Consider the following 57,671-nt stretch of genomic DNA (forward strand, 5'->3'; position numbering starts at 1 on the left):
CCGCGCTGACCGCCCTGCTGACCGAGGCCCTGCCCGCGCTGCTGGCCGCCCCGCTGCTGCTGTCCCTGCTGCACGGCAGCCGCACGGTGATCACCGAGACCCGGGAGGAGTTCACCGCATGAGCGTGCCGCGTCACCCCGAGGCCGACCGACGCCGAGGCCCCGGGGGCGCCGCCGGCCTTCAGTGGATCCGCCGCCCCCGGGTGTCCGGCACCCCGGACTTGCGGAAGAAGTAGCTGTTGATCTGGTCCCGCCACTCCCGGGCGCACCGCAGCTGCTCCTCGTAGAGCTCCGCGACCCGGGCGTGCCGCCCCGGCTCGACCAGGTCCGCGAGCCCCGCCCACACCCGGCTCGCCTCCGCCACCTCCTCGACGCCCTCGAAGTGGGTGTCGTAGATGTGCTGGATCACCGTCTTGCCGCTCTTCAGCACGTGCCCGTACGGCACGTGGTGGAAGAACAGCAGCAGTTCGTCGGGGCAGGTGCCGGGCGACTCGTACAGCTCGGACCAGGGCTTGCCGTACTGCCCGGCGTACCCGGTGCCTCTCGCCACGCTCCGGTCCACGCCGACGCCGTCCCGGTCGGCGAAGTGGTAGGTGCCCCACGGGCTGTACTCGTAGCCGTCGACGCTCGGCCCGTAGTGGTGCCCGGGCTGCACCATGAAGCCCACACCGAGCGGGGCGGTGTACTTCTCGTACGTGCGCCACGAGCCGTCGAGCACCGCGTGCAGCCCCTCGGACAGCCGCGCCGGGGCGCCGGGGAAGGTGAGCGCGATCCACTCGCCGAGCACCTCGCGCGGCCCGGCGTCCGGCCGCCAGGCCAGCCGCCCGAACGTGTAGAGGTTCGCCTGGGCCAGCGGGTGCCCGGTCCAGAACGGGTCGGCACCGGCGTTCGACACGGCCACGAGTCCGCCCCGGGCCGTCTCGCCGACCGTCGCTCCGGGCGCGGGCCGGAAGCGCAGCACCTCGCTCCACATCGGCCCCAGCCAGCAGACGTGCCGCTGCTGGCCGGTGTACTCCTGGGTGGCCTGGAGCTCCACCGCCAGCCGTGTGCGGGGCACGGCCCCGATCAGCGGCGAGACCGGCTCGCGCGCCTGGAAGTCCATCGGCCCGTGCTTCACCTGGAGCACGGCGTTGGCCGCGAACTCCCCGTCCAGCGGCACGAAGTGGTCGTGGGCGGCCCTGGCCCGGTCCGTCGTGCGGTCCCGCCAGTCCTGGTGGTGGTCGTAGACGAACGCCCGCCAGTGCACGGTGCCGCCGAACGGCTCCAGCGCCGCCGCCAGCAGGTTCGCCCCGTCGGCGTGACTGCGGCCGTAGGCGAACGGACCCGGCTGGCCCTCCGAGTCCGCCTTCACCACGTACCCGCCGAAGTCGGGGATCGCCTCGTACACCCGCCGCGTCACCTGCGCCCACCAGTCGCGCACCGCCCCGTCCAGCGGATCCGCCGAGCTCAGCCTCCCGAGCACGACCGGCGCGGCGAAGGAGACCGACAGGTGCGTGTGAATGCCGTAGGGGCGCAACGCGCCGGCGATCTCGGCCACTTCGCCGATCCGGTCGGTGAGCAGGCGGGCCTCGGTGGCGTGCACGTTGACGTTGTTGACGGCGACGGCGTTGATCCCGCACGCCGCGAGCAGCCTGCCGTAGGCCCGCACCCGCTCCAGGTCGCCGCGCGCCCGCCCGTCGTCCCAGAACAGCGACCCGCCCGCGTACCCGCGCTCCACCTGGCCCATGACCGGGTGCACGGCCACGTTGTCCCAGTGGTCGAGCATGCGCAGGGCGAGCGCCGGGCGATGGATCTCCCGGGCCCGCTCCCCGCGGAAGGCGTCCGCGCCGAGCCGTACGACGTGGAACAGGCCGTACAGCAGCCCGCGCCCGCCGGACGCCGTGACGGTCGTCGTGCCGCCCTCGCGGACGCAGGAGAAGCCCTCGTCGCCGAGGCCGCCGGCGCCGAGGGCGAGGACCAGGTCGTACGCGCCGCCGTCCGGCCCGTCGCGTTCGACCCGGCCCCCGAACCGGCGGCAGGCCTCGGCCACCTCCCCGTGCACCGTCTCCACCAGGGGAGCCGACCCCCGGATCAGCGTCCGGCGGCCACCGATCGCCCGGAAGGCGGCGGGCGGCAGCCAGGCCGGGTCGACGCCCTCGGGCAGGACGGGCACGGGAAGCGGCACGAGACCCCCAACTCACTCGCTCAGCCGAGCAGTTCCACCTCCGCCAGGGTCGCCTCGCCGTCGAGGACCAGGCGGTACTTCTCGTACGTACCCGGTGACTTCACCGAGAACGCGCGCGTCTGCCGGTCCCAGGCGAAGGCCTCCCCGGAACGCTGGTCGAGCGTCCGCCAGGTCTCACCGTCGGGGGAGCCCTGCAGCGTCCAGCCGGCCGGTGCCTTCGTCCGGTCCTTCGACGACGTCAGGGTGTACTGGACGGCCTCGGCGCCCTCGCCGACCGGCAGGTCCACGGACGTCACCGTGGCGTCCGTCGCCGACGTGTCGTCGAACAGGGCGCCCTCCCGTTCGAGCAGGTCCGCGCGGGGCGACGGCACCTCGTCGTCCTGGGTGATCGACGCGGGCGCGGCGTCCTTGCCGGTGCCCCACGACGACGGCTTCGGTCCCATGTCGAACTCCAGGACACCGCCCTTGGCGACCAGCGCGTGCGGCAGCGACGTCTTCGACCAGGTACGGCCGTTGACCTTCAGCCCCTGCACGTAGACGTTCTTCGCGCTGTTGCGCGGCGCCTTGACCACGAGCTCGCGCCCGTTCTCCAGGTGCACGGTCGCCTTCGTGAACAGGGGCGAGCCGATCGCGTACTCGCCGCTGCCCATCACCAGCGGGTAGAAGCCGAGCGCGGAGAACAGGTACCAGGCCGACTGCTCGCCGTTGTCCTCGTCGCCGTGGTAGCCCTGCCCGATCTCGCTGCCGGTGTACAGCCGGGACAGCACCTCGCGGACGTTCTTCTGCGTCTTCCAGGGCTGCCCGGCCGCGTCGTACATGTACAGGGCGTGGTGGGCGACCTGGTTGGAGTGCCCGTACATGCCCATCCGCACGTCGCGCGCCTCGGTCATCTCGTGGATGACACCGCCGTAGGAGCCGACGAACTCGGGGGAGGCGGTCTCCGGGGTGGAGAGGTACTCGTCGAGCTTGTCGCCGAGGCCCTTGCGGCCGCCGTACAGGTTGGCCAGGCCCCGGCTGTCCTGCGGGGCGGTGAAGGCGTAGCCCCACCCGTTGGTCTCGGTGTAGTCGTGGCCCCAGACGCGCGGGTCGTACTTCGACGACTCGACCCGCCAGTCGCCCTTGGCGTTCCGGCCCTGGAAGAACCCGGCCTTCTTGTCGAAGAGGTTCACGTAGTCCTTCGCCCGGTTCAGGAAGTACTCCGACTCCTCCTTGTAGCGCCGCTCGCCGGTCTCCTCGTACAGCTTCCGGCCCATGCGGGAGATGCCGTAGTCGTTGAGGTAGCCCTCCAGCGCCCAGGACAGGCCCTCGTGGGTCTCGGTGCTCGTGTAGCCGAGGAAGGGCGAGGTGGCCATGCCCTTGCGCCCGACGCCCGAGTTCGGCGGTACGACCGTGGCATTCTTCACGGCCGCGTCGTAGGCCGCCTTCGCGTCGAAGTCGACGCCCTTGACGTACGCGTCCGCGAACGCCACGTCCGAGGAGGTGCCGGTCATCAGGTCCGCGTAGCCGGGGGAGGACCAGCGGGAGGTCCAGCCGCCGTCCTTGTACTGCTGCACGAACCCGTCGACCATCTCACCGGCCTGAGAGGGCGTCAGGAACGAGTAGGCGGGCCAGGTCGTCCGGTAGGTGTCCCAGAAACCGTTGTTGACGTACACCTTGCCGTCGACGATCTTCGCGCCGGTGTGCGTCGGGGTGTCCGGGTTCGGCATGGGGGAGAACGGCGAGGCGTACTGGTACTTGCCCCCGACCCTCTCGAACCCGGAGTTCGGGTACAGGTACAGCCGGTACAGGCTGGAGTACAGCGTCGTCAGCTGGTCGGGGGTCGCGCCCTCGACCTCGACCTTGCCGAGCAGCCGGTCCCACTGCCGCTGGGCGCTCTTCTTGACCGCCTCGAAGGACCGGCCCTCCGGGATCTCCTGACGGAGGTTGTCCTCGGCCTGGTCGACGCTGATGAGCGAGGTGGCCAGGCGCAGGGTGACGGTCCGGTCGTCGCCGGCCTCGAAGCGCAGATAGCCCTTCACGCCGCTGGAGTCGCCCTCGGCCACCGGCTTGTCGAACTCGCCGTAGACGAACAGCCGGGTGGCGCCCGTGGACAGCCCGGACTTCACGTCCGAGTAGCCGGTGACGATCCCCTTCTCCTTGTCCAGGGTCAGGCCCGCCTGGTCGGTGACGTTGTCGAACAGGACGCTCGCGTCGTCACCGGGGTAGGTGAAGCGCAGGGCCGCCGCGTGGTCGGTCGGCGCCATCTCGGCCTTCAGCCCGTTCTCGAACCGCACCCCGTAGTAGTACGGCCGGGCGATCTCGTTCTCGTGCCGGAAGGCCAGCTCCCGCGCCTCCCGCCCGTACTCCGGGGTCCCGGCGGCCACCGAGGGCATGACCTGGAAGGTCTGCCGGTCGCCCATCCAGGGGCTCGGCTCGTGGCTGGCGCTGAACGCCTGGATCGTCGGCAGGTTGTCCGCGTTGTTCGACCGCGCGTAGTCGTACAGCCAGCTCAGCGAACCGGCGTTGGTCACCGGCGTCCAGAAGTTGAAGCCGTGCGGGACCGCCGTCGCGGGGAAGTTGTTGCCCCGTGAGAAGCCGCCGCTGGAGTTGGTGCCGCGGGTCGTCACCGCGTAGTCGGACAGGTGCGCCTTGGGCCGCTCGGGCGCGACGGAGGCGATGCTCACGTCGTCCAGCCAGCCCCGGAACTTCGCCGGGCCCTTGGGGGAGTCGTAGGCGACCAGGATCCGGTCCACGGTCTTCCCGGCCGCGACCGAACCGATCCGCGAGGCCACGTTGTTCCACTGGTTGACGTAGAGGATCTTGGAGGCGCCCTGCCCCTGCGGGGTGAGCGGGAAGCCGTGCTGGTCGGTGGCGCGCAGCTCGCTCAGGTGGGTGCCGTCGGTGAAGGCCAGGTCGACGGAGACGTTGGTGGCGTCGTAGTCCAGGTCGCCGTCGGCCATCGACGGGAAGATCCGGTACGACAGCTGCGTGTTCCGGCCGACGGCCACGTTCACGTCGAAGACCTTGTTGTACGAGTACGCCCGCCCCTCGGCGTTGTGCCGGCCGGCGTAGCGCAGCGCCTTCTTGCCGGTGAACCCGGCGCCCGCCTTGGCGGTCGGGGAGCCACTCGGGCCGCGGTCGACCAGCGAGAGCATGTCCTGCGGGACCGGCCCGTCGCTGCCGCCCGTGGACAGCTGGAGGTCGGCGAGCTGCAGGATGCCGCCGCCGTTGTTCCGGGTGACCTCCAGCCGGAAGTGCCGGTACTCGCCGGGCTCGGCCAGGTCGTACGTCTTCGTCTGGAACCGCTCCTGGAAGGACTCCCCGGAGCGGGTGTCGAGCGTCGTCCACTCCTTGCCGTCGGCCGAGCCCTTCAGGGTCCAGTCCTTGGGGTCGCGCTCGTCGGCGTCATTGGCCGACGTCAGTGCGTAGCGCGCCAGCTTGACCGGTTTGTCCAGGTCGAACTCCACCCAGCCCGTGGGCTCGAAGGCGAGCCACTTGGTGCTCGGTTCGAGGTCGACCAGGTTCTCCTTCACCTCGCCGCCGCCCGTGTTCTCGGCGCTGGCCCGGACGTCCGTGACCTGGTCGGTCACATTGCCCGGTATGCCGCTGCTGTAGCCGCCGTCGACACCCGAGGCGCGCTTCTCGCCGCCGGGGCCGGTGTCGACGGTGTTCAGCCAGTCCGGAAGCGGGTCGTCCGCCTCGAAGGAGGACGTGAACCCCCGATCGGGTCTCTCCGGGGCCTGGGGCAGTGCGACCGCAACGCCCTGCGAACCCAGGGTCAAAGCGAAGGCGGTCGCCGACACGACCGCCGAACCCCATCTGTACCGAGCTTTCCGCTGCATCAACGGGTACCCTCCCTGCGCAGTGGACAACGTTGTCACCTTCGATGCGCAAGGACCAGTAGTTGCTCAAGTGCCGGGGTGTGTCAAGGGTGTTGCCTGTGGCATTCGGGGGTGACGACCGGGATTTTTCCGTCGTGAAACACACAGGCCGCTCATACTTCCGCGAGGTCTCAACTCGGATAAGACCCGTGACCAACCTTGTGTTCGATCTTGATCCGCTGGCGGGAAGTGGACTATACCTGTCGGGCGATTCACCCCATCCACACATCACCACCCGCACTTTCCTGCACGACCCAGCTTGACCCGATCGCGGTGCCGGCAAGGATCCGGTTCACCGCCTGAGTCCTGGAGAAGGCGAGGACTTGAGCATGGGATCCACTTCCGCCGAGAACCACGGCACCGAGGGTGTCGGCCGCCGTGATCTGATCAAACGATCCGCCGCGCTCGGGCTGATCTCCGTCCCCACCATGAGCTTCCTCTCCGCCTGCGCGAGCAGCGGCGGAGACGACAGCGGGGACAAGGCCAAGGCCGGCAAGAAGACCGCGAAGAACCCGCTGGCGGTCAACGACACCGCGGGCATGGAATTCGTCCTGTTCGACGGCGGTTTCGGCAAGGAGTACGCCGAGGACGCCGTGAAGATCTACGAGAAGAACTTTCCCAAGGCCACGGTGAAGTTCTCCGCCACCCAGAAGATCCAGTCCACGCTCCAGCCCCGTTTCAACCAGGGCACCCCGCCGGACCTCATCGACAACTCCGGCGCCGAGCAGATGGACATGGGCGTCCTGGTCGGCAAGAACCAGCTCACCGACCTCACCCCGCTGCTGGACGCGCCGTCCTACGACGACCCGGCCAAGAAGGTCCGCGACACGCTGCGCCCCGGCATCGTGGAGATGGGCCAGTTCGACGGCGAGAAGGTCTGGATCCTGTACTACGCCTACACGGTCTACGGCGTCTGGTACTCGCAGAAGGCCCTGGACTCGCTCGACGAGCAGTACCCGGAGACCTGGGACCAGATGCTCGCGGTCTGCGCCAAGGCCAAGAAGAAGGGCATGGCGGGCTGGACGTACGCGGGCAAGTACCCGTACTACATCCCCTTCTCGCTCTACCCGATGATCGGCAAGGTCGGCGGCCGCGAAGTCCTCGACGCCATCGACAACCTGGAGCCGAACGCCTGGAAGCACCCGGCCGTCAAGGCCTGCTTCGAGGCCTACTACGAGCTCTACAAGAAGGGCTACGTCCTCAAGGGCACCCCGGGCCTCGACCACATCCAGTCGCAGACCGCCTGGGCCGAGGGCAAGGCGCTGTTCATCCCGAACGGCTCCTGGGTGGAGAACGAGTCGGCGAACGTCATCCCGAAGGACTTCGACCTGGCCGTCTCCGCGCCCACCGGCCTCGACAGCTCCGACAAGATGCCCTTCGGCACCATCTGGGCCTCCGGCGGCGAGCCCTTCATCGTCCCGGCCAAGGCGAAGAACGCCCCCGGCGGCATGGAGCAGCTGCGCATCATGCTCAGCGAGGCCTCCTCGAAGAACTTCACCAGCAAGGTGAAGTCGCTGACCGCGTACAACGGCGGCACCGACGGCATCCCCCTCACCCCCGGCCTCAAGTCGGGCGTCGCGGCGCTGGAGAAGGCCGGCGAGAACGTGGTGAACCCCCGGCTGCAGGACTGGTACGTGCAGTTGCAGAAGGAGAAGATCGGCGTCTCCGGCCTCGGCGAGATGATGGCCGGCCGCCTCACTCCCGCCGAGGCCATCAACAAGATCCAGGGCTTCGCCGACGAGGCCGCCAAGGACGACTCCATCAAGCACTACAAGCACCAGTAACGGCACCGGAAACCCAATTTCCGCAACGGCACCGGAGTGGCGATGCAGCACGGCAAGTACCGGTTCATCGTGGGCTTCCTCGCGCTGCCCCTGGGACTGTACGCGCTCTTCGTGGTCTGGCCGTTCATCCAGTCCATCTATTACTCGTTCACGGACTGGACCGGCCTGAGCCCCGAATTCAAGATGGTCGGTTTCGACAACTACAGCCGGATGCTGGACGACGACATCTTCTGGAAGTCGTTGCAGCACAGCCTGCTGTTCGCCCTCCTGCTGCCGGTGGTGACGATCGGCCTCGCGCTGTTCTTCGCCTTCATGATCAACGTGGGCGGCAGAAAGAGAAAGAACGGCCCGGTCGTCACCGGCGTCCGCGGCTCCTCCTTCTACAAGATCGTCTACTTCTTCCCGCAGGTCCTCTCGATCGCCATCGTCGCGCTGCTGTTCGCGTTCGCGTACAACCCGGACAGCGGCGCGATCAACTCGGTCCTGCGCGGAATCGGCCTCGGCGACGTCCAGCCCTTGTGGCTGGGCGACCCGGACCTGGCCCTGTGGGCCGTCATGGCGGTCCTCGTCTGGTCCACGGTCGGCTTCTTCGTGGTCCTCTTCTCCGCCGGCATGGCCTCCATCCCGGGGGAGATGTACGAGGCGGCCCTGCTGGACGGCGCGAGCCGCTTCACCACGTTCTTCCGCATCACCCTGCCCCTGCTGTGGGACACCGTGCAGTCGGGCTGGGTCTACATGGGCATCCTCGCCCTGGGCGCCGAGTCGTTCGCGGTCGTGCAGATCATGACGACCGGGCCGGGCGGTCCCGACTACTCGACCACCGTCATGGTCCTGTACGTGTACCAGAAGGCGTTCCGGGACGGGCAGGCCGCCTACGCCACCACCATCGGTGTCGCCCTGCTCGTCGTCACGCTGGCCTTCGCCGCCGTGGTGATGCGGCTGGGCCGTCGCGAGCGGCTGGAGTACTGATGAAGACGACCGAAACCCCCGCTCCGCTCCCGGCCGAGTCCGGCGCGCCCCTGGCCAAGGAGGATCTCCCGCCGGCCACGCCGCCCAAGGAGAAGAAAGAGGGCACGGTCCTCAACGTCTTCTCCCACGGCGTCCTGGTCATCTGGGCGATCATGGTGGTCATGCCGCTGCTCTGGGCGGTCATGACGTCCTTCAAGGACGACCGCTCCATCTTCAGCTCGCCCTGGTCGCTCCCGGACTCGCTGCACTTCGACAACTGGTCGCGGGCGTGGACCCAGGCCAACATGAGCGACTACTTCCTCAACACGGTCCTCGTGGTCGGCGGTTCGCTCATCGGCACGCTCGTCCTGGGCTCGATGGCGGCGTACGTCCTCGCCCGCTTCGACTTCCCGGGCAACCGCTTCATCTACTACCTGTTCATCGGCGGCATGAGCTTCCCGATCATGCTGGCCCTGGTCCCGCTGTTCTACGTCGTGAACAACATGGGCCTGCTGAACACCATCCACGGCCTGATCCTGGTCTACATCGCCTATTCGCTGCCGTTCACGGTGTTCTTCCTCACGGCGTTCTTCCGCACGCTGCCCACGTCGATCGCCGAGGCGGCCTTCGTCGACGGCGCGTCCCACAGCCGCACGTTCTTCCAGATCATGCTGCCGATGGCCAAGCCGGGCCTGATCAGCGTGGGCATCTTCAACTTCCTGGGCCAGTGGAACCAGTACATGCTCCCCACGGTCCTGAACACCGACCCCGACAAGCGGGTCCTCACGCAGGGCCTGGTGCAGCTGGCGGTGAGCCAGGGCTACAAGGGCGACTGGTCGGGCCTGTTCGCGGGCCTGGTCATGGCGATGCTGCCGGTGCTCGCCGCGTACATCGTCTTCCAGCGGCAGGTGGTGCAGGGGCTGACGGCGGGGGCGCTGAAGTAGCCGGCTGCAGCACAGGCCGCATGCCCGCAGCCGGGGCGGCCCGCACCCGCCGTTCCGAGGACGGACACCCCCCGCCGCGGCCCCGACCCGCCCTCCACCGTAAAGCGAAGGCGCGCACCCCCGAGCACCCGCACAGGCCGCCGCAGGAAGAAAGCGCGTACCCCCACATAGCGCTCCGCGACGACCCGCGCACACCCCGGAATCAGTTCAACCTCTTGACGGGAGGCAACCCGAACGGCTCAGCTTAGAGTTCACTAGTTGGACATAGACGGGGCCTCACCGATGCGGCCCCGTGCGCAGGAGGTCGTCGTGGAGACTCCGGGGTCGCAGTCGTCGCTGCACCGAGCCAACCTGGAGCGGGTCGTACGAGCCGTGCGCCTGGCGGGCTCCCTCACCCAGGCAGAGATCGCGCGGACGACGGGCCTGTCCGCGGCGACGGTCTCCAACATCGTCCGGGAATTGAAGGACGGCGGCACGGTCGAGGTCACCCCGACCTCCGCCGGCGGCCGCCGCGCCCGCAGCGTGTCGCTCAGCGGCGACGCCGGCATCGTCATCGGCGTCGACTTCGGCCACACCCACCTCCGCGTCGCCATCGGCAACCTCGCCCACCAGGTGCTGGCCGAGGAGTCCGAGCCCCTCGACGTCGACGCCTCGTCGACCCAGGGCTTCGACCGCGCGGAACAGCTGGTCACCCGTCTGGTCGAGGCCACCGGCGTCGACCGTTCCAAGATCGCCGGGATCGGCCTCGGCGTGCCCGGCCCCATCGACGTGGAGTCCGGCACGCTCGGCTCCACCGCCATCCTCCCGGGCTGGACCGGCACCAAGCCTGCCGAGGAACTCCGCGACCGCCTCGGTGTCCCCGTCCACGTCGACAACGACGCCAACCTCGGCGCCCTCGGCGAGATGGTCTGGGGCAGCGGCAGGGGCGTCCGCGACCTGGCGTACATCAAGGTCGCCAGCGGCGTCGGCGCCGGCCTGGTGATCAGCGGGAAGATCTACCGGGGTCCCGGCGGCACCGCCGGAGAAATCGGGCATATTACACTCGACGAATCCGGCCCGGTCTGCCGCTGCGGCAACCGCGGCTGCCTGGAGACCTTCGCGGCCGCGCGCTACGTGCTCCCGCTGCTCCAGTCCAGCCACGGCACCGATCTGACCATGGAAGGCGTCGTGCGGCTCGCCCGGGACGGAGACCCGGGCTGCCGTCGGGTGATCGCCGACGTCGGCCGCCACATCGGCAGTGGAGTGGCCAATCTCTGCAACCTGCTGAACCCGAGCCGAGTGGTCCTCGGCGGTGATCTCGCCGAGGCCGGTGAGCTGGTGCTCGGGCCGATCCGGGAGTCCGTCGGCCGCTATGCCATCCCCAGTGCGGCGCGCCAGCTGTCCGTTCTCCCCGGGGCTCTCGGCGGCCGTGCGGAGGTGCTCGGAGCGCTCGCTCTCGCCCTCAGCGAGATGGGCGATTCGACCCTCTTGGACGGAACTGCCGGGGGCCCGCTGAAGGCGGCCACCCCTGCCTTCACTTAGAGAACGGATGGCACCGTTGCCATCTCGTTAAGGATTTACTTCTTGACGTCGCACGTGTGGCCGAGTTGACTTCCAGCCACCTCGGCCGCAATGTCGCGGCCTCGTCAGGGAGGTTTCTGAAGTGAACACGCGTATGCGTCGCGCCGCCGTTGCAGTGGCCGCCGGTGTGATGGCTGTTTCGCTTGCTGCCTGTGGCAGCGCCAAGGAGTCCGGCGACAACGCCGACTCCACCGCGGGGTCCGCCAAGAAGGGCGACGACATCAAGGTCGGTCTGCTCCTTCCCGAGAACGCGACCGCCCGTTACGAGAAGTTCGACCGGCCGCTCATCGAGAAGAAGGTCAAGGAGCTCACCAACGGCAAGGGCGAGGTCGTCTACGCCAACGCCAAGCAGGACGCCAGCACGCAGAACCAGCAGGTCGACACGATGGTGACCAACAAGGTCGACGTGCTGATCGTGGACGCGGTGGACTCCAAGGCCATCGCCGGCTCGGTGAAGAAGGCCAAGGACGCGGGCATCCCCGTCGTCGCCTACGACCGCCTGGCCGAGGGCCCGATCGACGCCTACACCTCGTTCGACAACGAGACCGTCGGCAAGACCCAGGGCGAGGCCCTGCTGAAGGCGCTGGGCGACAAGGCCAAGGACGGCCAGATCGTCATGATGAACGGGTCTTCCACCGACCCGAACGCCGCCCAGTTCAAGAAGGGCGCGCACTCCGTGCTCGACGGCAAGGTGAAGATCGGCCGCGAGTACGACACCAAGGAGTGGAAGCCGGAGAACGCCAACGCCAACATGGAGGGCGCCATCTCCGCCCTCGGCAAGGACAAGATCGTCGGCGTCTACTCCGCCAACGACGGCATGGCGGGCGGCATCATCACCGCCCTGAAGGCCGCCGGCATCGCCGACATCCCGGTCACCGGCCAGGACGCCGAGCTCGCGGGCGTGCAGCGCATCGTGACCGGTGAGCAGTACATGAGCGTCTACAAGCCCTACCCGCAGGAGGCGGACGTCGCGGCCGAGATGGCCGTCGCCCTCGCCCAGGGCAAGTCGCTCGACTCGATCGCCAAGGACAAGGTCGACAGCCCCACCACCAAGGCGATCCCCTCCGTCCTCGTCCCGGTCGTGTCGCTGACCAAGGACAACATCAAGGACACCGTCATCAAGGACGGCATCTACACCGTGAACGAGATCTGCGCGGGCAAGTTCAAGGCCGCCTGCGACAAGGCCGGTCTCAACTAAGCAGCCGTCAGGTCCGCCCGGGGCACGGGAGTCCGCCCGGACTCCCGTGAGCCCCGGACCCGGACCGGCTGCCCCGAGTTCCTCCGGCGCCCCGCCACACCAGCCCCGCAAGCTCCGCGGGGCGCCGGAGTGATCACTCTCCTCCCACACTTCTGCACAACCTCCCGCCGGGTCAGGCGGCGAAGGAGATGGTTCACGTGTCCGCTACGCCCGTGCTGGCGTTGCGCGGGGTCTCCAAGCGGTTCGGTGCCGTACAGGCGCTCACCGACGTAGAGCTTGAGGTCCACGCCGGTGAGGTGGTCGCCCTCGTCGGCGACAACGGCGCCGGAAAGTCCACGCTGGTCAAGACGATCGCCGGCGTGCACCCCATCGATGAGGGCGTCATCGAATGGGACGGCAGGTCCGTCCAGATCAACAAGCCGCACGACGCCCAGAACCTGGGCATCGCGACCGTCTACCAGGACCTCGCGCTGTGCGACAACATCGACGTCGTCGGCAACCTCTACCTGGGCCGGGAGCTGCGCAAGCGCGGCGTCCTGGACGAGGTGGAGATGGAGCGCCGCTCCCGCGAGCTCCTCGACACGCTGTCGATCCGCATCCCCAGCGTGCGCATCCCGATCGCCTCGCTCTCCGGCGGCCAGCGCCAGACCGTGGCCATCGCCCGGTCCATGCTCGGCGAGCCCAAGCTGGTCATCCTCGACGAGCCCACCGCCGCGCTCGGCGTCGAGCAGACCGCCCAGGTCCTCGACCTGGTCGAGCGGCTGCGCGAGCGCGGCCACGCCGTGATCCTCATCAGCCACAACATGGCCGACGTCAAGGCCGTGGCGGACAAGGTCGCCGTGCTGCGCCTCGGGCGCAACAACGGCGTCTTCGAGGTCAAGTCGACCTCGCAGGAAGAGATCATCTCCGCCATCACCGGCGCCACCGACAACGCCGTGACCCGCCGTGCGGCGCGCACGAACGGGGAGGTTTCCAAGTGAGCATCGACAAGACCTCCGCGGCTCCGGGATCCGAAGAGCACGTCGTGGAGAACCCCGAGGCCGCCAAGGCCGCCGTCACGGTGGTCGACCCGCGGCTGCTGGTGCGCGAGCAGGGCCTCGCGGGCTACGTCACCGAGTTCAAGCGGAAGATGAAGTCCGGTGACCTGGGTTCCATCCCGGTCGTCATCGGCCTGGCGATCATCTGGCTCATCTTCACGAGCCTGAACTCCAACTTCCTCACCGCGGGCAACCTGTCCGACATGTCCGTCGCCATGGTCGGCACGGGCATGATCGCCGTCGGCATCGTGTTCGTGCTGCTGCTCGGCGAGATCGACCTGTCGGTCGGCTCGGTGTCCGGTGTCGCGGGCGCCACGTTCGCAGTGTTCAACGTCACCAACGGCATGAACGAGTGGCTCGCCTTCGTGCTGGCCATCCTCACCGGCACGGTCGCCGGCGTGCTGCACGGCTTCTTCTTCGCGAAGATCGGCGTCCCCGCCTTCGCCGTGACCCTGGCCGGTCTGCTGTTCTGGAACGGCTTCATGCTCCAGATCCTGGGCGACAACGGCACCATCAACCTCGACCCGGACGGGGTCGTGGCCCAGCTGACCAGCTACTACTTCTCCGACGTGGCCGCCGCGTACGCGCTGGCCGCGGTGGTGACCGCCGGGTACTTCCTCAGCTCCTTCTACGGCAACCGCCGCCGCGAGGCCGCGGGTGTGCCGTCCCGGCCGCTGAGCGAGACCATCGTGCGCACGGTGCTGCTGGCGGTCCTCGCCTTCGCCGTCGCCATCGTCTTCAACCAGTACAAGGGCCTGCCCCTGGCCGTGGTGATCTTCATCGTGGTGCTGCTGGTCACGGACTTCGTGCTGCGGCGCACGGCGTACGGCCGCAAGGTGTTCGCACTCGGCGGCAGCGTCGAGGCCTCGCGCCGCGCCGGCATCAACGTGGAGGCGGTCCGGATCTCGGTCTTCGCGATCTCCGGCACCTTCGCCGCGGTGGGCGGTCTGTTCATCGCCTCGAAGATCGCGGCGGCCAACCAGGGCGCCGGTGGCGGTGACCTGCTGATGAACGCGATCGCCGCCGCGGTGATCGGTGGCACGTCCCTCTTCGGTGGCCGTGGCCGCACGTGGAACGCCCTGCTGGGTGTGCTGGTCATCGTCTCGATCCAGTACGGCCTCGCCCTGGAGGGCATCGCCTCCCCGGTGCAGTACATGATCACCGGTGGTGTGCTGCTCGCCACGGTCGTCATCGACGCGGTGACGCGCAAGACGCAGAAGACCGCGGGTCGCGCATAGCGCGGAGGACCCTCACTGTGCCCGGCACCGGAAGGTGCCGGGCACAGTCGTGTCGTAGGTGCGGCACAAGTTGGGTACAGCCGAATGCGTGACGTATGACGCACGGCCTCGGCGCAGTCCTCCAGGGCGGAACATTAGACTCGACACGCCCGGCAACAGCTCGATCAGCTCTACTGCAAGGAGGCACGGGTGCCGCTGCTGACCCGCATCACGGGACCGCGCGATCTGGACCGGCTCAGCCTGGAGGAGCTGAACCAGCTGGCGGAGGAGATCCGCACCTTCCTCGTCGAAGCGGTCTCCAAGACCGGCGGTCACCTGGGCCCCAACCTCGGCGTGGTGGAGCTCACCATCGCCCTGCACCGGGTCTTCGAATCGCCCCGGGACAAGGTGCTCTGGGACACCGGCCACCAGTCCTACGTCCACAAGCTGCTCACCGGCCGCCAGGACTTCTCGAAGCTGAAGATGAAGGGCGGCCTGTCCGGCTACCCCTCGCAGGCCGAGTCCGAGCACGACGTCATCGAGAACTCGCACGCCTCGACCGTCCTCGGCTGGGCCGACGGCATCGCCAAGGCCAACCAGCTGATGAAACGCGACGACCACGTCGTGGCGGTCATCGGCGACGGAGCCCTGACCGGCGGCATGGCCTGGGAGGCGCTGAACAACATCGCCGACGCCAAGGACCGCCCGCTCGTCATCGTCGTCAACGACAACGAGCGTTCCTACGCGCCCACCATCGGCGGCCTCGCCAACCACCTGGCGACCCTGCGCACCACCGACGGCTACGAGCGCTTCCTGGCCCGCACCAAGGAGGTCCTGGAGCGCACCCCGGTCGTCGGCCGGCCGCTCTACGACACCCTGCACGGCGCCAAGAAGGGCCTGAAGGACTTCATCGCTCCGCAGGGCATGTTCGAGGACCTCGGCCTGAAGTACGTCGGCCCGATCGACGGCCACGACATCGAGGCGCTGGAGTCCGCCCTCGCCCGGGCCAAGAGGTTCGGCGGGCCGGTCATCGTGCACTGTCTCACCGAGAAGGGCCGCGGCTACCAGCCCGCCCTGCAGGACGAGGCGGACCGTTTCCACGCCGTCGGCAAGATCCACCCCGACACGGGCCTGCCGATCGCCAGCTCCGGCGCCGACTGGACCTCCGTCTTCGGCGAGGAGATGGTCAGGCTCGGCGAGGAGCGCGAGGACATCGTCGCCATCACGGCCGCCATGCTCCAGCCGGTGGGCCTGGACAAGTTCGCCAAGCGCTTCCCCGAGCGCGTCTACGACGTCGGCATCGCCGAGCAGCACGGCGCCGTCTCCGCCGCGGGCCTGGCGACGGGCGGCGTGCACCCGGTGTTCGCCGTGTACGCCACCTTCCTCAACCGCGCCTTCGACCAGGTGCTGATGGACGTGGCCCTGCACAAGTGCGGCGTCACCTTCGTCCTGGACCGGGCCGGGATCACCGGCACCGACGGCGCCTCGCACAACGGCATGTGGGACATGTCGATCCTCCAGGTCGTCCCCGGCCTGCGGCTGGCCGCGCCGCGCGACGCCGACCAGGTCCGCGCGCAGCTGCGCGAGGCCGTCGCCGTCGAGGACGCGCCGACCGTCGTCCGCTTCTCCAAGGGCGCCGTCGGCCCCGCCGTACCGGCCGTGCGCCGCGTCGGCGGCATGGACGTGCTGCGCGAGCCCGGCACCGACCGGCCGGACGTGCTCCTGGTCTCCGTCGGCGCCCTCGCGCCGATGTGCCTGGAGGTCGCCGGCCTGCTCGACAAGCAGGGCATCTCCACGACCGTGGTTGACCCGCGCTGGGTCAAGCCCGTCGACGAGGCCATGGCCCCGCTCGCCGAGCGGCACCGCGTGGTCGTCACCGTCGAGGACAACAGCCGGGTCGGCGGTGTCGGCTCGGCGATCGCCCAGGCGCTGCGCGACGCGGGCGTCGACGTGCCGCTGCGCGACTTCGGCATCCCGCCGCGCTTCCTCGACCACGCCTCGCGCGCCGAGGTGCTCGCCGAGATCGGCCTCACCGCCCCGGACATCGCCCGGCAGGTGACCGGCCTGGTCGCCAGGCTCGACGGACGCTACGAGCGGTCCACGGTGGACTCCGTGGAGCCCGCCCGCGACTGACGCCCACCCCGGTACCGCTGAATGGGCCGGTTTCACCCCCGACAAGGGTGGTGAAACCGGCCCATTGGCGTGAATCCATCGCCGTCGGGGCATACGGATGGTGCCCCCTCTCGATCATGTCGAGGACGACAAGCGTGGGAGGTACCCCGTGAGCAGCACCCTCTTCCGGACGAAGAAGGTCGAGCAGTCCATCCTCGATACCGAGGAGCCAGAGCACGCGCTCAAGAAGTCCTTGTCCGCGCTGGACCTGACCGTCTTCGGCGTCGGTGTGATCATCGGCACCGGCATCTTCGTCCTCACCGGCACAGTGGCCAAGAACAACGCCGGGCCCGCGGTGGCCCTGGCGTTCGCGGCGGCCGGCGTCGCCTGTGCGCTGGCCGCGCTCTGTTACGCCGAGTTCGCCTCCACGGTCCCGGTCGCCGGGTCCGCCTACACGTTCTCGTACGCCTCCCTCGGGGAACTGCCCGCCTGGATCATCGGCTGGGACCTGGTCCTGGAGTTCGCGCTCGGGACGGCGGTGGTGGCCGTCGGCTGGTCCGGGTACATCCAGTCGCTCATGGACAACGCCGGCTGGGAGATGCCGGCGGCCCTGGGCAGCCGGGAGGGCTCGGACGTCTTCGGCTTCGACATCCTCGCGGCCGCACTCGTCCTGGTCCTCACGGTCATCCTCGTGCTCGGCATGAAGCTGTCCGCGCGCATCACGTCCCTGGTCGTCGCCATCAAGGTGACGGTCGTGCTCGTCGTGATCATCGCGGGGGCGTTCCTGATCAAGGGAGAGAACTACGACCCGTTCATCCCCAAGGAGAAGCCGGTCGAGGCCGGGTCCAGTCTCGACTCGCCGCTGATCCAGCTGATGTTCGGCTGGGCGCCGTCCAACTTCGGCGTGATGGGGATCTTCACCGCCGCGTCGGTCGTGTTCTTCGCCTTCATCGGTTTCGACGTGGTGGCGACGGCCGCCGAGGAGACCCGGAACCCGCAGCGCGACATGCCGCGCGGCATCCTCGGCTCGCTGCTGATCTGCACCACGCTGTACGTGCTCGTCTCGATCGTGGTCACCGGCATGCAGCACTACAGCCGGCTGTCCGTGGACGCGCCGCTGGCCGACGCGTTCAAGGCGACGGGACACCCCTGGTACGCGGGCTTCATCAGCTTCGGGGCCGCGGTCGGCCTGACGACGGTGTGCATGATCCTGCTGCTCGGCCAGACCCGGGTGTTCTTCGCGATGAGCCGGGACGGGCTGCTGCCCCGGTTCTTCTCGCGCGTCCACCCCCGGTTCAAGACGCCGCACCGGCCGACCATCCTGCTCGGTGTGATCATCGCGATCCTGGCCGGCTTCACGCCGCTGACGGAGCTCGCCGCCCTGGTGAACATCGGCACGCTGTTCGCCTTCGTGGTCGTCGCGATCGGCGTGATCATCCTGCGCCGGACCCGTCCCGACCTGCCGCGGTCCTTCCGCACCCCGTGGGTCCCGGTCATCCCGATCCTGTCGGTGTGCGCCTCCCTGTGGCTGATGATCAACCTGCCCGCCGAGACGTGGGTCCGGTTCGGCATCTGGATGGCGGCCGGCTTCCTCGTGTACTTCGTCTACGGCCGCAGCCACAGCCGCCTGGCCCGCGGCGGCACGCCCGAGGAACAGCCGACCACGGGCGGCGGCACGACGACGTCCTAGTCGCCCCCGGAGCAGGGCCGGGCCGTCACGGGCGCACCGTGCGCGGCCCGGTCACCTCCGCGCCCAGGGCGCCGACCCGCCGGCGCAGCTCGCGGTCCGCCGTGACCACCAGGACGGGGCGGTCGCCGGCCGACGCCACCGTCTCGACGATGTGGTCGTCCCCGCTGCCCGGCGCCGACGACACCCGGACCCCGGGCACCGACTCCACTCCCCGGGCCGCCCCCTCCACGACGAGGACGATCTCCACCGGCCCGGGCACTGTCGGCACCCCGTCCGACGCCAGCCGGTCACGCAGCCGCTCCGCGGCCCCGCGCCGGTCCCGCCACCACCCGTCCGGGACCGATCCGACGACGTTCGCGGCGTCGACCACGACAAGCAGGGGTTCAGGGGCGTTCATGCGCCCAGGGTCGCACGACAGGTGCCCCACCGTGCCGGGGGTGGGCCACGCCGGGCCGCCGGGCCCGCATAAAGTGAACTGGTGAACGGCGACTGGCTCCTGCGCGGCCGTGACGGCCGCCTCACCGTCTACCTGCCCTCCGGCGAAGCCGTCCTGTGCCGCGCGGAGCGCGGCCCCGGCGGCCCCTGGGAGGACGCCCCGCGCACCGTCGGCGGCACCCAGAAGCTGCACCCGGGCGCGGCGGTCGGCCAGGGCGCCGACCGCTACGCCCACCTCGCGGCCTGGCGGCCCACCGTGCCGGGGGAGTCGGGGCTCGTGCACACCACGCACTTCCGGCCCCTGCTGGCGCCCCTGGACTGGGTGCCCATCGGGCACCCCGACAAGAAGGGCGACCGGACCGGCCCACCGGCCGTGGCCGTCGACGGCCCGGGCCGCGGCTACGTCTTCGTCCGCAACGCGGGCGGCGGGGTGAGCTTGCGCAACCAGAAGGTGAAGGGCGGCTGGGGCGGCTGGCTGGACCTCGGGGGGCAGGAGATCGAGGAGCGGCTGGCGCCCGTGGCCGCGGAGTCGGGCCGGGTCGAGCTGTACGCGTGTGCGCCCGGCGCGATCCTGCACTGGCACCAGGAGGGGGACGGCAAGAAGCCGGTGCGGGCCGCGGAGGTGGAGGCCGCCGTCCGCCCCGGGACCCTGCGCGCGCTCGCCACGTCCGCCGAGCACACCACCGTCTTCTTCACGGACGACTCCGGGGACGTGTGCGCCTGGCGGCCCGGCGAGAAGCCGGTGCCCCTGCTCGCGGCCGCCGGGCCCGGGCCGGTCTCCGCGGTGCGCTGTGTCATCGAGGGGCACGACTGCACCGTGCTGGCGCAGCGCTCGGCGAGCGGCCGGGTCGCCTTCGCCGCGTACCCGACCGAGCAGGAGTCGGCGGGGGCCTGGTGGACGGAGTCGGGTCCGCAGCTGCCGTCCGACGCCCTGGTCGCGGTGGCGCTGGACGAGCACGAGGAGCTGGTGGCCGCCTCTCTCTCGCCCTCCACCGGGACCCTGCTCCTGACCCGCCGCAAGGACGAGCCGGGGCTCGCGCTGGAGGCCTGGCGGGAGATCTGACCCCGCGGGTCCGGTCCCGCGGAAACGGAAGGGACCCGTTCGTTCCGTGGCTCTTGTCGCACCAGACACACGAAGTGTGTCAAGGGTTGTACGGATGTGTGCGTGACAAGACGCACCTCGGGTGAACATGGTCAATAAGTGAAGGTCTTGTTAACCTCCTCAGACTTGTTCGATTTTGCTCGGGGGGCCGGTTGCTGCTGCGTCTGGCCGACGCCTGGCAACGGGGTTGGGGAATGATGTCGTGAGCAGATCCTCCACGGTGGATCTTGTCGTTGTCGGACTCGGTTACGTGGGGCTGCCGTTGGCCAGATCCGCGGCCGCAGCGGGTCTGAAGGTGGTCGGTCTCGACCGCAGCCGGCGCGTGGTCGACGGACTGAACGCCGGCCGTTCGCACGTCGACGACATCACCGACGCCGAAGTGCGCGCGATGCTGGAGCAGGGCTTCCGGGCCGTCGACGAGGCCCGGGTCATCGCCGACGCCGCCGCGGTGGTCGTCTGCGTGCCGACCCCGCTCACCGACCACGGCGCCCCCGACCTCGGCGCGGTGCACGCCGCCGTCGACGACATCGCCGCCCACCTCGGCGCCGGCACCCTCGTCGTGCTGGAGTCGACGACGTACCCCGGCACGACCGACGAGGTCGTCCGTCCGCGCCTGGAGGCCGGCGGTCTGCGGGTCGGCGTCGACTTCCACCTCGCCTTCTCCCCGGAGCGCATCGACCCGGGCAACGCCTCCTTCGGCCTGGAGAACACGCCCAAGGTCGTCGGCGGCATCACGGCCGACTGCACCAAGGCCGCCCGCGCCCTGTACGAGCGCTTCGTGCACCGCGTCGTCGAGGCCAAGGGCACCCGCGAGGCCGAGATGGCCAAACTGCTGGAGAACACCTACCGGCACGTCAACATCGCCCTCGTCAACGAGATGTCGATGTTCTGCCGTGAGATCGGCGTCGACCTCTGGGACGCCATCCGGTGCGCCTCCACGAAGCCGTTCGGGTTCGCGCCCTTCTACCCCGGCCCCGGCGTCGGCGGGCACTGCATCCCGATCGACCCCAACTACCTGTCGTACAAGGTGCGTTCGCTGGGCATCCCGTTCCGGTTCGTGGAGCTGGCGCAGGAGATCAACCAGCGGATGCCCGTGCACGTCGTCAACCGCGCGGCCGACCTGCTGAACGACCAGGGCAAGGCCGTCCGCGGCTCCCGCGTCCTGCTGCTCGGCGTGACGTACAAGCCGGACATATCCGATCAGCGGGAGAGCCCGGCACTGGCCGTCGCCGAGCACCTCCTCGCGCGCGGTGCCGAGCTCGTCTACTTCGACCCGCGGGTCGAGGACTGGCAGGTCGGGGGCGCGCCCGTCGAGCGGGCCGGGGACTACCTCGCCGCCGCCGAGGACGCCGACCTCACCATCCTGCTCCAGCCGCACCGCGAGATCGACCTCGACGCGCTCGCCGACCGGGCCCGGGCGCTGTTCGACACCCGGGGCAAGTCCGCCGACCACCCGCGGGTGGTCAAGCTGTGACTGCCGACGATACGTACATACCCGGAGCCGTCGACTCCGGTGGCCGTCGGGCCCACCGCAAGCGGCGGCACCTGAAGGTCTCGTACTTCGTCTTCCTGGGCCTGGCCGCGCTGATCGCCACCCGGCTCGACGCCGGCTCCCTCCACCTGTACTCCATGGGCGCCATGGGCCTGCTGGCCCTGAAGATGATCGGCGCCCTGTTCTACCGTCCGGCCAAGGCCGGGCGGGAGGAACTGGAGTACCTGGAGAACGCCTGGGTCACCGCGGTCATCCCGATCTACAACGAGGACCCGGTGATGTTCGAGCAGGGCATGCGCAGCCTCCTCGCGCAGAGCCGCCTGCCGAACGAGATCCACATCATCGACGACGCCAGCGCCAACGACTCCGGCATCCGCGCGGCGAAGAAGCTGCGCCGCGAGTTCGAGGCCAAGGGCGTCAAGTACACCGTCAGCGTCCAGCCCGAGAACAAGGGCAAGCGCGAGGCGCTGGCGCTGGGCTTCGAGGCCGCGCCGTACTCCGACATCTTCCTGTGCGTCGACTCGGACACCGTGCTGTCCCGGGACACCGTGCGCGAGCTGCTGCTGCCGCTGGCCGACGAGAAGATCATGGCGTCCACGGGCATGGTGCTGGCGCTCAACCACGACAGCAACATCTTCACGCGCCTGCAGGACCTGCGCTACGGCAACTCGTTCCTCTTCGAGCGGGCCGCCTACTCCCGGCTGAAGTCGGTGCTGTGCTGCTGCGGCGCGCTCTCGGCCTACCGCGGCACGCTGGTGCGCAAGTACCTGCCGGACTTCCTCAACCAGCAGTTCCTGGGCAAGCCGGCCGTCTTCGGCGACGACCGGCGCATGACCAACTACTGCCTGATGGAAGGCCAGGTCGTCTTCCAGGAGACGGCCGTCGGCTACACGGCCGTCCCCGAGAAGCTGCCGCACTTCCTGCGCCAGCAGGTCCGCTGGAACAAGTCCTTCTTCCGCGAGTCCCTCTGGGCGTTCCGCCACCAGAAGAAGTACCGCCCGGCCTTCTGGCTGACCTGCATGGAGCTCGCGCTCTGGCTGGTCTTCGGCTCGGCGATGTTCTACTCGATGGTCATCCTGCCCATCATCAAGCCGCAGCAGTTCCTGAACCACATCGGGGACTACCTGATCTTCATGGTGCTCATGGGGTACCTGCGCAACGTCCGCTACCTGGACTTCCCGCGCCGCGGCATGGGCTTCATCAAGCGCTTCGGCATGTTCCTGCTCGCGCCGATCTACGGCGTGATCCAGCTGACGCTGCTCACCCCGCTGCGCTTCTACGCCCTGTTCACCCTGCACAAGGGCAGCTGGGGCACCCGCCAGGGCGGAGTCGAGGTGTCCGTGGCCGGCGACCACGAGCACGACGTGACGGAGATCTTCGAGGAAGAGGACCCGTACTCCGACAAGAAGGTCACCGAGACGCTCCAGCTGATGCGTCTGGAAGGCGTCGCCCTGCGCACCCGGCCCCGCCCGGCGGGCGGCATCCCCTCCCAGCCGCAGCCGATCCCCGGCTACGACGAGCAGCACCACGCGGCGGTCCCGCAGCAGCGCGTGTCCTGGGGAGCGCCGGCACCGGCCGGCCAGCAGCAGTGGCAGGGCGGCCACCCCGGTCACCCCGACCCGTACCAGCAGCAGTACCCGGGCCAGGGCCACGACCCCCAGCAGGGCGGCTACCCGTACCAGGACCCCGCCTGGCAGCAGGGCCAAGGTCAGGGACAGGGACCGGGCTACGGGCAGGGCGGCGGCTGGTAGCGCCGCGGCGGCACGGAGAGACGAAGAGAGGGGCGGCCGGGGGGCCGCCCCTCTCTTGTGCGTCCGTAGTCCTGGGCCTCAGGTGTAGGAGGCCATCGCTTCCTCGACCGTCAGCACCGGGATGTCCCGATCGTCGATCGCCTTCATCAGCGCCTCCAGGCCCGCCTTGCCGATCTCGGTGCTGGTCGCCGGCGGGCCCTCGGTGACCTTGTGCAGGCAGAGGATCAGCCAGTCGCCGCTGTTGACGCACCGGTCGAGCTTGCCGCCCGCGCCCGTGAGCTTCGACAGGGCCGTACCGCCGATGCCCGTGCCGTCGTTGATGCCGGTCAGCGCCTTGAGGCGGTAGGGCATGGCCGGGGCGAAGGACTCGATGGTCTCGGAGATGATCGACCGGGCGGTGGTGAAGTGCCGGCTCGCGATCTGGTCCACCGGGACGCCGTCCGACGTCTTCTGGAAGGCGCCGTGCGGGTAGGCGAAGTGCTCGCTGGTGAAGCCGTTGGACACCAGCCACTCGCGCAGCTTGCGGAAGTCGTCGTCGGCCTGTTCGGCGGTCAGTTTGGGATAGCTGGCCGTGTGCACGGCGTTGGCGTACGAGTGGCCCGCCATCTCCCAGCCGGAGAAGTCCTGCATGGAGCGCATCTGGCCCAGTGTCAGGAAGCTGCCGGTGCCGATGGCGTCGGCGATGTTGTAGACCGTGCCGGGGAAGCCGAAGCGGTCCATGACCGGCCGGGCCAGGTCGTGGATCGACTTGTGGGAGTCGTCGAAGGTGATGGAGACGACGCCCTTGGGGAAGACCGAGACGGTGTCCGGGATCAGCTCCACGGCCTGCAGCCGGTAGGTCACCTGGCCGCCCGCGTTGTCGTACACCGCGAACGACATGTCCGTGAAGCCGGTCTTCGTGGAGGGCTTGCCGTCGGCGCCGATGGAGTACGTCCCGGCCGCCGCGTTGACGTCCGCCCACTGGAGGTGGACCGTGACCCACTCGCCGGACTGGACGTAGTTGGCCGACGTCTTGGAGTGGACGTGGAAGGTCCAGGCGAAGTGGTTCGCCAGCGAGCCGCTGCCCAGGTAGAAGACCATCTTGGCCAGGTTGGTCACGTCGTCGACGCGGAAGACCAGCCGGATCATCTTGCCGCTGAGGCTCATCGCGGTCATGCCGGTCCTGCGGACGTAGGACTGCTTGCCGGTGCCGTTGGTGGTCACCCGGACCGCCTGCGTGCCGCGGACGAACTGGGACTTGTCGTTCGCCTCGGCCGAGGCCGTGCCCGCGCCGCCGGGCGTCCAGCCGTGGCCCGACTGGAACTGCTGGGACCAACTGGCCCGGCGGTACTTGGGGCGGCGCCCGGAAGGGGCGTACAGGGGAGGCGTGGTGAGGCCTCCGATGGCACCCTCGGCGGCGGGGGCGGCGGCCGGCTGGGCCATCACCTTGCCCATCCACGCGCCGGCACCGGCCATCGCGACGCCCCCCGCGCCACCCATCAGCAGCGCGGAACGCCTGCTCACCACCGGTTTGTTCTCCGTTGCCTCGGCAGCGTGCCTGTGGGCGCCGGACCGCCTGTTCCTCACCGGGACTCCCGAACCGTGTCGAAGTAGTTCATGCCCTCGTCGGTGAAGCCGGCCACCTGGGACCGGACCTCCTCCGCCGACAGGGTGTCGTTCGCGTTGTAGTAGAGCCAGTCGACCTTCATGTCCCAGGCGCGTTCGCCCTTGAACGGCAGGTCGATGAACCAGTGGTTGAAGTTCACGGACATGTCCGCGCGCGGCGCGTACTTGCCGTTGCTCAGGAAGAGCTTCTTGCCGTCGAGCCAGTAGGCGACCACGCCGTCCTTCACCCGGATCAGCACGGTGTGCCAGGCGTCGAGGCTCTTGTTGGTGGTCTCGTAGACCCGGTCGTTGGTCTTGTGGTCGAACCAGGTGACCGTGTCCAGCTTGGGGCCGGGCCGGCCCCAGCCGCCGTTGGGCATGTACTCGTTGTCCAGCTCGCTGTACTTCGAGCCCTTGCCGCCGATGGTGTAGAAGGTCTGGTTGACGTGGTCGCCGGCGTCGCCGGTGGCCGGCTCGTCGCTGAAGTGGATGCGGGCGGCGTAGGTGCCGTCGCGGAACTTGCTCGCGGCCGTGCCGAGGCTCGCCTGCCTGGTCCCGGCCTCGGTGCCGTCCGTGCTCGCGCGCAGGTTGAGCACCTGACCGCCGGCGTGGGAGCCCTCGGCGGTGGGGAAGCTGACGCCCTGAGCCGACCAGGTGTTCTCGATGCCGGGGCCGCCCTTGCTGGTGCGGACCAGCCAGCCGTGCTTGAACAGGGCCGGGTCCTTGGGGCCGAGGTAGCTGAAGTCGTCGAACAGCACCCCGGCCGGCGGGGCGGGCAGCGCCTCGGGTGCCGTCTTCGCCGTGGCCTTCTTCTCGTCGCTCGCCTTCGTGCCGTCCGGCTCCTCGCCCCAGGCGAGGACGCCCCGCTTGTACGCAGTGACCTCCTCGGCCTCCTTGTAGGACGTCTTGTCGGCGTCGAAGGAGCGGTCGTCGGACTGCTTGAGCTTCTTGTGGTCCGTGCGGAACAGCTGGACGTCGATGCCCTTGCTGTTCGCGCCGGGCTTCAGGTCACCGGCGCCCTCGGTGAACCGGAGCTCCAGGTAGTGGTCGGCGGTGTCGGTGGGCTTGTCCATCGCGACGATCCGCCCGGCCACGTTCGAGCAGCCGAAGACGGCGTTCACACAGTTGAAGGCGTAGGAGGCTGAGTCCTCGGCGGTGAACCAGTACCGGAGCGTGACGTCGCTCAACGGCAGTGGCTTGCCGGTGGCGTTGAAGACCTCCAGCGACGGCTTGGCCGCAGCGGCCGTGGCCGGGGTGTCGGTGCGGTAGCGGATCTTCAGCTCGGGCGGGTCCGGGTTGGCCGCCTTCCACACCGGGTACAGCGCGGTACCGCCGGCCGCCACCACGGCCACGAGGAGCAGGAGCCTGATCTTGGGCCACACCCGGCGTCCGGGCGGTCGGCGGCGGGAGGACGCCACGAAAGACTCCTTCGAGGACCCCGGCGGCCTTGGGTGGAGACCGTCAGAGCCAGGTAAACAATGGTCGGATTGTGTGAGGATCCTATCTGTGCACGCATACGCAGAGGGGGGCGGGTGCACGGATTGTTACCGTACGCCCCACCCCCCTCAGGGGTAACGCGTTACGCCGGGACGCTCGCGACGCCCGGAGCCAGGAACCTCTTGCCGTTGACGCGCTCGGAGACGCCCTCGCGGTCCAGGTACGGCGTGATGCCGCCCAGGTGGAACGGCCAGCCGGCGCCCGTGATGAGGCACAGGTCGATGTCCTGCGCCTCGGCGACGACACCCTCGTCGAGCATGATGCCGATCTCCTGCGCCACCGCGTCGAGCACGCGGTCGCGGACCTGCTCCTCCGTCAGGACGGTGTCGCCCTGCTTCAGCAGCGCGGCGACCTCGGGGTCCAGCTCCGGCTTGCCGGAGTCGTAGACGTAGAAGCCGCGCTTGCCGGCCTCGACGACCGCCTTGAGGTTCGGGGAGACCGTGAAGCGGTCCGGGAACGCCCGGTTGAGCGTCTCCGAGACGTGCAGGCCGATGGCCGGGCCGACCAGCTCCAGCAGGACCAGCGGCGACATCGGCAGACCGAGCGGCTCGACGGCCTTCTCGGCGACCTCGACGGGGGTGCCCTCGTCGATGACGTTCTGGATCTCGCCCATGAAGCGGGTCAGGATGCGGTTCACGACGAACGCCGGGGCGTCCTTGGTGAGGACCGCGGTCTTCTTCAGCTTCTTGGCGACACCGAACGCGGTGGCCAGGGAGGCGTCGTCGGTCTGCTCGCCGCGGACGATCTCCAGCAGCGGCAGGACGGCGACGGGGTTGAAGAAGTGGAAGCCCACGACCCGCTCGGGGTGCTTGAGCTTCGACGCCATCTCCGACACCGACAGCGAGGAGGTGTTGGTGGCGAGGATCGCGTGCGCCGGGGCGACCGCCTCGACCTCCGCGAACACCTGCTGCTTGACGCCCATCTCCTCGAAGACCGCTTCGATGATGAAGTCGGCGTCCGAGAAGCCCTCGGCCTTGTCCAGCACACCGGACACCAGCGCCTTGAGGCGGTTGGCCTTGTCCTGGTTGACGCGGCCCTTGGCGAGCAGCTTGTCGATCTCGCCGTGGACGTAGCCCACGCCCTTGTCGACGCGCTCCTGGTCGATGTCGGTCAGCACGACCGGCACCTCCAGGCGGCGCAGGAACAGCAGCGCGAGCTGGCTGGCCATCAGACCGGCGCCGACCACACCGACCTTGGTGACCGGGCGGGCCAGGGACTTGTCCGGGGCGCCGGCGGGGCGCTTGCCGCGCTTCTGCACCAGGTTGAAGGCGTAGATGCCGGCGCGCAGTTCGCCACCCATGATGAGGTCGGCGAGGGCCTGGTCCTCGGCGTCGTAGCCCTGCTGCAGGTCGCCGTTCCTGGCGGCGGCGATGATGTCCAGGGCGCGGTAGGCGGCCGGGGCGGCGCCGTGCACCTTGGAGTCGGCGATGAAACGGCCCTTGGCGACGGCCTGGTCCCAGGCCTCGCCGCGGTCGATCGCCGGGCGCTCGATCTTCAGCTCGCCCTTGAGGACGCTCGCCGTCCAGATCAGCGACTGCTCCAGGAAGTCCGCGCCCTCGAAGATCGCGTCGGCGATCCCGAGCTCGTAGACCTGCTTGCCCTTGAGCTGCTTGTTCTGGTTGAGGCTGTTCTCGATGATCACCGAGACGGCCTTCTCCGGGCCGATCAGGTTCGGCAGGATCGTGCAGCCGCCCCAGCCCGGGACGAGGCCCAGGAAGACCTCGGGCAGGGAGAACGCCGGCACGGCCGCGGAGACGGTCCGGTAGGTGCAGTGCAGACCGACCTCGACACCGCCGCCCATCGCGGCGCCGTTGTAGTACGCGAAGGTCGGCACGGCCAGCTGCGACAGCCGCTTGAAGACCTCGTGGCCGCCCTTGCCGATGGCGAGGGCGTGCTCGTGCTCCTTGAGGATCTCCACGCCCTTGAGGTCGGCGCCGACCGCGAAGATGAACGGCTTGCCGGTGATGCCGGCGCCGACGATCTCGCCGTCCGCCGCCTCCTTCTCGACCTGGTCGATCGCGGCGTTCAGGTTCGCCAGCGAGGCCGGTCCGAAGGTGGTCGGCTTGGTGTGGTCGTGGCCGTTGTCCAGGGTGATCAGCGCGAAGCGCCCGGCACCCAGGGGGAGGTCGAAGTGGCGTACGTGCGCACTCGTGACGACCTCGTCCGGGAACAGTTCGGAAGCCTGCTTCAACAGCTCGGCGGTGGTGCTCACTTGTCCCCCTCGAAGTGCGGGTTCTCCCAGATGACCGTCGCGCCCATGCCGAAGCCGACGCACATGGTGGTCAGGCCGTAGCGGACGTGCGGCTGCTCCTCGAACTGGCGGGCCAGCTGCGTCATCAGGCGGACGCCGGAGGAGGCCAGCGGGTGGCCGAAGGCGATGGCGCCGCCGTACTGGTTGACGCGCTCGTCGTCGTCGGCGATGCCGTAGTGGTCGAGGAAGGCCAGGACCTGGACGGCGAAGGCCTCGTTGATCTCGAACAGGCCGATGTCGGAGATCGACAGGCCGGCCTGGGCCAGCGCCTTCTCCGTGGCCGGGATCGGGCCGTAGCCCATGACCTCCGGCTCCACGCCCGCGAAGGAGTAGGAGACCAGGCGCATCTTCACGGGGAGGTCGTTCTCCCGCGCGAACTCCTCGGAGGCGATGAGGGAGGCGGTGGCGCCGTCGTTCAGACCGGCCGCGTTGCCCGCGGTGACCCGGCCGTGGACGCGGAACGGGGTCTTCAGGCCCTGGAGGTTCTCCAGGGTCGTGCCCGGGCGCATCGGCTCGTCGGCGGTGACCAGGCCCCAGCCCGTCTCACCGGCCTCGGCGTTGGTGCGGCGGACCGAGATCGGCACCAGGTCGGCCTGGATCTTGCCGTTGGCGTACGCCTTGGCGGCCTTCTCCTGGGAGCGCACGGCGTACTCGTCCGCGCGCAGCTTGGTGATCTGCGGGTAGCGGTCGTGCAGGTTCTCCGCGGTCATGCCCATGAACAGGGCCGACTCGTCGACCAGCTTCTCGGAGACGAACCGCGGGTTGGGGTCGACGCCCTCGCCCATGGGGTGGCGGCCCATGTGTTCGACACCGCCGGCGATGGCGATGTCGTAGGCGCCGAAGGCGACGGAGCCGGCGACCGTGGTGACGGCGGTCAGGGCCCCGGCGCACATGCGGTCGATGCTGTAGCCCGGGACGGACTGCGGCAGGCCGGCCAGGATGCCCGCGGTGCGGCCGATGGTCAGGCCCTGGTCACCGATCTGCGTGGTCGCGGCGATGGCGACCTCGTCGATCTTCTTGGGGTCCAGGCCGGGGTTGCGGCGCAGCAGCTCCCGGATCGCCTTCACGACGAGGTCGTCGGCACGGGTCTCGTGGTAGATGCCCTTCGGGCCCGCCTTGCCGAACGGGGTGCGGACGCCGTCGACGAAGACGACGTCCCTGACGGTACGAGGCACGATGGCTCTCCTCCAGGGTCAGGATTGCGGTGCTGCTGCGACGCGCTGAGCGCGCGCTCAGTCCCCATGCTACTTATGAGTAACGTAGCTGCACAGCCCTGACAGGCGGAGCGGTGAAGGTCACACCCCCGGAGGATCTTGGCGTGATCTCGACGTCCCTGTTCTGCTTCCCGGGCCCTTCGGCGCCCACAAGGGGTGCGGGTAACTGCGCGAACGGCCACGAACGACCCGCACCCGCCACCCGCCGAGGCCCCCTAGGGCGCCTTGGCGGACGAATCCCCTACGGCGCCTTGGCGGACAAAGCGGTCACCAGTACCGGGGTGACCTGCTCCACCTGCCACGGCCGGGCCCCGTACCCGGCCAGCGCCTCCGCGACGGACTCCGCGTCCACCACCGCCGGCGGCTCCCAGCACACCCGCCGCACCGTGTCCGGAGTGATCAGATTCTCCTGCGGCATGGCGAGTTCCTCGGCGAGCGCGGACACCCCGGCCCGGGCGGCGGACAGCCGCGCCGCCGCGGCGGGATCCTTGTCGGCCCAGGCGCGGGGCGGCGGCGGCCCGGCCACCGGCTGCCCCGGCTGCGGCAACTGCGCCTCGCTCAGCGCCTTCGCCCGGTCCACCGCCGCCTGCCACTGCTCCAGCTGCCGCTTGCCCATGCGGTGCCCGAAGCCGTTCAGCGCGGCCAGCGCGTGCACGTTGGCCGGAAGGGCGAGCGCGGCCTCCACGATGGCCGCGTCCCCGAGCACCTTGCCGGGCGAGACGTCCCGCCGCTGCGCGATGCGGTCCCGCGTCTGCCACAGCTCGCGCACGACCGCCAGCTGCCGCCGCCGGCGCACCTTGTGCATGCCGGACGTGCGCCGCCAGGGGTCCTTGCGGGGCTCGGGCGGCGGGGCCGAGGCGATCGCGTCGAACTCCTGACGGGCCCATTCGAGCTTGCCCTGCCGGTCCAGCTCCTTCTCCAGGGCGTCCCGCAGATCGACCAGGAGTTCGACGTCCAGCGCCGCGTACCGCAGCCACGGCTCGGGCAGCGGCCGGGTGGACCAGTCGACGGCGGAGTGGCCCTTCTCCAGCACGAAGCCCAGCACGCTCTCGACCATCGCGCCGAGGCCGACCCGGGGGAACCCGGCGAGCCGCCCGGCCAGCTCCGTGTCGAACAGCCGCGTCGGCACCATGCCTATCTCGCGCAGGCAGGGCAGGTCCTGGGTGGCGGCGTGCAGCACCCACTCGACGCCGGACAGGGCCTCGCCCAGCGCGGACAGGTCGGGGCAGGCGACGGGGTCGATCAGCGCCGTGCCGGCGCCCTCGCGGCGCAGCTGCACGAGGTAGGCGCGCTGGCCGTAGCGGTAGCCGGAGGCCCGCTCGGCATCGACGGCGACCGGGCCGGAGCCGGCCTCGAAGGCGGCGATGACCCGGGCCAGGGCGGCTTCGTCCGCGACGACGGGCGGAATGCCCTCGCGCGGCTCCAGCAGAGGGATCGGCGCCTCCACAGCAGAAGATCCGCCGTCGTCCGGAGGGGCGCCTCCGGTGGTTCGCAGTGGGCTGTCTGCTGCGGTGTCGTGGGCGTCGGTCACCTGTCAAGAGTATCCATGTATGGACAGCGCCCGCCGACGGAACGTTCCGTCGGCGGGCGCCCGAGGGTCGCAAACCAGTCATGTCGGGGAAGTGGCGGGTTCACGAGCCGCGCGTGAGGGGAAGGGGACCGAGCGTCCGGTCCCGTTCACGTGAGTGAATGATCACGAAGGGTCGGAGTGGGGCGGACGGGGTCGGGGTGCGGACGGCCGGTGCTCGGGGTCAGTGGATGATGCCGGTCCGCAGCGCCACCGCCACCATCCCGGCACGGTCTCCCGTGCCGAGCTTGCGGGCGATGCGGGCGAGGTGGCTCTTGACGGTCAGTGCGGACAGGCCCATCGAGACGCCGATCGCCTTGTTCGACTGGCCTTCGGCGACCAGGCGCAGCACCTCGACCTCGCGGCCGGACAGTTCGCGGTAGCCGCCCGGGTGGCTCGGGGCACCCGGGGGGCGGCGGTGCAGGCGCGCGGCGGCGGCGCCGATGGGGGCGGCGCCCGGCCGGGTGGGGAGCCCGACGTTGGTGCGGGTGCCGGTGACGACGTAGCCCTTCACACCGCCGGCGAGCGCGTTGCGCACGGCGCCGATGTCGTCGGCCGCGGAGAGGGCGAGGCCGTTGGGCCAGCCCGCGGCGCGGGTCTCGGACAGCAGGGTGAGGCCGGAGCCATCCGGCAGGTGGACGTCGGCGACGCAGATGTCGCGGGGGTTGCCGATGCGGGGACGAGCCTCCGCGATGGACGAGGCCTCGATGACATCGCGCACACCGAGCGCCCACAGGTGGCGGGTGACGGTGGAGCGGACGCGCGGGTCGGCCACGACCACCATGGCGGTCGGCTTGTTCGGGCGGTAGGCGACCAGGCTTGCGGGCTGCTCGAGGAGAACGGACACCAGGCCTCCTGGGGTGCGGGACGGGGCCGGCTCGTGGGGGTGAAGCCGGGACGAACCGTGCTTTCAAGGTCACAGTCGTCTTCGGCACCAGGTCCGTCCGCCTTTAGAGAATGATCACGATTCGGTGATAACAATCCGCGCAATTCGGACACGCGGTCGATCATTCGAAGGCCGGACGGTTTCGGTCTGCGTCGGTACGCGGTCGAAAGTGGCCGTATCGACAAAGTGATTCGGCCAAGAGGGGGACGCAGGTGTGATCGTCGACAGGGCAGCGTTGACCACCCCGTACAAGTTCGATCAGTACGGGGTGGAACGCGGGGTGGATCGCAGGGGGAAGAAGGGGTCCGTCAGCGGGACCGGGGCCCGCGCCGCTGGGGCAGCGTCACCACGGAGGCGTCGCCGGGCACGGCCGGGGGCAGCCCCGCGACCTGGGCGAGCAGATCGCACCAGGACGCCAGGTGCGCGGCCGTGTCCGGCACCCCGCCCAGGCCCTCGCGCGGCGTCCACGACGCACGGATCTCGATCTGCGAGGCGGCGGGACGCGCGGACAGCCCGCCGAAGTAGTGGGAGCTCGCCCGCGTGACCGTGCCGCTCGGCTCCCCGTAGGTCAGCCCGCGGGCCTGCAGCGCGCCGGTCAGCCAGGACCAGCACACCTCCGGCAGCAGCGGGTCCGCGGCCATCTCCGGCTCCAGCTCCGCGCGCACCAGCGTCACCAGCCGGAACGTGCCCCGCCAGGCGTCGTGCCCGGCCGGGTCGTGCAGCAGCACCAGGCGGCCGTCGGCCAGGTCCTGGTCGCCGTCGACGACCGCGGCCTCCAGCGCGTAGGAGTACGGGGCGAGCCGCTTGGGCGCCGGTGTCGGCTCGACCTCGATCTGGGGTCGCAGCCGCGCCGTCCTGAGCGCGTCGACGGCGGCCCGGAAGGGCAGCGGGGCGGAGTCCGCCTCCCGCCGGTCGTTCTCGGTGTCCTTCGCTTCGTCCATTCCGCCAGCGCCGTCCGACAGTCGTCCCTGAGCCGCAGCCATGCGGGAAGATTACGGGGACCGGAGCCCGGGTGCGGGCTAGACACCCCGCGCCTCTCCAGGGGCTGAATCGCGCTGTCCGGCGGCGTGCGAAACTTGGCCCGTGAGTGTCAACGACGCCCCCCGGGCCCCGCAGCCGTCCGCCCCGTACGACTCCGCCTTCCTCAGGGCGTGCCGGCGCGAGCCCGTGCCGCACACGCCGGTGTGGTTCATGCGGCAGGCCGGGCGTTCGCTGCCGGAGTACCGCAAGGTGCGCGAGGGCATCGCGATGCTGGAGTCCTGCATGCGGCCCGAACTGGTCACCGAGATCACGCTCCAGCCGGTCCGCCGGCACGGTGTGGACGCGGCGATCTACTTCAGCGACATCGTCGTCCCGCTCAAGGCCATCGGCGTCGACCTGGACATCAAGCCCGGCGTCGGCCCGGTCGTGGAGCGTCCGATCCGCACCCGCGCCGACCTCGCGCAGCTGCGCGACCTGACCCCCGAGGACGTCTCCTACGTCACCGAGGCCATCGGCCTGCTCACCCGCGAACTCGGCGCCACGCCCCTGATCGGCTTCGCCGGCGCCCCCTTCACCCTCGCCAGCTACCTCGTCGAGGGCGGCCCGTCCCGCACGTACGAGAACGCCAAGGCGATGATGTACGGCGACCCGCAGCTGTGGGCCGATCTGCTGGACCGCCTCGCGGACATCACGGCCGCGTTCCTCAAGGTGCAGATCGAGGCGGGTGCCTCGGCCGTCCAGCTGTTCGACTCCTGGGCCGGTGCCCTGGCCCCGGTCGACTACCGGCGCTCGGTGCTGCCGGCGTCGGCGAAGGTCTTCGAGGCCGTGGCCGGCTACGGCGTCCCGCGCATCCACTTCGGCGTCGGCACCGGCGAGCTGCTGGGCCTCATGGGCGAGGCCGGGGCGGACGTCGTCGGCGTCGACTGGCGCGTGCCGATGGACGAGGCCGCCCGCCGCGTCGGCCCCGGCAAGGCGCTCCAGGGCAACCTCGACCCGACCGTGCTGTTCGCCCCGACCGAGGCCGTCGAGGCCAAGACCCGGGAGGTCCTGGAGTCGGCCGCGGGCCTGGAGGGCCACGTCTTCAACCTGGGCCACGGCGTCATGCCGTCCACGGACCCCGACGCGCTGACCCGGCTCGTGGAGTACGTCCACACGCACACCGCCCGCTGACCCCGTCCGGCCCGGGGCTCACCACCCGGGCCGGGCCCGCCTGCCGAACAGGATGCCGCGCGGCTCCGGAGGGGGCGGGGTGCCGGGACGCAGCGGCAGGGCGATCAGCAGGCCGACGACGAATCCGGCGACGTGTGCCGCGTACGCCACCGTGCCGGCGTCGGAGACTCCCGCGCCGGAGGAGTACACCGCCTGCAGCACGAACCACAGGCCCAGCACGATCCAGGCCGGCAGCCGCAGCGGCAGGAAGACCAGAAACGGGACCAGCACCCACACCCGGGCCTTCGGATACAGCACCAGATAGGCGCCGAGCACCCCGGCGATCGCCCCCGAGGCGCCGATCAGCGGGGCGCCGGAACCCGCGTCGAGGAGCGCGAAGGCGTAGGCGGCCGCGATGCCGCACACGGCGTAGAAGAGCAGGAAGCGCAGGTGGCCCATGCGGTCCTCGATGTTGTTGCCGAAGATCCACAGGAACAGCATGTTGCCCAGCAGGTGCATCCAGCCGCCGTGCAGGAACATCGCCGTCAGCACGCTGAGTTCGGGCGACTTGTCGTAGGACGGCGGGCCGACCACGCAGCCCGGGCCCTGCGGGCCCACGCTCACCTCCCCGGTGGGCACCAGAGGCGGCATCCGGTGGTGGATCAGCTCCCGCGGCACGGCCGCCCAGTGGTCCAGGAACGCCTGGAGGTGGCAGAGCTGCGCCAGGCTGCTCTCGCCCGTGAGGGAGCCGGCCATGCCCGGGGTGAGCAGGAACACGACGACGTTGGCGGCCAGCAGGGCGTACGTGACCCAGGGGGTGCGTCGCACCGGGTTCACGTCATGGACGGGGATCACCACACCCGACGTGTGCCCGCAGTGCCGCCGGTGAATCGGTGACGCGCGTGAACGCGGCCGTCCGGGCGTGCGTATGTGTCGGCAACCGCCCGCGGCGCGGGGAAGGCGGGTCGCGGGGCCGACGTGAGGAACAGGCGATGAACGACCGAGTGACTCCTCCGATGCACGCCCTGCCCGACGGCGAGGCGGAGCTGACGCTGGTGGTGAAGCTGCCCTGGGAGGACGTGGCCCGCCTCGGCCAGGACGCGGGGCGGCTGGCCGCGCAGTGGCGCAGGCCGGTGACGCTGGAGGAGGCGGTGAGCCACCGGCTGCGGTCCTCGCGGCCGGCCGCGCACGCCAAGCCGGCGGGGGAGCAGCCGCCGGCGGTGACCGCCGCGTCGGCGTCGGTGTCGTCGCTGCCGGCCCGGCCGCCGGCGGAGCAGGCGCGGCAGGCCATCGACCGGATCAACGGGACGGCCGGCACGGCGTAGACCTGTGCCGCAGACCGATACGGACGCACGCCCCTTGAGGGCGCGATCGAGCTGCGCCTCTCAGGGCGTGGTCGAACTGCGCACCTTCGCCGCCGCCTTGCGGGCCGCCACCAGGACCGGGTCCCAGACCGGGGAGAACGGCGGGGCGTAGCCCAGGTCCAGGGTCGTCATCTGTTCCGCCGTCATGCCCGCCGTGAGGGCGACCGCCGCGATGTCGACGCGTTTGCCCGCACCCTCCCTGCCGACGATCTGCACGCCCAGCAGACGGCCGGTGCGCAGTTCGGCGAGCATCTTGACCGTCATCGGGGAGGCGTTCGGGTAGTAGCCCGCGCGGCTGGTCGACTCGATGGTGACCGCCACGAAACGGAGCCCGACGCGGCGGGCGTCCTTCTCACGCAGGCCGGTGCGGGCGATCTCCAGGTCGCAGACCTTGCTGACCGCCGTGCCGACCACGCCCGGGAACGTGGCGTAGCCGCCGCCGACGTTGGTGCCGATGACCTGGCCGTGCTTGTTGGCGTGGGTGCCGAGCGCGATGTGCCGCTCCTGTCCGGAGACCAGGTCGAGGACCTCGACGCAGTCGCCGCCCGCCCACACGTCCTCCCGGCCGCGCACCCGCATCGAACGGTCGGTGAGGAGCCCGCCGTGCGTGCCGAGGGGCAGCCCGGCCGCCCGGGCGAGGGCCGTCTCGGGGCGCACGCCGATGCCGAGCACCACCACGTCCGCCGGGAACTCGCGGTCCTGCGTGGCCACCGCCCGGACCCGGCCGTCGTCCCCGGTGAGGATCTTCGTCACCTCGGCGTCGTTCACCATCGTGATGCCCAGGCCCGTCATGGCCTCGTGCACCAGGCACCCCATGTCGGGGTCGAGGGTCGACATGGGCTCGCTGCCCCGGTTCACGACCGTCACCTCGTAGCCGCGGTTGAGCAGTGCCTCGGCCATCTCCACGCCGATGTACCCCGCCCCGACGACCACCGCGCGCCGGCCGCGCGTGCCCGCCAGCGTGTCGAGCAGCGCCTGGCCGTCGTCCAGCGTCTGCACCCCGTGCACCCCGGGGGCGTCGGCCCCCGGCAGATCGGGCCGGACGGGCCGGGCACCGGTGGCGATCACGAGCTTGTCGTACGGCGTCCAGGACTCGGCGCCCGAGTCGAGGTCCCGGGCGCGCACCCGCCGCCCGTCGAGGTCGAGCTCGGTGACCTCGGTGCGCAGCCGCACGTCGATGTCGCGCGCCCGGTGCTCCTCGGGCGTGCGGGCGACGAGCCGGTCCCGGTCGGTGACGTCGCCGCCCACCCAGTAGGGGATGCCGCACGCCGAGTACGACGTGAAGTGGCCCCGTTCGAACGCCACGATCTCCAGCTCGTCGGGGCCCTTCAGACGGCGGGCCTGGGACGCCGCGGACATCCCCGCGGCGTCGCCGCCGATGACGACCAGTCGCTCCCTGCGCGTACGGCTCATGTTCATGCGAACACGCTACGGGAGCAGGGGATTTCAGTCCCGCTCACCCGGAGCCGGCGGCTGCGTGGCCTCCGGTGCCGGGCGGGCCGTCGGCAGCGGGCCGAGCGCGGTCGCCGCGGGGGCGGGCCGGGGACGGCGCGGCAGACGGGGGCGTACGACGCGCAGCCACAGCAGCGCGAGCAGGGCCGCCACCGCCGCGAACGGCAGGATCGCGCCGAACGCCACCGCGAGCCAGCGCAGCATCGTCACGAAGGCGTTCCAGCCGCCCGCGAGCGCGTCCACGAACCCCGGATCGTCGTCCTTCGCCTCCTTCTTCACCGGCGTCTCGGTCAGCGTGAGGGTGATGGTGGCCAGGCTCGTGCGGTCCTGAAGGGACTTCTGCCGGGCGAGCAGCGCCTCCAGGTCGGCCTGCCGGGTGCTCAGCTCGCCCTCCAGGGTCACCACGTCACCGAGCTTGGTGGCCCGGTCCATCAGTTCGCGGATCCGGGCCACGCTGGCTCGCTGCGAGGTGATCCGGCTCTCCACGTCCACGACCTGGTCGGTGACGTCCTCGGCCTTCGCGTTGCGGTCGAGGAGCTTGCCGCTGCCCTCCAGGCCGGCCAGGACCTCGTCGTACTTCCCGGCGGGCACCCGCAGCACGACCCGGGTGCGCTCGCGGTCCTCGGCGTCCCGCGTGGTGGTCTCGTCGCCGATGTACCCGCCCGCGTTCTCGGTGCTGGTACGGGCCTCCTCCAGGGCCTTCGGGACGTCCTTGACCTGCACGGTCAGCGAGGCGGTGCGGATGATGTGCTGCGCGGGGAGCTTCGCCGGCGCGGTCGCCCGGGGCCCGCTGCCGGTCCCGCCGGGCGCGGCCTCCTTCGCACCCGCCCCGGCACCGTCCTGCGCGAGGCTCCGGTCGGCGGCCGAACTCCCGGCGGAGTCGTCACCGGCGCCGCTGCACCCGGTCAGGGCGAGGGCGGCGGCCAGCGAGAGGGCCGCCAGGGCCGGGACGGGGCGGCGGACGGATCGTCGTGTACGCATGCGGGCATCCCCCGAGGGTCGATTCTGCTGACGCTTCTTCGACGCCCGAGCGGCGCCGGACGTTTGGCCCGGGACGGTTCCGATGCGGTCACGGTCGGGACTCGCGACGGACACCGGGGCGCGGCGGCGGCGCCGGCGGTGTCTGAGAGGCTGGGGGCATGCGCGAAGTTCAAGGTCGTGGGGGCACGGGGCGGGTCGTCGTCGTCGGAGCGGGCATCGCGGGGCTGGCCGCCGCGCACCGGCTGCTGCAGCGGGGGGCGCGGGTGACCGTGCTGGAGGCCTCCGCCCGGGTCGGCGGCAAACTGCTGCCCGGTGAGATCGCCGGCGCCCGGGTGGACCTCGGCGCCGAGTCGATGCTCGCCCGCCGGCCCGAGGCGGTGGCGCTCGCGCGCGAGGTGGGCCTCGCCGACCGCCTGCAGCCGCCCGCGACCGCGACGGCCTCGATCTGGACGCGCGGCGCCCTGCGCCCCATGCCCAAGGGTCATGTGATGGGCGTGCCCGGTACCGCGGCCGCCCTGTCCGGGGTGCTGTCCGAGGAGGGCCTCGCCCGGATCGAGCGCGACGCCGACCTGCCGCGCACGGAGGTCGGGGACGACGTGGCCGTCGGGGAGTACGTGGCCGCGCGCCTCGGGCGGGAGGTCGTCGACCGGCTGGTGGAGCCCCTGCTGGGCGGGGTGTACGCGGGCGACGCCTACCGCATCTCGATGCGCTCGGCCGTCCCGCAGCTCTTCCAGGCCGCCCGCACCCATGCCTCCCTGACGGAGGGCGTCCGCGAGATCCAGGCCCGGGCCGCCGCCGCGCGGCAGACCGGCCCGGTGTTCCTGGGCATCCGCGGCGGCGTCGGCAGCCTGCCCCTGGCGGTGGCCGAGTCGGTCCGGGCCCGCGGGGGTGAGATCGTCACCGGCGCCGAAGTGACGGAGCTGCGCAGGCAGGCACCGCGGCCGGGCGGTCACGGGCCGGATGCGGGCGCGTCGCCCGGGCTGTGGCGGGTGGTCGCCGGCGACCGGGTGCTGGAGGCCGAGGCGGTGGTGCTCGCCGTCCCCGCCCCGGCCGCCGCCCGGCTGCTGCGCGCCGAGAGCCCCGGGGCCGCCGCGGGGCTCGACACCGTCGAGTACGCCTCCATGGCCCTGGTCACCCTCGCCTACCGCCGCGCCGGGACCGACCTGCCCGACGGCAGCGGCTTCCTCGTGCCGCCGGTCGACGGGCGCACCATCAAGGCGTCCACGTTCGCCTCGCACAAGTGGGGCTGGATCGCCGACGAGAACCCGGACCTGGTCGTCCTGCGCACCTCCGTCGGCCGCCACGGCGAGACGGAGATCCTGCGGCGCGACGACGGCGAGCTGGTCGACGTCTCCCGGCACGACCTGAAGGCGGCGACCGGCCTGGACGCCACCCCCGTCGCCACCCGCGTCACCCGCTGGGACGACGGACTGCCGCAGTACCCGGTCGGCCACCACGCGCGCGTGGCCCGCATCCGCGAGCAGGTCGCCCTGCTTCCCGGGCTCGCCGTCTGCGGCGCCCCGTACGACGGCGTCGGCATCCCCGCCTGCATCGCGAGCGCCTGGGCCGCCGTCGACCAGATCCACGGTGACCTGCGGGGTGTGCAGGAGCTCACCGCCCACCCGGTGCAGAGTCTGCACGGCGGAGCGGGAGAATGAGGAGCATGAGTGACGACGCCTCCACCACCCCCTCCGGCACCGCGCCCGACCGCATCCCGAACAAGGGCAAGCTGGCCAAGGACCTCAACGAGGTCATCCGGTACACGCTCTGGTCCGTCTTCAGGCTCAAGGACGTGCTCCCCGAGGACCGCGCCGGGTACGCCGACGAGGTCCAGGAGCTGTTCGACCAGCTCGCCGCCAAGGACGTGACCGTCCGCGGCACCTACGACGTCTCCGGCCTGCGTGCCGACGCCGACGTCATGATCTGGTGGCACGCGGAGACCAGCGACGCGCTGCAGGAGGCGTACAACCTCTTCCGCCGCACGAGGCTGGGCCGCGCCCTGGAGCCGGTCTGGTCGAACATGGCGCTGCACCGCCCCGCCGAGTTCAACCGCTCGCACATCCCGGCGTTCCTCGCCGACGAGACGCCCCGCGCCTACGTGAGCGTCTACCCCTTCGTGCGCTCCTACGACTGGTACCTGCTGCCCGACGAGGACCGCCGCCGCATGCTCGCCGACCACGGCAAGATGGCCCGCGGCTACCCGGACGTGCGCGCCAACACCGTCGCCTCCTTCTCGCTGGGCGACTACGAGTGGATCCTCGCCTTCGAGGCCGACGAGCTGTACCGCATCGTCGACCTCATGCGTCACCTGCGCGGCTCGGAGGCCCGGATGCACGTCCGCGAAGAGGTCCCGTTCTACACGGGCCGCCGCAAGGACGTCGCCGAGCTGGTCGCCGGTCTGGCCTGATCAGCCGAGGCTCGCGCCGGCCCCGTCCGGGGCCGGCGGCTTCGGCTCGGCGTGCGGTGCGCACTCCGCGCGCCGTCCGGGCAGCCGCCCGTCCAGCAGGTACGCCTCCAGGTGCCCGTTGACGCAGGCGTTCGGCCCGCCCGCCAGGCCGTGGGCGCCGGCCGCCCGCTCGGTGACCAGCACCGAGCCCGCCAGACGCCGGTGGAGTTCGAGGGCACCCCGGTACGGCGTGGCCGCGTCCCGCTCGGCGGCCAGGATCAGCGTCGGCGGCAGCTCGCCCGGCCCGGCGCCGACGTCCAGCGGCCGCTGCCGGGGCGCCGGCCAGGAGGCGCACGGCAGGTTCGTCCACACGTTGTCCCAGGTCTCGAAGGGCGCCACCCGCGCGAGCCGGGTGTTGTCCCGGTCCCAGACCTCCCAGTCCGTCGGCCAGGGCGCGTCGTTGCACTCGACGGCCACGTACACCGCCCGGGAGTTCTCCGCCTCCACGGCGGCCTCGGGATGCTGTTCCGCCTGCTCGATCAGGGGGCGCGGGTCGCCCTTGAGATACGCCGACAGGGCCCGCGCCCGGTGCGGCCACTGGTCGTCGTAGTACCCGGCCTGCAGGAACGCCCCCTGCAGCTGTCCCGGTCCGACCTTCCCGCCCGCGGGCTCGGCGGCCAGCCGGGCACTCGCCCGTTCGTAGCTGCGCAGCACCTCCCGAGCGGTCCGGCCCAGTCCGTACACGCCGTGATGCCGGGCGATCCACTCCCGGAAGTCGCGCCAGCGGTGCTCGAACGCGGCCGACTGGGCGAGGTTGTTGCGGTACCAGATCCCCTCCGGGTCGGGATCGACCACCGAGTCGAACACCATCCGCCGCACGTGCGACGGGAACAGCGTCGCGTACAGCGCCCCGAAGTACGTGCCGTACGAGGAGCCCAGGAACGTCAGCCGTTCCTCGCCGAGCGCGGCGCGCAGCACGTCGAGGTCGCGGGCGTTGTTCAGCGAGTGGTAGTGCCGCAGCGCGTCACCGGTGCGTTCGGCGCAGCCGCGGGCGTACGCCTCGGCCTGCGCACGGCGTTGCTTCTTGTACGCCTCGGTGGGGTGTGTCGGCGCCTGCGTCGGCCCCTTGAAGAACTGCTTCGGGTCCTTGCACGACAGCGGCGCCGAGGGGGCGACCCCCCGCGGGGCGTAGCCGACGAGGTCGTAGGCGGCCGCGATCCGCTTCCACTCGGGGAGCAGGCCGATGAGCGGGAAGTACAGGCCGGTGGCGCCGGGCCCGCCGGGGTTGTACACCAGGCTGCCCTGCCGCAGCACCTCCCGTGCGCCGTGCGGGTCCTTGCGGGTGGCGCGGGCGCGGCTGACGGTGAGTTCGATCTGCCGGCCGTCCGGCCGGGCGTAGTCCAGGGGGACCTTCACCGTGCCGCACCGCATGCTGCCGGGCAGGTCCTGCGCGTCGGGGCACGGGCCGAAGGCGACCCCGGCCGCCCTGGCCCGGGCCGCGGCCACCGCCGTCCCGCGCATCTCGGCGGTCCCGTCCCGGCCCTCGGCGGCGGGGGCGGCCGTGAGGGCGCTCAGCAGCAGGGACCCCGCGGCCGAGTAGAGGAGGGCGGCTCGCATCGGGTGTCCCTTCGCTGCACGGTGGCGACGCAAGGGATGTTTCGTGCGCGCGGAAGCGAAGGCAAGCACCGTCCGCCGGTGTCGGCGCCGATGCCTCCGTGCGCCCCCGGTCTCTCAGCCGTGTGCCCCTCGGTGGGCGAACGCGGCGCGCAGGTCCGGCTCGCCGATCGCGCTGACCCCGCGCACCGCCACGGAGGTGAGGTACGTACGGTCGTCGGCGTCGCCGTCCGCGGTGCGGGCCAGGGTGCCGAGCAGCCGCTGGCCGGCCGGGGAGGCCCAGCGCGAGTACGGGTGCACCTCGATGCGCGCCAGGGCGAGGCAGCTCAGCGCCAGGGCGAGAGGCAGCGCGAACCACAGGGCGACCAGGTGGCGGGGCATGTCCGGAGGGAGCGGGGTCAGCAGCGCGGCGACGCCGAGGGCGAGCACGGTGAGGGCCGCCCCGCGCACCTGACGGACCGCCGCCGCGACCGTCGTACGGGCGCTGTCCGGGACGGCGAGGCCCGCGCGCACCAGCCCGTCGGCGATTCCGCGCACCGCGTCCGCCGCGGCGGCCGTGGACCGCACCGGCGCGATCCGGGACTGCCCCTCGGGCCCGATGGCCCCTATCACCGACCGCTCCATCTCGTCGCGCCCGCGCGGATCGACGACCGTCGCCCAGCCGGTGCGGGCCAGCAGCAGACGCCGCTGGCGCGCCATGGCGACCAGGGTCACGTCGGCGACCCGCCGGGGCCCGCCCGAGAGGAACGCGGCCTCGTACAGCGTGAGTTCACGGACCCGGGCGGTGGCCGCGTCACCGGCCGCGGCCCGTACGGCGGCCAGGCACAGGCGGGTGCACGCCGAGCCGGCCACGGCCCACGCCGCCAGCAGGAAAAGAACCCAGAGCATATGTTGTTTGTATGTGACACGGTTGCGGGAGCACCATGCCCTGTGCACGATCCGGACGGAGTGTTGTCGGTCTGTGACGTTCCGTTTCTTCGGGCGAGGACGGGAGTGCGAGGGCGTTTTCAGCGCCGGAGCAGCACCCTGCGGGTCGCGCGGGCCAGCCGGTGGACGGACCGGCCGGAGCGCGGGGCGGGTCCGGAGCGGTCCAGCCACCACTGCCTCAGCTCCCACCGGACCGCACCGTCCCCGGGCCGGCCCGCGGCGAGCAGGTGCTCGGCGAAAGTGAGGGCGTCGCGCCGGTAGCCACCGGTCATGGGGTGGGTCTGGGCGTAGCCGAGGAAGGCCGGGCGGTACTCCGGGCCCAGAATCACCGGCAGTTCGGGCGCGACCTTCGCCACGACGTCCGCACGCTTCGCCGCGAGCGCCCGGGCCTGCACACCGAGCCGCACCCGGTCGAAGCCCTCGGGCACCGGCGTCCCCGCGACCAGCGCCGACAGCAAGGCGGCCTGGGCCAACCCGACCCGCTGCCGCGCCGCGCCGGTGTCCCCGGGGTGGGGCAGGCCGAAGGCGCCCCGTGTCGCCTCGGCCGCCCCGGTCTCGTGGTCCCGCGGCCCGGAGGCCGCTCCTGCTGGCTCGGACGTCCCGGAGCGGAGAAGCTCCGCGCCCGCCTTCAGCGCCTCCCGGATCGAGGCCAGCTCGGACCGGAGTTCCGCCGGCTCCGGGAAGTTCTCGTCCCGTTCCAGCAGCACACCCGGAGGGCGCACCCGGGACGCCAGGTCGGTCAGGATGTCGAGGACCGGCTGCGGCACGGGGTGGGCGTGACTGTCGTGCCAGACGCCGTCACGTGCGAACCCGCCCGCGGCATGGACGTAGGCGATGGCCTCCAGGGGGAGTTCCGCCAGGGCCTTGGCGGGGTCCTCGCCGCGGTTGACGTGGTTGGTGTGCAGGTTCGCCACGTCGATGAGCAGACGCACCCCCGTGCGGTCGGCCAGCTCGTACAGGAACTGGCCCTCCGTCATCTCCTCGGCCGGCCAGGAGATCAGCGCCGCGATGTTCTCCACGGCCAGCGGCACCGGCAGGGCGTCCTGGGCGATCCGTACGTTCTCGCACAGCACGTCCAGGGCGTCCCGGGTCCGCGGCACGGGCAGCAGATGGCCCGCCTCCAGCCGCGGGGACGCCGTCAGGGCGCCGCCCGCCCGGACGAACGCGATGTGCTCGGTGACCAGCGGCGAGCCCAGCGCCGTCACGCGCTCGGCCAGGGCGGCCAGCCGGTCCTCGTCGGGCCGCTCCGCGCCCCCGAGACCCAGCGAGACGCCGTGCGGCACCACGGTGACGCCCCGCTCGCGCAGCCGTCGCAGAGAGTCGGGCAGGTGTCCGGGGCAGATGTTCTCGGCCACGACCTCGACCCAGTCGATGCCCGGCATGCGCTCCACGGCGTCCGCGATCTCCGGCCGCCACCCGATGCCCGTCCCCAGTCGCTCCATCGTCCCCTCCTCCACCCGGCCCGGTCCTCGAACGTGAGGGGGGTATGGCCCAGCCGTCCGCCCGCGAACCCCGCGCGGGCCGCCTTCAGAGCAACATTTGAGGTTCGCGGGCGCGCGCCTCCCACCCACGCAGTCCCCGGGCTCGCGCCGCACGCCGGAGCGCCGTGGACCGGACCCATGCGCGAAGGCGGCGAGCAGGCGCACCGCCCCGCGCTGAGACGGCGGCGGAGACCGGGGGCGGCCCCGGCCTCCGGCCACCGGCCTCCGGCCTCCGGCCACCGGCCCCGGCCTCCGGCCACCGGCCTCCGGCCTCCGGCCACCGGCCCCGGCCTCCGGCCAGCGGATGCGGATCGTGGCCGCGCTGCTGCTGCGCCAGGTGCGCGACGTGGTGCTGGAGGAGCCGCGGTCCGAGCGGGACCGGCGCCCGTCCTCCGCCTGAGCCGGACGGCCCCTACATGACGCGTGTGGAGCGGTAGTTGAACACCGACCACAGGACGAACAGACCGGTCACGATCATGATGATGGACCAGAACGGCTGGTACGGCAGCCACATGAAGTTCGCGATCAGCGCCAGGCCGACCACGACCGCGCCCGCGATCCGGGCCCAGGTGGCGCCGGTGAACAGGCCGAACCCGGCCGCCACCACGAGCACGCCGACGATCAGGTGGATCCAGCCCCACGCGGTCAGGTCGAACTCGAAGACGTAGTCGCCGAAGCTCGTGTACACCTCGTCGTCGGCGATCGCCGCGATGCCCTGCAGCACCGCGAAGAGGCCGTAGACGACCATCAGGGTGCCGCCGAGAGCGAGACCCCCGGCCGCCCAGGAGTCACCGGAACCGCGCGGGCCGCCCCCGCCGGGCATCCGGTCGTCGGGCGCGGGAGGGGCGGGGGGAGGGGGCGCGGCGCTGGTCATGGCTGCCTCCTGGGTCGGGGTTGTCTGGTAACCCCACTGGAGCATTCGTCCGCGCCCGCCGCGCCCGCGGTTACTCCGAACGGGTGGAGGCCCGACCGGCGGTCCCGTGCGGCTCCCGGCGCAGCGCCGGGTGGTCCGCGACGACCGTGCACGAGCCGGGCGCGATCTCCGTGAAGCCGGCGTCCCGGACCAACGGCAGTCCGCTGCCGGTCAGTTCGGGCCAGCGGGCCGGATCGGCCGTCCGTACGGCGAGCGGGAAGCCCGCGTCCCGCCAGGCGGTGCGCTCCGCGTCGGACAGCTCCCACCAGGCCAGCTGGGCGGCGTGCCCGGCCTGGGCCATCGCCTTGCCCGCCGACATGTCCAGCCCGGGGTTGAGCCACAGCACGGGCGCGGCCGGAGCGGCGTCCACCGGCGCCGACGGGTCGTCCAGGTCGGTGCCGGAGACCTGGAGCCGGGCCAGGTCCTTGGGCCAGCCGTCCAGCGGGACGGGCGGGAAGACCCGCACCTCGGCCGACTCGCCGCTGACCGTGATACCGGGCAGGGCCCCGGCCCGCCGCCACTCGGCGCCGCGTGCCCGGCGCACCACCTTGCGGATCCGCGCGTCCTGCCAGTCCCGCATCGCCCCCGCCCACGCGCCGTCACCGGCCGACCGCTCGTCGGCCAGGATCGTCAGCACGGCCCGCGCCGCCGTCTCCAGCGCGTCGGTGCGCGCCGGCGGGTCCGTCCGCTCGATCCGCACGACCAGCGGCAGCACGAACTGCGGTGCCGCGTCGCGCGCGGAGGTCTCGGACCGGAAGGGGCTGTCGTTCACGGGCGTCGGGTCTTCGCTCACGCATCCCAGTGTGCCAGCCGGAAGATCGCGGCAGACCGGCCCGGGCGGCCGCCGGTCGCGGCCGCCGCCGGTGTGGCGCGCCTCAGCCCGAGCAGGCCGTGCGCTGGGCCTCCTGCCACTCGCAGACGGGGCAGAGCGTGATGCCCTTGTACGACTCCGGGTACTCCGTCGGCTCCCGGCACAGCACGCACTCCGCGTACGGCGGCCCGTCCGCCCGGGGCGGCCTGGCCGTGTCGATCAGGCAGTAGTCGTCCTCGCTCATGTCTCCAGCCTAGGCCGGTCGGGGCCGTGCGCCCACGGCCCGCTCAGATGTCCCGCCGTTCCAGCGGCTTGGTCGCCGGGCCCTGGATGACCTTGCCGTCGGTGTCGAAGCGGGAGCCGTGGCAGGGGCACTCCCAGGCCCGCTCGGCGGCGTTGAAGTCGACCAGGCAGCCCAGGTGGGTGCAGCGGGCGGAGACGGCGTGCAGGGCTCCGTCCTCGTCCCGGTAGACGGCGACGCGGTGGCCGTCGGCGCGGACCACGGCCCCCTCGCCCGGCGGCAGGGACTCCACCGGCGGCGAGGGCCGCAGCCGGTCGCCCACGAAGTGCCCGGCCACCTTCGCCTGGGTCTTGAGGAACGACGGCGCCTCCCGCACCGCCGGCTTCACCCGGCGCGGGTCGTACAGCGCGCTCCACTCGCACTCCTCGCCCGTGATCTGCGCGGCGAGCAGCCGGCCCGCCATCATGCCGCCGCTCATGCCCCAGCCGCCGAAGCCGGTGGCCACGTACGTGTGCCGGGCGCCCGGGTGCAGCGGGCCGACCATCGGGACCGTGTCGGTGGGGCTGTTGTCCTGCGTGGCCCACCGGTGGGTGACGTCCAGACCGGGGAAGTGCCGCGTGGCCCAGGCGGTGAGGCGTTCCAGCCGCTCCCTGGTGTCGCCCGTGCCCGGCGTGAAGTGCTCACCGGTGACGATGAGCAGGCGCCGGTCCCCGTCGTGGGGGGCCGTGCGCACCGAGCGGGTGTTCTCGTCGGGCGTGATGAACATGCCGCCGGGGTCCTGGTCCGCCGGCACGGTCCCCGCCACGACCAGCTCGCGCTTCGGCGTCAGCCGGGTGAACAGCAGGGCCCGGTCGAAGATCGGGTAGTGGGTGGCGACGACGACGTCCCGGGCCCGGACCGTCGCCCCGGTGGCGGTCGACAGGCGGCAGGGCTCGCCCTCGTCCAGGCCGAGGACGGTGGTGTCCTCGAAGATCCGGCCACCGCCCTCGACCAGGTCGGCGGCGAGGGCCAGCAGGTACTTGCGCGGATGGAACTGGGCCTGCCCGGTGACCCGGACCGCGCCCGCCACCTCGAAGGGCAGCCCGGTCTCCGTCACGAACTCGGCGGGCAGCCCCGCCTCGGCGGCTGCCCGCGCCTCGGCCCGCAGCTCCTCCACCTTCCCGGGGTCGCGGGCGTACGTGTAGGCGTCCCGGGCCTCCCAGTCGCAGTCGACGCCGAGCTCCGCGGCGATCCCCGCCGCGCGCTCGATCGCCTCGGACTGGGAACGGGCGTACAGCCGAGCGCCCTCGGGGCCGCGGGTGCGGCGCAGCTTGTCGTAGACGAGTGAGTGCAGGGCGGTGACCTTGGCGGTGGTGTGCCCGGTCACGCCGGCCGCGACCCGGCCCGCCTCCAGGACCGCCACGCTGCGCCCCGCCCGCGTCAGCTCCCACGCCGTGCACAGTCCCGCGATCCCGGCGCCGATCACCGCCACGTCGACGTCCAGGTCCTCCGCCAGCGCCGGATGGCGGCCGTCCGGGGCCGTGTCGAGCCAGTACGAGCTGCTGACCTGCTGCTTCTCGCTCATACGGCACCGGGTACCCCGGCGGGCGCGCGTCAGTGCCGGGCAGGCCGCTTTACGGACGGGGCGGGCAGGACTAATGTACAACCAAATGGTTGTAGATGAGCTGAGCGACGAGACGGTGGACCGGCTGTTCCACGCCCTGGCCGACACCACGCGCCGGGACATCCTGCGCCGCTGCGTGCGCGGGGAGCTGTCGGTGTCCCGGCTGGCCGAGGCCTATCCGATGAGCTTCGCGGCCGTGCAGAAGCACGTCGCCGTGCTGGAGCGGGCGGGGCTGGTCACCAAGCAGCGCAGCGGACGGGAGCAGCTGGTGCGCACCGACCCCGACGCGGTGGACCGGGCACGCCGGGCGCTCGACGCGCTGGAGTCGGCGTGGCGCGGGAGGGTGGACCGGATGGCCCGGCTGCTCGCCGAGGACCCCGGAGCCGGCACCTCCCGGACCGGGCCGTCCGCGACCGGAGCGAACGACGAGAAGGAAGGGCCCGAGAGATGAGTGTCACCCGTGTCGACAAGGACCTCGACCACCTGACCCTGACCCTGGTCGCCGACTTCGCCGCCCCCGTGGAGCGGGTGTGGCGGCTGTGGGCCGATCCCCGGCAGCTGGAGCGCTGGTGGGGCCCGCCGACCTACCCGGCGACGGTGGAGGAGCACGACCTGAGCCCCGGTGGCGAGGTCACCTACTTCATGACCGGACCGGAGGGCGACCGGCACCGCGGCTGGTGGCGGATCACCTCGGTCACCGAGCCGACGGCCCTGGAGTTCACCGACGGCTTCGCCGACGAAGACGGCAAGCCGAAGGACGACATGCCGACCATGTCCGTGTCGGTCCGGCTCAGCGAGCGCGAGGGCGGCACGCGCATGGAGATGCGCTCCCTGTTCGACTCCCGCGAGCAGATGGAGCAGCTGATCACCATGGGCATGGAGGAGGGCCTGACGGAGGCCGTCGGCCAGATCGACGCCCTGCTGGCCGCCTGACCGGCCGGGTGCCGGGAGGCCCGGCCGGTGAGCGGGGCGGTGGCTACCGGCGCCAGGGGCCGGTCACCGCGAACGTGGTGCCGGGGGTGTAGCAGTTGACGTACATCGTGTCGCCGTCGGGTGAGAAGGTCACCCCGGCGAACTCACCCCACTCGGGCTCCTCGGGACCGCCGATGTTCTGCCGGTTGCGGGCCATCGCGTACACCTCGCCGCGCCGGGTCACGCCGTACACGTGCTGGGCGCCCTCGCCGTCCTCGCAGACCATGAGGCCGCCGCCGGCCGCCAGACAGATGTTGTCCGGCGACTCGCCCGGCAGCTGCACGTCGGTGTCCGGGCCGAACACCACGACGAGGGTCAGCCGGCGCCGCTCGGGGTCGTAGCGCCAGACCTGCCCGTAGTGGTCGGCCGCCGAACCCTCGCCGGTGCGCGCGAAGGACGACACGAAGTAGACCGAACGGCCGCCCCAGTAGCAGCCCTCCAGCTTCTGCGCGTGGGTGATGCCCCGGCGCCCGAAGTCCTGCAGCCGGATCGGCGTCTGCGCGGCCTGCGGATCGGGGACGTCGACCCACTCGATGCCGTCGAACGCGGCACCGATGTCCTGGATCGTGGACAGGTCGGGCACACCCGGCACGCGCATGGCCTGCAGCCGGCCGCCCGCGCGCAGCGAACCCCGGCCGCCCAGCGGCCGGTGCGGCAGGAAGCGGTAGAACAGCCCGAAGGGCTTCTCGAAGGCGTCCTCGGTCTCGTAGACCACACCGCGCCGGGGGTCGACGGCGATCGCCTCGTGCTGGAAGCGGCCCATCGCGGTCAGCGGCACGGCTCCGGTGCGGTGCGGGTCGACCGGGTCGACCTCGAAGATGAAGCCGTGGTCCTTGGCGTAGCCGTTGGTGCCCGCCTTGTCCTCGTTCTCCTCGCAGGTCAGCCAGGTGCCCCACGGGGTCGGCCCGCCCGCGCAGTTGACGGCCGTGCCGGCGATCGCGACGCGCTCCGACAGCACGTGGTTGCGGGAGTCCAGGGTCAGGGCCGTGCAGCCGCCCTTGGCGGCCGGGTCGTAGGTGAGGCCCTCGACGGCCGGCACCGGGATCCGGCCGTTGTGGCGGTTCTCGTGGTTGCGGACCAGATGCACCCGGCCGCCTCTGCCCTCGAAGGCCGACATGCCGTCGTGGTTGGAGGGGACCGGGCCCTCCCCGGAGCGGAGCGGGTCGCCCTCGCGGGAGAGGATCCGGTAGCGGAAACCTTCCGGCAGATCGAGGACGCCCTTCGGATCGGGGACGAGGGGGCCGTAGCCGGCGCGGCCGAGGGTCCCGGCGGCGGCGGTGCCGGCGAAGAGTTCGGACAGGGCGCCGGAGAACGCGATCCCGAGGCCCAGGGCGCCCGTACCGGCGAGCATCTGACGACGTGTGGCGGGACGACCGGTGGCGGTCATGGGGAAACCTTCCTGCTGGCGGACAGGAACTGTGATCCCGCTGTGTCTACCACCTGGTGCCGGTGGCGGGAACCACGCGCGTGGCGCGCGTCACTGCTCGACCGCGTGCCGCAGCTCCTCCATGGCCTGCTGCGCCTGCTCCGTGCGGTCGAGGGCCTGCTCCGCCGCCGGCTGCGCCCCCTGCCCGCCCGCGCCCGTCGCGCCGCCCCGCTCCAGGAAGCGGAGCAGCTCCACCGGGATGGGCAGCACCAGCGTGGAGTTCTTCTCCGCCGCCACGGCCATCACCGTCTGCAGCAGCCGCAGCTGGAGCGCCGAAGGCGTGTCGGCCATCTGGTGGGCCGCCTGGGCCAGTTTCTTGGAGGCCTGGTACTCGGCGTCGGCGTTGATCAGCCGGGCCCGCCGCTCCCGGTCGGCCTCGGCCTGGCGGGCCATGGAGCGCTTCATGGTGTCCGGCAGGGACACGTCCTTGATCTCGACGCGGTCGATGGTCACGCCCCACTCCACGGCCGGGCTGTCGATCATCAGCTCCAGGCCCTGGTTGAGCTTCTCCCGGTTGGACAGCAGGTCGTCCAGCTCGCTCTTGCCGATGATCGAGCGCAGCGAGGTCTGGGCCATCTGCGACACCGCGAAGCGGTAGTCCTCGACGTTGACGACAGCCGCCGCCGGGTCCACGACCTTGAAGTAGACCACCGCGTCCACCCGCACGGTCACGTTGTCACGCGTGATGCCTTCCTGGGCGGGGATCGGCATGGTCACGATCTGCAGATTGACCTTGCGCATCCGGTCCACGCCGGGGATCACGGTGGTGAACCCGGGCCGTCGCACGTCCCCGTGCAGACGGCCGAGCCGGAAGACCACCCCGCGTTCGTACTGCTTGACGACCCGCGCCGCCGCGGCCAGATACACCAGGCCGCCTGCGCAGACCGCCGCCACCGCACCGATCAGCTCCTCGACCATGCCGACCTCCCGGCTCAGAGGCCCCGTTCCGGGTACTTCTGTCACGATATGCCGGGAGCAGGGGTCGGGGCCATGCCTGGTACGGCCCGGCCCGGACGCACGTGGTCCGGGGCGCGCGGGCCGCGCGCCCCGGACCGGGGACCGTCGACGCCCAGCTAGGCCGCCGTGACCTTCTCACCGTCCGGTGCGGCCTCGGCCCGCGTGACCTTCACCGGCTCCGTGCCCGTCGCGCTGTGGCGCGCGGCCCAGTTCTCCAGGGCCGTGCGGCAGGCGTGGTCGAGATGGTGCAGGCCCGACAGGTCCAGCTCCACCGGGCGGTCCTGGGGCAGGGCCTCCAGGCTGTCGAGGATCTTCGGCAGCCGCAGGAAGGTCGCGTTGCCCGCCAGGTACACCTGGATGGGACCGGCGCCCTTGTCGATGACCTCCAGCTTGACGTGCGAGGCCTCCCAGGCGGTCTTGACGACCGACAGGGCCAGACCGATGAGCACTCCCTCGAACATGTTCACCGCGACGATCGACACGGCCGTGACGACGAGGATCAGCGCCTCGCCCTTGTGGGCCCGCCACAGCGCCGTGATCTGGCGGAACGGGATCAGCTTCCAGCCGGCGTGCACGAGGATGCCGGCCAGCGCGGGGATCGGGATCAGGGCCAGGGCCCACGGCATGGCGGCGGCGAACAGCAGCAGCCACACGCCGTGCAGCACCCGGGAGGCCTTTGTCTTCGCGCCCGCGCTCACGTTGGCGGAGCTGCGCACGATGACCGCCGTCATCGGCAGCGCGCCGAGCAGACCGCACAGGGTGTTGCCCGCGCCCTGGGCGATCATCTCCTTGTTGTACTCCGTGCGCGGACCGTTGTGCAGCCGGTCCACGGCCGCCGCGCTGAACAGGCTCTCGGCGGAGGCGATCAGCGCGAACGCGATGATCGTGCCCCAGATCGCCGGGCTCGCCAGCTCGCCGAAGGCGTCCGCCCCGGGCGGCTGGACCACCCCGAGCAGGCCCTCCACCTGGACGGTGGCGACGGGCAGCCCGAAGGCGAGCGTGACGACCGTGGCCAGGACGACCGCGGCGAGGGCGCCGGGCACGGTCCGGACGGCCCTGGGCATCCTCTTCCACAGCACGATGACGGCGATGGTGCCCGCGCCGATCGCGAGGGAGGTCAGGGCCTCGGTGCTGCCGAACGCGTCGACGAACGCCCCGGGCAGACCCGCGATCTTGCCGAGCCCGGACTCCGGGGCCTTCAGGCCGGCCGCCGCGTAGATCTGGCCGGCGATGATCACCAGGCCGATACCGCACAGCATGCCCTCGACGACCGAGACGGATATCGCCCGGAACCAGCGGCCTATGCCGAGGAAGCCCATGGCGAGCTGGAGCACCCCGGCGAGCAGCACGATCACGCCGAGCGTGGCCACGCCGAACTCGGTGACCGCCTCGAAGACCAGCACGGTCAGACCGGCGGCGGGCCCGGACACCTGCAGGCTGCTGCCGGGCAGCAGTCCGGTGACGATCCCGCCCACGATGCCGGTGATCAGACCCAGCTCCGCGGGGACGCCGGAGGCGACCGCCACCCCGACGCACAGCGGCACCGCGACCAGGAAGACGACGATGGAGGCGAGGAAGTCCTGCCTCAGATGAGGGAACTTGGACACCATGGTCACCGGCCCCCTCAGAGCGTCTCGAAGGTGTCGGACTCCGCGCGGTGCTCCCGCACCACGCCGGTGTGGACCTCGTAGTACCAGCCGTGCAGCTGGAGTTCGCCCGCCTGGAGGCGCTTGTCGACGCACGGGTAGGAACGCAGGCGCATCAACTGCGTGAGCACGTGGTGCTGTACGGCCTCGGCGACCGTCGGGTCGGCGGGGTCGGAGCACGCGGGCTCGTCCGCCGCGTGGGCGAGCCAGTCGCGCACGGCGGGTACGGCGGTGAGGTCGTCGTGGCGCACCACGGCCCCGACGGCACCGCAGTGGGAGTGGCCGCAGACCACGATGTGCCGGACGCCGAGGACCTGGACGGCGTACTCGATGGTGGCCGCCTCGCCGGTGGGAGTGGTGGAGGCGTACGGCGGGACGACGTTGCCCGCGGTGCGCAGCTCGAAGAGCTCGCCGGGGCGGGCGCCCGTGATCAGGGCCGGTACGACCCTGGAGTCGGAGCAGGTGATGAACAGGACGTCGGGGGACTGGCCCTCGGCGAGGCGGGCGAACTCCTCAGGGCGCTGTCCGAACATGCGGGCGTTGTCGATGAGGGGCTGCATGATGTGGTGACTCCTCCTGGCGCGCAGTGGGGGCGCGTCGGACGGGCATGACAGAGGTGGGGGGAACTGCTCCGGCCGCTCAGCAGCGGAAGACCTGCAGTGCTGCCGGTGTGTGCGACGCCGAGGATCTCGACGTGCGTCGGTGCGCGGTGCCGGGTCCGGCCGGTTCGTCCGCCGTCGGCCGGGTGTGCCGGGGCAGCGGGCGATCGGGCGCCGAGGGCGCGGAGTCGGTGGTGTGGGACCGGTCGCGGGTCCGCAGGGGACCGGTCGGGTCCCCGTGGTGCCCGGCGCGGCAGGTGACGATCTCGTCGCGCAGCGCCTTGCCGGGGAACGGGGTCCCGGGGCGCGAGGCCGCACCGGAGGGCTTGGTTCCGGGGTGAGCCTTGGCCTCGGCTTGACTCGGTGTATGCGCGGTTGCGAAGGATGCCGTCGGAGCGAAGAACTGAAGGGCGAGCAGGACGGCGGCGAGGAGCGCAACCACGGTCCGGGCCGTCGTACCTCGAAGCATGCGCCCCCCTTCAGTTGTCGCAGACGTCTAGCACTGACCAACACTTGGTCAACGGCTGGTCAAGAAACACGTTAACCCTGCAAAGTCATTTGCAGGGTTAACTTAACGTTTCGAGCTGAAGAGAGCCTGAAAACCGTGGGTGGGCTGTCCGGAACCAGCCCTTCCCGTACGGCTGTCGGCGCGATATTGGAAGCGGGGTTACCGACCGGTCGGCAAGGAGGCCGCGTCGCGGGCCAGCGCGGTGAGCCGGGAGATGGCCCGGAAGTACTTCTTGCGGTAGCCGCCGTTGAGCATCTCGTCACTGAACAGCTGGTCGAACGGCACGCCCGAGGCCATCACGGGCACCTCGCGGTCGTAGAGCCGGTCCGCGAGAACGACCAGCCTGAGGGCGGTCGACTGGTCCGGAACGGGCCGCACGCCGGTGAGGCACACCGCCTTGATCCCGTCCGTCAGAGCCCCGTACCGGCTGGGGTGGACCCGGGCCAGGTGCTCCAGGAGGGGCGAGAACGAGTCGAGGGAGGCGCCCTCGGTGGCGTGGGCCGTCGCGGTCACCTGTGTGTCGGAGTACGGCGGCGGCGCCTCGGGCAGGCCGCGGTGGCGGTAGTCCTCGCCGTCGATGCGCAGGGCGCGGAAGTGGGCCGACAGACCCTGGATCTCGCGCAGGAAGTCGGCCGCCGCGAACCGGCCCTCGCCGAGCTTGCCGGGGAGCGTGTTGGAGGTGGCGGCGAGGGCGACGCCCGCGTCGACGAGCTTGCCGAGCAGCGTGGAGACCAGGACCGTGTCGCCCGGGTCGTCGAGCTCGAACTCGTCGATGCACAGCAGCCGGTGACCGGAGAGCGTCCGGACGGTCTGCTGGAAGCCGAGGGCGCCGACCAGGTTGGTCAGCTCCACGAACGTGCCGAACGCCTTACGCTCGGGCTCGGCCGGGGTGGCGTGCCACAGGGAGGCCAGCAGGTGCGTCTTGCCGACGCCGTAGCCGCCGTCCAGGTAGACGCCGCGCGGACCGGCGGGGGCCTTCTTCGCCGCCCTGCCGAACCCGAACAGCCGCCGCCTGCCCGAGTCGCCGTCCCCGCCCAGGCCGGCCGCGAAGCCCTCCAAGGCGCTGACGGCCTCGGTCTGGCTGGGCTGGTTCGGGTCCGGTATGTACGTGCTGAACCGGACGGAGTCGAACCGCGGCGGCGGCACCATCTCGGCGACCAGGCGGTCCGCGGGCACGTGCGGCTCACGGGCGCACAGCGACAGCGGGGCCGGGTCGGTCACGGGGCCGGTTCCGGAAGGGGCGGGGGAAGAGGACACGGTTCACCATGCTACGGCGCGTGGAACACTGCACGGCATGCGACGCCTGTTCCCTGTGACCGACGAAACAGCAGCTCCGGCCCCGGACGGCACGCCCGGCGAGGGCACCGGGCGGGAGTGGACCCTGGCCGAGCTGGCCGCCGCGTACGCCTATCCCGAGCCGGGCTTCGAGGGGCCGGTGCCGTACCTGCGGGCGAACATGGTGTCCACGCTGGACGGCGCCGCCCAGCACGACGGACGCTCGCAGCCCATCTCCAGCGCGGCCGACATGCGGATCTTCGGCACGCTGCGGGCGCTGGCCGACGTCGTGGTCGTCGGGGCCGAGACCGTCCGGCAGGAGGGCTACCGCCCGGCCCGCGCGCGGGCCGAGTTCGCGGCGCTGCGGGAGGCGGCCGGGCAGGCGCCCGCGCCCGCGATCGCGGTGGTCACCGCCAGCCTCGACCTGGACTTCTCGCTGCCGCTGTTCACCGCGCCCCTGGTGCCCACCCTGATCCTCACCGGAGCCGCGGCCCCCGTCGAGCGCGTCGCCGCCGCCCGGAAGGCCGGCGCCCGCGTGCTGACCGCCGGGGACGGCATGGGTGTGGACCCCGCCCGTGCCGTGGCGGCCCTGGCCGGGCTCGGCCACACCCGGCTGCTGACCGAGGGCGGGCCCCGGCTGCTGGGGCAGATGGTGGCGGCCGGCGTCCTCGACGAACTGTGCCTGACCGTGTCCCCGATGCTCACCGCCGGCGACGCGCAGCGCATCGCCGGCGGGCCCCCCGTCACCGTGCCGCACCGCTTCGCGCTGCTGTCGGTGCTGGAGGAGGACGGATTCCTGTTCACCCGGTACGGGCGGTCCTGACGAGCCGGGTCCCGGGGCGCTGAACAGCCGGACCGGGGGTACAAGGTGTCGGCGGCCGGTGGTCGGTGCATCCGGCGGGCCGGTCAGGGCGGAAGGGGTGGGCGGTGGCCCGTTCCCGGCCGCCCGGGGGGCGGCATATGCCGGTCCGCTCGGGTCCGGGAGGGCACACTGGATCCGGCAGTACCCGTGCGCGCACGGGCAGGATGGTTTCCGCAGGGCCCCGCACGGCCCACGGAGGAGTGGGGCCCCCGGGCCCCGGGAGCAGAAGGGGCGCCTGGTGTTCACTAGCGTTTTGATGATCGAGAAGGCCCTGACGTCCGCCGACGTGGAGTTCGTCACGACCTTGCACGGGGAGGAGGAGGTCTCCTTCCAGGTGCTGCTCCAGCCGCGCGGCGAGCAGGCGGACCGGCTGCTGCGGGCCATCGACGACGTGGCGCTCGGTGAACTCGACGAGGCCGTCCGGGAGGGCGAGACCCCGGAAGGGGAGGAGGCCCTGAGCGTGGGGCAGCGGGCCCTGGAGGTCTCCCTGGCGGCGCTGCGCGGCTCGGGCAGTCCGGCCGAGGGGCGGCTGATCGAGGACCATCCGCTGGACGCGCTGAAGTCCCTCGTGGAGGAGGTCGGGGCCGACGAGGTCATCGTGCTGACCGACCCGCACTACGTGGAGGAGTTCTTCCACCGGGACTGGGCCTCGCGGGCCCGGCACAAGGTCGGGGTGCCGGTGCTGAAGCTGTTCTCGCACAGCAAGGCGTAGCCGCCGGCGGTGGCGGCACCGCGGAACCGTTCGGCATAGGCTGTGCCGCTGAACGTTCCGCACACGTACAGGGAGACACGCATGGCACCCGGCCTTCCCACCGCCATGGACCGACCGCACTTCATCGGGATCGGTGGGGCCGGGATGTCGGGGATCGCGAAGATCCTCGCCCAGCGCGGGGCCGCCGTCGCGGGCAGCGACGCCAAGGACTCCGCCACGGCCGAGGCGCTGCGGGCGCGGGGCGTGACCGTGCACATCGGGCACGCCGCCGAGCACCTGGCCGATGACGCCAGCTGCGTGGTCGTGTCGTCGGCGATCCGGCAGGACAACCCCGAACTGGCCCGCGCGGCCGAGCTGGGCATCCCCGTCGTGCACCGCTCCGACGCGCTCGCCGCCCTGATGGAGGGGCTGCGCCCGATCGCGGTCGCCGGTACGCACGGCAAGACGACCACCACCTCGATGCTGGCCGTCTCCCTGGGCGAGCTGGGCCTGAAGCCCTCCTACGCCATCGGCGGCGAC

At 71.5% G+C, this 57,671-nt stretch carries 47 protein-coding genes (2 of these 47 running past the window's edge); 22 read left to right on the forward strand and 25 right to left on the reverse strand.

The features are described 5' to 3' along the window. Positions 1 to 122 carry the 3' portion of a hypothetical protein gene (locus tag ACIGAQ_RS00950; protein ID WP_399778167.1) on the forward strand. Its footprint begins 562 nt before the window's first position, so 122 of the gene's 684 nt are visible here — the last part of the coding sequence; its start codon lies off the left edge, out of view; its stop codon occupies positions 120 to 122. A 58-nt stretch (positions 123 to 180) separates the two neighbouring features. Here the strand turns inward: ACIGAQ_RS00950 and ACIGAQ_RS00955 are convergent, their stop codons facing one another. Together ACIGAQ_RS00955 and ACIGAQ_RS00960 are read right to left on the reverse strand one after the other, a co-directional pair. After that, positions 181 to 2,163, reverse strand: a complete 1,983-nt coding sequence (locus ACIGAQ_RS00955) for an alpha-glucuronidase (RefSeq protein ID WP_399778169.1) — start codon at positions 2,161 to 2,163, stop codon at positions 181 to 183. 20 nt (positions 2,164 to 2,183) lie between these two features. Beyond that, on the reverse strand, positions 2,184 to 5,984 hold the full coding sequence (locus ACIGAQ_RS00960) for a GH92 family glycosyl hydrolase (RefSeq protein ID WP_399778171.1): 3,801 nt from the start codon (positions 5,982 to 5,984) through the stop codon (positions 2,184 to 2,186). 368 nt (positions 5,985 to 6,352) lie between these two features. Between ACIGAQ_RS00960 and ngcE the strand changes: the two genes are divergently transcribed. From ngcE to ACIGAQ_RS01005, 9 genes are all read left to right on the forward strand, one after another. After that, a complete protein-coding gene (ngcE, locus tag ACIGAQ_RS00965; protein ID WP_311683135.1) occupies positions 6,353 to 7,807 on the forward strand; it encodes an N-acetylglucosamine/diacetylchitobiose ABC transporter substrate-binding protein in 1,455 nt (484 codons plus the stop codon). A 42-nt stretch (positions 7,808 to 7,849) separates the two neighbouring features. Beyond that, positions 7,850 to 8,776 (forward strand): sugar ABC transporter permease, encoded by a 927-nt coding sequence (locus tag ACIGAQ_RS00970; RefSeq protein WP_311683133.1) that lies wholly within the window; start codon positions 7,850 to 7,852, stop codon positions 8,774 to 8,776. Continuing rightward, entirely contained in the window at positions 8,776 to 9,699 is a 924-nt protein-coding gene (locus tag ACIGAQ_RS00975; protein WP_399778174.1) for a carbohydrate ABC transporter permease, read from the forward strand. Before ACIGAQ_RS00970 ends, ACIGAQ_RS00975 begins: the two co-directional genes overlap by 1 nt. Before the next feature lie 309 nt (positions 9,700 to 10,008). After that, positions 10,009 to 11,220, forward strand: a complete 1,212-nt coding sequence (locus ACIGAQ_RS00980) for an ROK family transcriptional regulator (protein ID WP_362278108.1) — start codon at positions 10,009 to 10,011, stop codon at positions 11,218 to 11,220. Between the two features lie 133 nt (positions 11,221 to 11,353). Further along, a complete protein-coding gene (locus ACIGAQ_RS00985) occupies positions 11,354 to 12,457 on the forward strand; it encodes a sugar ABC transporter substrate-binding protein (protein ID WP_311683382.1) in 1,104 nt (367 codons plus the stop codon). A gap of 188 nt (positions 12,458 to 12,645) precedes the next feature. Then, positions 12,646 to 13,437, forward strand: coding sequence for an ATP-binding cassette domain-containing protein (locus ACIGAQ_RS00990; protein ID WP_031109031.1), 792 nt, complete (start codon positions 12,646 to 12,648; stop codon positions 13,435 to 13,437). Beyond that, a complete protein-coding gene (locus tag ACIGAQ_RS00995) occupies positions 13,434 to 14,732 on the forward strand; it encodes a sugar ABC transporter permease (RefSeq protein WP_362278105.1) in 1,299 nt (432 codons plus the stop codon). Before ACIGAQ_RS00990 ends, ACIGAQ_RS00995 begins: the two co-directional genes overlap by 4 nt. Positions 14,733 to 14,921: 189 nt before the next feature. Then, positions 14,922 to 16,844, forward strand: a complete 1,923-nt coding sequence (gene dxs / locus ACIGAQ_RS01000; RefSeq protein WP_311683122.1) for a 1-deoxy-D-xylulose-5-phosphate synthase — start codon at positions 14,922 to 14,924, stop codon at positions 16,842 to 16,844. Between the two features lie 148 nt (positions 16,845 to 16,992). Beyond that, entirely contained in the window at positions 16,993 to 18,513 is a 1,521-nt protein-coding gene (locus ACIGAQ_RS01005) for an amino acid permease (RefSeq protein WP_399778177.1), read from the forward strand. A 25-nt stretch (positions 18,514 to 18,538) separates the two neighbouring features. Here the strand turns inward: ACIGAQ_RS01005 and ACIGAQ_RS01010 are convergent, their stop codons facing one another. Next, positions 18,539 to 18,910, reverse strand: coding sequence for an NTP pyrophosphohydrolase (locus ACIGAQ_RS01010; RefSeq protein ID WP_311683118.1), 372 nt, complete (start codon positions 18,908 to 18,910; stop codon positions 18,539 to 18,541). 81 nt (positions 18,911 to 18,991) lie between these two features. Here ACIGAQ_RS01010 and ACIGAQ_RS01015 point away from each other — a divergent pair, with 81 nt between their 5' ends. From ACIGAQ_RS01015 to ACIGAQ_RS01025, 3 genes are all read left to right on the forward strand, one after another. Then, a complete protein-coding gene (locus tag ACIGAQ_RS01015) occupies positions 18,992 to 20,011 on the forward strand; it encodes a hypothetical protein (protein WP_311683116.1) in 1,020 nt (339 codons plus the stop codon). Positions 20,012 to 20,252: 241 nt separating this feature from the next. Beyond that, positions 20,253 to 21,524: a nucleotide sugar dehydrogenase gene (locus ACIGAQ_RS01020; RefSeq protein ID WP_362278094.1), complete on the forward strand. Its 1,272-nt coding sequence runs from the start codon at positions 20,253 to 20,255 to the stop codon at positions 21,522 to 21,524. Beyond that, positions 21,521 to 23,293, forward strand: a complete 1,773-nt coding sequence (locus ACIGAQ_RS01025) for a glycosyltransferase (protein WP_311683112.1) — start codon at positions 21,521 to 21,523, stop codon at positions 23,291 to 23,293. The genes ACIGAQ_RS01020 and ACIGAQ_RS01025 overlap by 4 nt, the downstream gene beginning before the upstream one ends. 78 nt (positions 23,294 to 23,371) lie before the next feature. Here the strand turns inward: ACIGAQ_RS01025 and ACIGAQ_RS01030 are convergent, their stop codons facing one another. From ACIGAQ_RS01030 to ACIGAQ_RS01060, 7 genes are all read right to left on the reverse strand, one after another. Next, positions 23,372 to 24,796 carry a polysaccharide deacetylase family protein gene (locus tag ACIGAQ_RS01030; RefSeq protein WP_399778180.1) on the reverse strand — a complete coding sequence of 475 codons (1,425 nt, stop codon included), beginning with the start codon at positions 24,794 to 24,796 and terminating at the stop codon, positions 23,372 to 23,374. A gap of 59 nt (positions 24,797 to 24,855) precedes the next feature. Continuing rightward, entirely contained in the window at positions 24,856 to 26,295 is a 1,440-nt protein-coding gene (locus tag ACIGAQ_RS01035; protein ID WP_399778182.1) for a cellulose binding domain-containing protein, read from the reverse strand. A gap of 161 nt (positions 26,296 to 26,456) precedes the next feature. After that, entirely contained in the window at positions 26,457 to 28,586 is a 2,130-nt protein-coding gene (locus ACIGAQ_RS01040) for a 3-hydroxyacyl-CoA dehydrogenase NAD-binding domain-containing protein (RefSeq protein WP_399778184.1), read from the reverse strand. Beyond that, on the reverse strand, positions 28,583 to 29,800 hold the full coding sequence (locus ACIGAQ_RS01045; RefSeq protein WP_094052740.1) for an acetyl-CoA C-acyltransferase: 1,218 nt from the start codon (positions 29,798 to 29,800) through the stop codon (positions 28,583 to 28,585). Before ACIGAQ_RS01045 ends, ACIGAQ_RS01040 begins: the two co-directional genes overlap by 4 nt. Positions 29,801 to 30,080: 280 nt before the next feature. Further along, entirely contained in the window at positions 30,081 to 31,370 is a 1,290-nt protein-coding gene (locus ACIGAQ_RS01050; protein WP_362278081.1) for a ribonuclease D, read from the reverse strand. A gap of 220 nt (positions 31,371 to 31,590) precedes the next feature. Beyond that, positions 31,591 to 32,253: a response regulator transcription factor gene (locus ACIGAQ_RS01055; RefSeq protein WP_003993737.1), complete on the reverse strand. Its 663-nt coding sequence runs from the start codon at positions 32,251 to 32,253 to the stop codon at positions 31,591 to 31,593. A 347-nt stretch (positions 32,254 to 32,600) separates the two neighbouring features. After that, complete coding sequence (locus ACIGAQ_RS01060) at positions 32,601 to 33,275, reverse strand: DUF3000 domain-containing protein (RefSeq protein WP_311683094.1); 675 nt, start codon at positions 33,273 to 33,275, stop codon at positions 32,601 to 32,603. A gap of 100 nt (positions 33,276 to 33,375) precedes the next feature. On the opposite strand from ACIGAQ_RS01060, the gene hemE reads away from it, so the two are divergent. After that, a complete protein-coding gene (hemE, locus tag ACIGAQ_RS01065; protein ID WP_362278077.1) occupies positions 33,376 to 34,443 on the forward strand; it encodes a uroporphyrinogen decarboxylase in 1,068 nt (355 codons plus the stop codon). A gap of 18 nt (positions 34,444 to 34,461) precedes the next feature. Here hemE and ACIGAQ_RS01070 read toward each other — a convergent pair whose 3' ends face one another. Further along, positions 34,462 to 35,280 (reverse strand): rhomboid family intramembrane serine protease, encoded by an 819-nt coding sequence (locus ACIGAQ_RS01070; RefSeq protein WP_399778187.1) that lies wholly within the window; start codon positions 35,278 to 35,280, stop codon positions 34,462 to 34,464. A 134-nt stretch (positions 35,281 to 35,414) separates the two neighbouring features. Between ACIGAQ_RS01070 and ACIGAQ_RS01075 the strand changes: the two genes are divergently transcribed. Continuing rightward, the gene (locus ACIGAQ_RS01075) at positions 35,415 to 35,747 is read left to right on the forward strand and encodes a hypothetical protein (RefSeq protein WP_399778189.1); all 333 of its coding nucleotides are present in this window, start codon (positions 35,415 to 35,417) and stop codon (positions 35,745 to 35,747) included. A 60-nt stretch (positions 35,748 to 35,807) separates the two neighbouring features. Here ACIGAQ_RS01075 and ACIGAQ_RS01080 read toward each other — a convergent pair whose 3' ends face one another. Both ACIGAQ_RS01080 and ACIGAQ_RS01085 read right to left on the reverse strand, forming a co-directional pair. Further along, a complete protein-coding gene (locus tag ACIGAQ_RS01080) occupies positions 35,808 to 37,205 on the reverse strand; it encodes an FAD-dependent oxidoreductase (RefSeq protein ID WP_362278072.1) in 1,398 nt (465 codons plus the stop codon). A 27-nt stretch (positions 37,206 to 37,232) separates the two neighbouring features. Then, positions 37,233 to 38,219 carry a DUF4349 domain-containing protein gene (locus ACIGAQ_RS01085; protein ID WP_311683084.1) on the reverse strand — a complete coding sequence of 329 codons (987 nt, stop codon included), beginning with the start codon at positions 38,217 to 38,219 and terminating at the stop codon, positions 37,233 to 37,235. A gap of 158 nt (positions 38,220 to 38,377) precedes the next feature. On the opposite strand from ACIGAQ_RS01085, the gene hemG reads away from it, so the two are divergent. Both hemG and hemQ read left to right on the forward strand, forming a co-directional pair. After that, the gene (gene hemG / locus ACIGAQ_RS01090) at positions 38,378 to 39,877 is read left to right on the forward strand and encodes a protoporphyrinogen oxidase (RefSeq protein WP_399778191.1); all 1,500 of its coding nucleotides are present in this window, start codon (positions 38,378 to 38,380) and stop codon (positions 39,875 to 39,877) included. A gap of 5 nt (positions 39,878 to 39,882) precedes the next feature. Beyond that, the gene (gene hemQ, locus ACIGAQ_RS01095) at positions 39,883 to 40,626 is read left to right on the forward strand and encodes a hydrogen peroxide-dependent heme synthase (protein ID WP_311683080.1); all 744 of its coding nucleotides are present in this window, start codon (positions 39,883 to 39,885) and stop codon (positions 40,624 to 40,626) included. Here hemQ and ACIGAQ_RS01100 read toward each other — a convergent pair whose 3' ends face one another. The 7 genes from ACIGAQ_RS01100 to ACIGAQ_RS01130 form a co-directional block, all read right to left on the reverse strand. Continuing rightward, positions 40,627 to 42,222 (reverse strand): alpha/beta hydrolase, encoded by a 1,596-nt coding sequence (locus tag ACIGAQ_RS01100; RefSeq protein WP_311683078.1) that lies wholly within the window; start codon positions 42,220 to 42,222, stop codon positions 40,627 to 40,629. It lies immediately after the preceding gene. A 114-nt stretch (positions 42,223 to 42,336) separates the two neighbouring features. Next, the gene (locus ACIGAQ_RS01105) at positions 42,337 to 43,107 is read right to left on the reverse strand and encodes a TIGR04222 domain-containing membrane protein (RefSeq protein ID WP_399778194.1); all 771 of its coding nucleotides are present in this window, start codon (positions 43,105 to 43,107) and stop codon (positions 42,337 to 42,339) included. Between the two features lie 119 nt (positions 43,108 to 43,226). Continuing rightward, a complete protein-coding gene (locus ACIGAQ_RS01110; protein ID WP_399778196.1) occupies positions 43,227 to 44,588 on the reverse strand; it encodes a DUF692 domain-containing protein in 1,362 nt (453 codons plus the stop codon). A 451-nt stretch (positions 44,589 to 45,039) separates the two neighbouring features. Then, positions 45,040 to 45,501: a hypothetical protein gene (locus ACIGAQ_RS01115; protein ID WP_311683070.1), complete on the reverse strand. Its 462-nt coding sequence runs from the start codon at positions 45,499 to 45,501 to the stop codon at positions 45,040 to 45,042. 70 nt (positions 45,502 to 45,571) lie between these two features. Beyond that, a complete protein-coding gene (locus ACIGAQ_RS01120) occupies positions 45,572 to 46,333 on the reverse strand; it encodes a peptidyl-tRNA hydrolase (protein ID WP_399778198.1) in 762 nt (253 codons plus the stop codon). Positions 46,334 to 46,415: 82 nt separating this feature from the next. Next, complete coding sequence (locus ACIGAQ_RS01125) at positions 46,416 to 46,595, reverse strand: hypothetical protein (RefSeq protein ID WP_311683066.1); 180 nt, start codon at positions 46,593 to 46,595, stop codon at positions 46,416 to 46,418. A 43-nt stretch (positions 46,596 to 46,638) separates the two neighbouring features. Beyond that, positions 46,639 to 48,156: an FAD-dependent oxidoreductase gene (locus ACIGAQ_RS01130; protein ID WP_311683064.1), complete on the reverse strand. Its 1,518-nt coding sequence runs from the start codon at positions 48,154 to 48,156 to the stop codon at positions 46,639 to 46,641. Positions 48,157 to 48,241: 85 nt separating this feature from the next. Here ACIGAQ_RS01130 and ACIGAQ_RS01135 point away from each other — a divergent pair, with 85 nt between their 5' ends. Further along, positions 48,242 to 48,646 (forward strand): ArsR/SmtB family transcription factor, encoded by a 405-nt coding sequence (locus tag ACIGAQ_RS01135; protein ID WP_399778201.1) that lies wholly within the window; start codon positions 48,242 to 48,244, stop codon positions 48,644 to 48,646. Continuing rightward, positions 48,643 to 49,128 (forward strand): SRPBCC domain-containing protein, encoded by a 486-nt coding sequence (locus ACIGAQ_RS01140; RefSeq protein WP_399778202.1) that lies wholly within the window; start codon positions 48,643 to 48,645, stop codon positions 49,126 to 49,128. The genes ACIGAQ_RS01135 and ACIGAQ_RS01140 overlap by 4 nt, the downstream gene beginning before the upstream one ends. Positions 49,129 to 49,171: 43 nt before the next feature. Here ACIGAQ_RS01140 and ACIGAQ_RS01145 read toward each other — a convergent pair whose 3' ends face one another. The 5 genes from ACIGAQ_RS01145 to zapE form a co-directional block, all read right to left on the reverse strand. Continuing rightward, on the reverse strand, positions 49,172 to 50,554 hold the full coding sequence (locus ACIGAQ_RS01145) for a PhoX family protein (protein ID WP_311683057.1): 1,383 nt from the start codon (positions 50,552 to 50,554) through the stop codon (positions 49,172 to 49,174). A gap of 90 nt (positions 50,555 to 50,644) precedes the next feature. Further along, a complete protein-coding gene (locus tag ACIGAQ_RS01150; protein ID WP_311683053.1) occupies positions 50,645 to 51,511 on the reverse strand; it encodes a slipin family protein in 867 nt (288 codons plus the stop codon). 155 nt (positions 51,512 to 51,666) lie between these two features. Continuing rightward, a complete protein-coding gene (locus ACIGAQ_RS01155; RefSeq protein WP_399778205.1) occupies positions 51,667 to 53,160 on the reverse strand; it encodes a SulP family inorganic anion transporter in 1,494 nt (497 codons plus the stop codon). A gap of 14 nt (positions 53,161 to 53,174) precedes the next feature. Beyond that, positions 53,175 to 53,756: a carbonic anhydrase gene (locus tag ACIGAQ_RS01160; RefSeq protein WP_311683049.1), complete on the reverse strand. Its 582-nt coding sequence runs from the start codon at positions 53,754 to 53,756 to the stop codon at positions 53,175 to 53,177. A gap of 706 nt (positions 53,757 to 54,462) precedes the next feature. Continuing rightward, positions 54,463 to 55,560: a cell division protein ZapE gene (gene zapE / locus ACIGAQ_RS01165; RefSeq protein WP_399778207.1), complete on the reverse strand. Its 1,098-nt coding sequence runs from the start codon at positions 55,558 to 55,560 to the stop codon at positions 54,463 to 54,465. A gap of 37 nt (positions 55,561 to 55,597) precedes the next feature. Here zapE and ACIGAQ_RS01170 point away from each other — a divergent pair, with 37 nt between their 5' ends. The 3 genes from ACIGAQ_RS01170 to murC form a co-directional block, all read left to right on the forward strand. Continuing rightward, positions 55,598 to 56,401: a pyrimidine reductase family protein gene (locus ACIGAQ_RS01170; protein WP_399778209.1), complete on the forward strand. Its 804-nt coding sequence runs from the start codon at positions 55,598 to 55,600 to the stop codon at positions 56,399 to 56,401. A gap of 277 nt (positions 56,402 to 56,678) precedes the next feature. Beyond that, complete coding sequence (locus ACIGAQ_RS01175) at positions 56,679 to 57,152, forward strand: indole-3-glycerol phosphate synthase (RefSeq protein WP_362278031.1); 474 nt, start codon at positions 56,679 to 56,681, stop codon at positions 57,150 to 57,152. An 81-nt stretch (positions 57,153 to 57,233) separates the two neighbouring features. Next, a protein-coding gene (gene murC / locus ACIGAQ_RS01180) for a UDP-N-acetylmuramate--L-alanine ligase (protein WP_399778211.1) crosses the window boundary here: on the forward strand, positions 57,234 to 57,671 show its 5' portion. 954 nt of this gene lie beyond the right edge of the window; 438 of the gene's 1,392 nt are visible here — the first part of the coding sequence; its start codon is at positions 57,234 to 57,236; its stop codon lies off the right edge, out of view.

The sequence above is a fragment of the Streptomyces sp. NPDC085932 genome (assembly GCF_044540525.1).
Lineage (GTDB): Bacteria > Actinomycetota > Actinomycetes > Streptomycetales > Streptomycetaceae > Streptomyces > Streptomyces levis.

Coding starts and splice junctions, on each gene's coding strand:
- ACIGAQ_RS00960 (WP_399778171.1), bottom strand. CDS start 5,984: ATGCAGCGGAAAGCTCGGTACAGATGGGGTTCGGCGGTCGTGTCGGCG.
- ngcE (WP_311683135.1), top strand. CDS start 6,353: ATGGGATCCACTTCCGCCGAGAACCACGGCACCGAGGGTGTCGGCCGC.
- ACIGAQ_RS00970 (WP_311683133.1), top strand. CDS start 7,850: ATGCAGCACGGCAAGTACCGGTTCATCGTGGGCTTCCTCGCGCTGCCC.
- ACIGAQ_RS00975 (WP_399778174.1), top strand. CDS start 8,776: ATGAAGACGACCGAAACCCCCGCTCCGCTCCCGGCCGAGTCCGGCGCG.
- ACIGAQ_RS00985 (WP_311683382.1), top strand. CDS start 11,354: ATGCGTCGCGCCGCCGTTGCAGTGGCCGCCGGTGTGATGGCTGTTTCG.
- ACIGAQ_RS00990 (WP_031109031.1), top strand. CDS start 12,646: ATGGTTCACGTGTCCGCTACGCCCGTGCTGGCGTTGCGCGGGGTCTCC.
- ACIGAQ_RS01010 (WP_311683118.1), bottom strand. CDS start 18,910: ATGAACGCCCCTGAACCCCTGCTTGTCGTGGTCGACGCCGCGAACGTC.
- ACIGAQ_RS01060 (WP_311683094.1), bottom strand. CDS start 33,275: ATGGCTGCGGCTCAGGGACGACTGTCGGACGGCGCTGGCGGAATGGAC.
- ACIGAQ_RS01075 (WP_399778189.1), top strand. CDS start 35,415: ATGAACGACCGAGTGACTCCTCCGATGCACGCCCTGCCCGACGGCGAG.
- ACIGAQ_RS01080 (WP_362278072.1), bottom strand. CDS start 37,205: ATGAACATGAGCCGTACGCGCAGGGAGCGACTGGTCGTCATCGGCGGC.
- ACIGAQ_RS01085 (WP_311683084.1), bottom strand. CDS start 38,219: ATGCGTACACGACGATCCGTCCGCCGCCCCGTCCCGGCCCTGGCGGCC.
- hemG (WP_399778191.1), top strand. CDS start 38,378: ATGCGCGAAGTTCAAGGTCGTGGGGGCACGGGGCGGGTCGTCGTCGTC.
- hemQ (WP_311683080.1), top strand. CDS start 39,883: ATGAGTGACGACGCCTCCACCACCCCCTCCGGCACCGCGCCCGACCGC.
- ACIGAQ_RS01100 (WP_311683078.1), bottom strand. CDS start 42,222: ATGCGAGCCGCCCTCCTCTACTCGGCCGCGGGGTCCCTGCTGCTGAGC.
- ACIGAQ_RS01105 (WP_399778194.1), bottom strand. CDS start 43,107: ATGCTCTGGGTTCTTTTCCTGCTGGCGGCGTGGGCCGTGGCCGGCTCG.
- ACIGAQ_RS01110 (WP_399778196.1), bottom strand. CDS start 44,588: ATGGAGCGACTGGGGACGGGCATCGGGTGGCGGCCGGAGATCGCGGAC.
- ACIGAQ_RS01115 (WP_311683070.1), bottom strand. CDS start 45,501: ATGACCAGCGCCGCGCCCCCTCCCCCCGCCCCTCCCGCGCCCGACGAC.
- ACIGAQ_RS01125 (WP_311683066.1), bottom strand. CDS start 46,595: ATGAGCGAGGACGACTACTGCCTGATCGACACGGCCAGGCCGCCCCGG.
- ACIGAQ_RS01130 (WP_311683064.1), bottom strand. CDS start 48,156: ATGAGCGAGAAGCAGCAGGTCAGCAGCTCGTACTGGCTCGACACGGCC.
- ACIGAQ_RS01135 (WP_399778201.1), top strand. CDS start 48,242: ATGGTTGTAGATGAGCTGAGCGACGAGACGGTGGACCGGCTGTTCCAC.
- ACIGAQ_RS01140 (WP_399778202.1), top strand. CDS start 48,643: ATGAGTGTCACCCGTGTCGACAAGGACCTCGACCACCTGACCCTGACC.
- ACIGAQ_RS01145 (WP_311683057.1), bottom strand. CDS start 50,554: ATGACCGCCACCGGTCGTCCCGCCACACGTCGTCAGATGCTCGCCGGT.
- ACIGAQ_RS01150 (WP_311683053.1), bottom strand. CDS start 51,511: ATGGTCGAGGAGCTGATCGGTGCGGTGGCGGCGGTCTGCGCAGGCGGC.
- ACIGAQ_RS01155 (WP_399778205.1), bottom strand. CDS start 53,160: ATGGTGTCCAAGTTCCCTCATCTGAGGCAGGACTTCCTCGCCTCCATC.
- ACIGAQ_RS01160 (WP_311683049.1), bottom strand. CDS start 53,756: ATGCAGCCCCTCATCGACAACGCCCGCATGTTCGGACAGCGCCCTGAG.
- ACIGAQ_RS01170 (WP_399778209.1), top strand. CDS start 55,598: ATGCGACGCCTGTTCCCTGTGACCGACGAAACAGCAGCTCCGGCCCCG.